At 68.7% G+C, this 56,034-nt stretch carries 55 protein-coding genes (2 of these 55 cut by a window edge); 28 read left to right on the top strand and 27 right to left on the bottom strand.

The annotated features are described in order from the left end of the window. The 3 genes from AC4HOU_RS22480 to AC4HOU_RS22470 all read right to left on the bottom strand — a co-directional run. Nucleotides 1-1,040 carry the 5' portion of an ABC transporter substrate-binding protein gene (locus tag AC4HOU_RS22480; RefSeq protein ID WP_195019299.1) on the bottom strand. Its footprint begins 265 nt before the window's first position, so the window shows 1,040 of its 1,305 coding nt (coding positions 1-1,040); the start codon lies at nt 1,038-1,040; its stop codon lies off the left edge, out of view. Nucleotides 1,041-1,152: 112 nt separating this feature from the next. Beyond that, entirely contained in the window at nt 1,153-2,334 is a 1,182-nt protein-coding gene (locus AC4HOU_RS22475; RefSeq protein WP_324197296.1) for an AI-2E family transporter, read from the bottom strand. Between the two features lie 121 nt (nt 2,335-2,455). Then, nucleotides 2,456-3,778, bottom strand: coding sequence for a family 1 glycosylhydrolase (locus AC4HOU_RS22470; protein ID WP_195019300.1), 1,323 nt, complete (start codon nt 3,776-3,778; stop codon nt 2,456-2,458). An 817-nt stretch (nt 3,779-4,595) separates the two neighbouring features. Between AC4HOU_RS22470 and AC4HOU_RS22465 the strand changes: the two genes are divergently transcribed. Then, nucleotides 4,596-6,047, top strand: a complete 1,452-nt coding sequence (locus AC4HOU_RS22465) for an amidase (protein ID WP_490725142.1) — start codon at nt 4,596-4,598, stop codon at nt 6,045-6,047. 12 nt (nt 6,048-6,059) lie between these two features. Here AC4HOU_RS22465 and AC4HOU_RS22460 read toward each other — a convergent pair whose 3' ends face one another. From AC4HOU_RS22460 to AC4HOU_RS22450, 3 genes are all read right to left on the bottom strand, one after another. Further along, nucleotides 6,060-7,280: a site-specific integrase gene (locus AC4HOU_RS22460; protein ID WP_195019302.1), complete on the bottom strand. Its 1,221-nt coding sequence runs from the start codon at nt 7,278-7,280 to the stop codon at nt 6,060-6,062. A gap of 187 nt (nt 7,281-7,467) precedes the next feature. Then, complete coding sequence (locus AC4HOU_RS22455; protein WP_195019303.1) at nt 7,468-7,914, bottom strand: YybH family protein; 447 nt, start codon at nt 7,912-7,914, stop codon at nt 7,468-7,470. A gap of 10 nt (nt 7,915-7,924) precedes the next feature. Continuing rightward, nucleotides 7,925-8,509 (bottom strand): NADPH-dependent FMN reductase, encoded by a 585-nt coding sequence (locus AC4HOU_RS22450; RefSeq protein WP_163817715.1) that lies wholly within the window; start codon nt 8,507-8,509, stop codon nt 7,925-7,927. Nucleotides 8,510-8,645: 136 nt separating this feature from the next. On the opposite strand from AC4HOU_RS22450, the gene sigJ reads away from it, so the two are divergent. The 5 genes from sigJ to AC4HOU_RS22425 all read left to right on the top strand — a co-directional run bounded on the left by sigJ (nt 8,646) and on the right by AC4HOU_RS22425 (nt 14,230). Then, entirely contained in the window at nt 8,646-9,536 is an 891-nt protein-coding gene (sigJ, locus tag AC4HOU_RS22445) for an RNA polymerase sigma factor SigJ (protein ID WP_163817713.1), read from the top strand. A 124-nt stretch (nt 9,537-9,660) separates the two neighbouring features. After that, nucleotides 9,661-10,851, top strand: a complete 1,191-nt coding sequence (locus tag AC4HOU_RS22440; protein ID WP_195019304.1) for an NAD(P)/FAD-dependent oxidoreductase — start codon at nt 9,661-9,663, stop codon at nt 10,849-10,851. 10 nt (nt 10,852-10,861) lie between these two features. Next, a complete protein-coding gene (locus AC4HOU_RS22435) occupies nt 10,862-11,800 on the top strand; it encodes a sigma-70 family RNA polymerase sigma factor (RefSeq protein ID WP_194990128.1) in 939 nt (312 codons plus the stop codon). A 224-nt stretch (nt 11,801-12,024) separates the two neighbouring features. Beyond that, a complete protein-coding gene (locus AC4HOU_RS22430; protein WP_194990129.1) occupies nt 12,025-13,215 on the top strand; it encodes an NAD(P)/FAD-dependent oxidoreductase in 1,191 nt (396 codons plus the stop codon). A gap of 100 nt (nt 13,216-13,315) precedes the next feature. Then, nucleotides 13,316-14,230 carry an RNA polymerase sigma-70 factor gene (locus tag AC4HOU_RS22425; RefSeq protein ID WP_194990130.1) on the top strand — a complete coding sequence of 305 codons (915 nt, stop codon included), beginning with the start codon at nt 13,316-13,318 and terminating at the stop codon, nt 14,228-14,230. A 166-nt stretch (nt 14,231-14,396) separates the two neighbouring features. Here AC4HOU_RS22425 and AC4HOU_RS22420 read toward each other — a convergent pair whose 3' ends face one another. Next, nucleotides 14,397-15,023: a TetR/AcrR family transcriptional regulator gene (locus AC4HOU_RS22420; RefSeq protein ID WP_280499309.1), complete on the bottom strand. Its 627-nt coding sequence runs from the start codon at nt 15,021-15,023 to the stop codon at nt 14,397-14,399. 169 nt (nt 15,024-15,192) lie between these two features. On the opposite strand from AC4HOU_RS22420, the gene AC4HOU_RS22415 reads away from it, so the two are divergent. The 6 genes from AC4HOU_RS22415 to AC4HOU_RS22390 all read left to right on the top strand — a co-directional run bounded on the left by AC4HOU_RS22415 (nt 15,193) and on the right by AC4HOU_RS22390 (nt 19,837). Continuing rightward, nucleotides 15,193-16,416: an alkane 1-monooxygenase gene (locus AC4HOU_RS22415; protein WP_195019306.1), complete on the top strand. Its 1,224-nt coding sequence runs from the start codon at nt 15,193-15,195 to the stop codon at nt 16,414-16,416. Beyond that, a complete protein-coding gene (locus AC4HOU_RS22410) occupies nt 16,416-16,592 on the top strand; it encodes a rubredoxin (protein ID WP_163817701.1) in 177 nt (58 codons plus the stop codon). Before AC4HOU_RS22415 ends, AC4HOU_RS22410 begins: the two co-directional genes overlap by 1 nt. 1 nt (nt 16,593) lies before the next feature. Beyond that, nucleotides 16,594-16,779 carry a rubredoxin gene (locus AC4HOU_RS22405; RefSeq protein WP_195019307.1) on the top strand — a complete coding sequence of 62 codons (186 nt, stop codon included), beginning with the start codon at nt 16,594-16,596 and terminating at the stop codon, nt 16,777-16,779. Next, a complete protein-coding gene (locus tag AC4HOU_RS22400) occupies nt 16,776-17,996 on the top strand; it encodes an NAD(P)/FAD-dependent oxidoreductase (RefSeq protein WP_195019308.1) in 1,221 nt (406 codons plus the stop codon). Before AC4HOU_RS22405 ends, AC4HOU_RS22400 begins: the two co-directional genes overlap by 4 nt. A 270-nt stretch (nt 17,997-18,266) precedes the next feature. Beyond that, the gene (locus AC4HOU_RS22395; protein ID WP_195019309.1) at nt 18,267-18,713 is read left to right on the top strand and encodes a hypothetical protein; all 447 of its coding nucleotides are present in this window, start codon (nt 18,267-18,269) and stop codon (nt 18,711-18,713) included. A gap of 392 nt (nt 18,714-19,105) precedes the next feature. Continuing rightward, nucleotides 19,106-19,837: a dienelactone hydrolase family protein gene (locus AC4HOU_RS22390; RefSeq protein WP_490725135.1), complete on the top strand. Its 732-nt coding sequence runs from the start codon at nt 19,106-19,108 to the stop codon at nt 19,835-19,837. A gap of 128 nt (nt 19,838-19,965) precedes the next feature. Here AC4HOU_RS22390 and AC4HOU_RS22385 read toward each other — a convergent pair whose 3' ends face one another. Beyond that, nucleotides 19,966-20,271: a DUF1330 domain-containing protein gene (locus AC4HOU_RS22385; RefSeq protein WP_195019311.1), complete on the bottom strand. Its 306-nt coding sequence runs from the start codon at nt 20,269-20,271 to the stop codon at nt 19,966-19,968. A gap of 189 nt (nt 20,272-20,460) precedes the next feature. On the opposite strand from AC4HOU_RS22385, the gene AC4HOU_RS22380 reads away from it, so the two are divergent. After that, complete coding sequence (locus AC4HOU_RS22380; RefSeq protein ID WP_195019312.1) at nt 20,461-21,363, top strand: LysR family transcriptional regulator; 903 nt, start codon at nt 20,461-20,463, stop codon at nt 21,361-21,363. An 813-nt stretch (nt 21,364-22,176) separates the two neighbouring features. Beyond that, a complete protein-coding gene (locus tag AC4HOU_RS22375; RefSeq protein WP_195019313.1) occupies nt 22,177-23,127 on the top strand; it encodes a coiled-coil domain-containing protein in 951 nt (316 codons plus the stop codon). A 216-nt stretch (nt 23,128-23,343) separates the two neighbouring features. Here AC4HOU_RS22375 and AC4HOU_RS22370 read toward each other — a convergent pair whose 3' ends face one another. Further along, entirely contained in the window at nt 23,344-24,762 is a 1,419-nt protein-coding gene (locus AC4HOU_RS22370) for an alpha/beta fold hydrolase (protein WP_195019314.1), read from the bottom strand. 85 nt (nt 24,763-24,847) lie between these two features. Here AC4HOU_RS22370 and AC4HOU_RS22365 point away from each other — a divergent pair, with 85 nt between their 5' ends. From AC4HOU_RS22365 to AC4HOU_RS22340, 6 genes are all read left to right on the top strand, one after another. Next, nucleotides 24,848-25,393 carry a CGNR zinc finger domain-containing protein gene (locus tag AC4HOU_RS22365; RefSeq protein WP_195019315.1) on the top strand — a complete coding sequence of 182 codons (546 nt, stop codon included), beginning with the start codon at nt 24,848-24,850 and terminating at the stop codon, nt 25,391-25,393. A 665-nt stretch (nt 25,394-26,058) separates the two neighbouring features. Then, nucleotides 26,059-26,727, top strand: a complete 669-nt coding sequence (locus tag AC4HOU_RS22360) for an HdeD family acid-resistance protein (protein ID WP_195019317.1) — start codon at nt 26,059-26,061, stop codon at nt 26,725-26,727. 49 nt (nt 26,728-26,776) lie between these two features. Next, a complete protein-coding gene (locus tag AC4HOU_RS22355; RefSeq protein ID WP_195019318.1) occupies nt 26,777-28,267 on the top strand; it encodes a S8 family serine peptidase in 1,491 nt (496 codons plus the stop codon). A 182-nt stretch (nt 28,268-28,449) separates the two neighbouring features. Beyond that, entirely contained in the window at nt 28,450-29,217 is a 768-nt protein-coding gene (locus tag AC4HOU_RS22350; RefSeq protein ID WP_490725131.1) for a phytanoyl-CoA dioxygenase family protein, read from the top strand. 27 nt (nt 29,218-29,244) lie between these two features. After that, entirely contained in the window at nt 29,245-29,790 is a 546-nt protein-coding gene (locus tag AC4HOU_RS22345) for a hypothetical protein (RefSeq protein WP_195019320.1), read from the top strand. Between the two features lie 122 nt (nt 29,791-29,912). Then, complete coding sequence (locus tag AC4HOU_RS22340; RefSeq protein ID WP_195019321.1) at nt 29,913-30,953, top strand: NAD(P)-dependent alcohol dehydrogenase; 1,041 nt, start codon at nt 29,913-29,915, stop codon at nt 30,951-30,953. Nucleotides 30,954-31,009: 56 nt separating this feature from the next. Here the strand turns inward: AC4HOU_RS22340 and katG are convergent, their stop codons facing one another. From katG to glpK (AC4HOU_RS22280), 12 genes are all read right to left on the bottom strand, one after another. After that, a complete protein-coding gene (gene katG / locus AC4HOU_RS22335) occupies nt 31,010-33,232 on the bottom strand; it encodes a catalase/peroxidase HPI (protein WP_163817795.1) in 2,223 nt (740 codons plus the stop codon). Between the two features lie 36 nt (nt 33,233-33,268). Then, the gene (locus AC4HOU_RS22330) at nt 33,269-33,706 is read right to left on the bottom strand and encodes a Fur family transcriptional regulator (protein WP_163817793.1); all 438 of its coding nucleotides are present in this window, start codon (nt 33,704-33,706) and stop codon (nt 33,269-33,271) included. A gap of 105 nt (nt 33,707-33,811) precedes the next feature. Then, a complete protein-coding gene (locus tag AC4HOU_RS22325) occupies nt 33,812-34,723 on the bottom strand; it encodes an RNA polymerase sigma-70 factor (RefSeq protein ID WP_490725127.1) in 912 nt (303 codons plus the stop codon). Between the two features lie 604 nt (nt 34,724-35,327). Continuing rightward, on the bottom strand, nt 35,328-35,762 hold the full coding sequence (locus AC4HOU_RS22320) for a hypothetical protein (protein ID WP_194990131.1): 435 nt from the start codon (nt 35,760-35,762) through the stop codon (nt 35,328-35,330). A gap of 139 nt (nt 35,763-35,901) precedes the next feature. Further along, on the bottom strand, nt 35,902-36,144 hold the full coding sequence (locus AC4HOU_RS22315; RefSeq protein WP_163817789.1) for a hypothetical protein: 243 nt from the start codon (nt 36,142-36,144) through the stop codon (nt 35,902-35,904). Continuing rightward, nucleotides 36,141-36,797 carry an RNA polymerase sigma factor gene (locus AC4HOU_RS22310; RefSeq protein WP_163817788.1) on the bottom strand — a complete coding sequence of 219 codons (657 nt, stop codon included), beginning with the start codon at nt 36,795-36,797 and terminating at the stop codon, nt 36,141-36,143. Before AC4HOU_RS22310 ends, AC4HOU_RS22315 begins: the two co-directional genes overlap by 4 nt. Next, nucleotides 36,794-37,036, bottom strand: a complete 243-nt coding sequence (locus AC4HOU_RS22305; RefSeq protein WP_490725124.1) for a hypothetical protein — start codon at nt 37,034-37,036, stop codon at nt 36,794-36,796. The genes AC4HOU_RS22310 and AC4HOU_RS22305 overlap by 4 nt, the downstream gene beginning before the upstream one ends. 91 nt (nt 37,037-37,127) lie before the next feature. Beyond that, on the bottom strand, nt 37,128-39,518 hold the full coding sequence (locus AC4HOU_RS22300) for an ATP-binding cassette domain-containing protein (protein WP_490725122.1): 2,391 nt from the start codon (nt 39,516-39,518) through the stop codon (nt 37,128-37,130). A 145-nt stretch (nt 39,519-39,663) separates the two neighbouring features. Continuing rightward, nucleotides 39,664-40,080 (bottom strand): VOC family protein, encoded by a 417-nt coding sequence (locus AC4HOU_RS22295; protein ID WP_163817782.1) that lies wholly within the window; start codon nt 40,078-40,080, stop codon nt 39,664-39,666. A gap of 5 nt (nt 40,081-40,085) precedes the next feature. Then, nucleotides 40,086-40,529, bottom strand: coding sequence for a helix-turn-helix transcriptional regulator (locus AC4HOU_RS22290; RefSeq protein ID WP_081597397.1), 444 nt, complete (start codon nt 40,527-40,529; stop codon nt 40,086-40,088). Nucleotides 40,530-40,723: 194 nt separating this feature from the next. Beyond that, entirely contained in the window at nt 40,724-42,457 is a 1,734-nt protein-coding gene (locus AC4HOU_RS22285; RefSeq protein ID WP_490725121.1) for a glycerol-3-phosphate dehydrogenase/oxidase, read from the bottom strand. Between the two features lie 16 nt (nt 42,458-42,473). Beyond that, nucleotides 42,474-44,000 carry a glycerol kinase GlpK gene (gene glpK, locus AC4HOU_RS22280; RefSeq protein WP_490725120.1) on the bottom strand — a complete coding sequence of 509 codons (1,527 nt, stop codon included), beginning with the start codon at nt 43,998-44,000 and terminating at the stop codon, nt 42,474-42,476. Nucleotides 44,001-44,129: 129 nt separating this feature from the next. Here glpK (AC4HOU_RS22280) and AC4HOU_RS22275 point away from each other — a divergent pair, with 129 nt between their 5' ends. Together AC4HOU_RS22275 and glpK (AC4HOU_RS22270) are read left to right on the top strand one after the other, a co-directional pair. Continuing rightward, nucleotides 44,130-44,885 (top strand): IclR family transcriptional regulator, encoded by a 756-nt coding sequence (locus AC4HOU_RS22275; protein WP_163817975.1) that lies wholly within the window; start codon nt 44,130-44,132, stop codon nt 44,883-44,885. After that, entirely contained in the window at nt 44,882-46,393 is a 1,512-nt protein-coding gene (gene glpK / locus AC4HOU_RS22270) for a glycerol kinase GlpK (RefSeq protein WP_490725119.1), read from the top strand. The genes AC4HOU_RS22275 and glpK (AC4HOU_RS22270) overlap by 4 nt, the downstream gene beginning before the upstream one ends. Nucleotides 46,394-46,416: 23 nt before the next feature. Here glpK (AC4HOU_RS22270) and AC4HOU_RS22265 read toward each other — a convergent pair whose 3' ends face one another. After that, a complete protein-coding gene (locus AC4HOU_RS22265; protein ID WP_490725118.1) occupies nt 46,417-46,872 on the bottom strand; it encodes a MarR family transcriptional regulator in 456 nt (151 codons plus the stop codon). 107 nt (nt 46,873-46,979) lie between these two features. Between AC4HOU_RS22265 and AC4HOU_RS22260 the strand changes: the two genes are divergently transcribed. After that, nucleotides 46,980-47,375, top strand: coding sequence for a hypothetical protein (locus AC4HOU_RS22260; RefSeq protein WP_218586484.1), 396 nt, complete (start codon nt 46,980-46,982; stop codon nt 47,373-47,375). A gap of 17 nt (nt 47,376-47,392) precedes the next feature. Here AC4HOU_RS22260 and AC4HOU_RS22255 read toward each other — a convergent pair whose 3' ends face one another. After that, nucleotides 47,393-48,514 carry an esterase/lipase family protein gene (locus tag AC4HOU_RS22255; RefSeq protein WP_490725117.1) on the bottom strand — a complete coding sequence of 374 codons (1,122 nt, stop codon included), beginning with the start codon at nt 48,512-48,514 and terminating at the stop codon, nt 47,393-47,395. 269 nt (nt 48,515-48,783) lie between these two features. Here AC4HOU_RS22255 and AC4HOU_RS22250 point away from each other — a divergent pair, with 269 nt between their 5' ends. Together AC4HOU_RS22250 and AC4HOU_RS22245 are read left to right on the top strand one after the other, a co-directional pair. Next, entirely contained in the window at nt 48,784-50,007 is a 1,224-nt protein-coding gene (locus AC4HOU_RS22250; protein ID WP_490725116.1) for a cytochrome P450, read from the top strand. Nucleotides 50,008-50,127: 120 nt separating this feature from the next. Next, the gene (locus AC4HOU_RS22245) at nt 50,128-50,856 is read left to right on the top strand and encodes a hypothetical protein (RefSeq protein WP_490725115.1); all 729 of its coding nucleotides are present in this window, start codon (nt 50,128-50,130) and stop codon (nt 50,854-50,856) included. A 377-nt stretch (nt 50,857-51,233) separates the two neighbouring features. On the opposite strand, the gene AC4HOU_RS22240 is transcribed toward AC4HOU_RS22245, so the two are convergent. The 3 genes from AC4HOU_RS22240 to AC4HOU_RS22230 form a co-directional block, all read right to left on the bottom strand. Then, nucleotides 51,234-51,485, bottom strand: coding sequence for a DivIVA domain-containing protein (locus AC4HOU_RS22240; RefSeq protein WP_163815431.1), 252 nt, complete (start codon nt 51,483-51,485; stop codon nt 51,234-51,236). A gap of 83 nt (nt 51,486-51,568) precedes the next feature. After that, nucleotides 51,569-52,648, bottom strand: a complete 1,080-nt coding sequence (locus AC4HOU_RS22235; RefSeq protein WP_490725114.1) for a DNA glycosylase AlkZ-like family protein — start codon at nt 52,646-52,648, stop codon at nt 51,569-51,571. Nucleotides 52,649-52,657: 9 nt separating this feature from the next. Continuing rightward, nucleotides 52,658-53,221, bottom strand: a complete 564-nt coding sequence (locus AC4HOU_RS22230) for a TetR/AcrR family transcriptional regulator (RefSeq protein ID WP_036537348.1) — start codon at nt 53,219-53,221, stop codon at nt 52,658-52,660. 293 nt (nt 53,222-53,514) lie between these two features. Between AC4HOU_RS22230 and AC4HOU_RS22225 the strand changes: the two genes are divergently transcribed. From AC4HOU_RS22225 to AC4HOU_RS22215, 3 genes are all read left to right on the top strand, one after another. Next, nucleotides 53,515-54,159, top strand: coding sequence for a TetR family transcriptional regulator (locus AC4HOU_RS22225; RefSeq protein WP_490725113.1), 645 nt, complete (start codon nt 53,515-53,517; stop codon nt 54,157-54,159). Beyond that, on the top strand, nt 54,159-54,806 hold the full coding sequence (locus tag AC4HOU_RS22220; RefSeq protein ID WP_490725112.1) for an enoyl-CoA hydratase-related protein: 648 nt from the start codon (nt 54,159-54,161) through the stop codon (nt 54,804-54,806). Before AC4HOU_RS22225 ends, AC4HOU_RS22220 begins: the two co-directional genes overlap by 1 nt. A 201-nt stretch (nt 54,807-55,007) precedes the next feature. Further along, the gene (locus tag AC4HOU_RS22215; RefSeq protein WP_490725111.1) at nt 55,008-55,421 is read left to right on the top strand and encodes a nitroreductase/quinone reductase family protein; all 414 of its coding nucleotides are present in this window, start codon (nt 55,008-55,010) and stop codon (nt 55,419-55,421) included. A 127-nt stretch (nt 55,422-55,548) separates the two neighbouring features. On the opposite strand, the gene mshC is transcribed toward AC4HOU_RS22215, so the two are convergent. After that, a protein-coding gene (gene mshC, locus AC4HOU_RS22210; protein WP_194990896.1) for a cysteine--1-D-myo-inosityl 2-amino-2-deoxy-alpha-D-glucopyranoside ligase crosses the window boundary here: on the bottom strand, nt 55,549-56,034 show its end. It continues 753 nt past the right edge of the window; only the last 486 of its 1,239 coding nucleotides appear in the window; its start codon lies off the right edge, out of view; it ends in the stop codon at nt 55,549-55,551.

The raw sequence follows: 56,034 nt of genomic DNA, 5'->3' as shown, positions 1-56,034 counted from the left end.
CGCATCGGATAGCTCAACGCCCAGCCGGCGTTGTAACCCCAATTCTCCGGGACCCGCGGCGCGGCGGCCCGCGCGCTCACCGCACCCGCACTGGCGCCGTCCCATCCGTCGAAGGGCGCGGTCGTCGCGTAGCGGGCGGTCAGCGCGGGCCCGGCGGGGGAGTCCAGCAGCGCCGCGTTCCACGTCGGCAGTGAACCGATGAACCGGCCGGGGTAGCCGCGCTGCACCAGCTTGCCGACGATCTCGCCGGTCTCCACCGGGCCGGTGGCCAGCACGATCGCGTCCGGCGGATCGGCCAGCAACTGCTGGACCACCGAATTCTGGTTGCCGAGCTCCCGATTGGACGCGGTAGTGATGTTCGCGGTGACCGGCACGTTGTTGGTCATCGCCCAGGTACGCGCTCCCGACGCGTAGTCCTCACCGTAGTTACCGGAATAGGCCACGACCGCGATCCGCTCGGGCCGACCGTACCGCTGCGCGAGCCAATCCAGCCCGAGGACCGCCTCGGTGCAGTAGGAGTAGCCGATCTCGAGCACCAGACCACGATCGGTCTGCGAGTATTGCCAGCCCGACCACAGCGTGCCCGCACCGGTGAGCATGTCGTCGCTGTCCATCTGCCCCAGAATCGTCTGGGTCTGCGAGGTGCCGAGGCTCATCGCCAAAGCCAGCACATGCGGCTGCACCTTCGCGTACGCAGCGGCGTAGCGCGTCGGGTCATAGCTGGTGTTCTCCACATAGGTGGTGTCGTCGACCTCGTAGCGGCCGCCGATCCCACCGGATCTGTTCACCGCGGACCAGAAGGCATGCTGGCCGTCCTGCAATGCGGTGCCGAGCGAGGCGAACGGCCCGCCGCCCAGATCCGACAGCACACCCAGATAGAGACAACCCTTGCTCTCGTCCACCGCCTGCGGACAAGGCGCACTGGTGACTCCCGGCCCCACCGCGTCCGCGCCGGAGCCCGAACAACCCGACAGCAGCAACACCCCCGCGACGGCCGCCGCGACCGCATCTCGCACGCGCCGCGCCGTCGTATTCCGCATTGTCAACGGTCACCTTTCACACCCCACCGAAACATCCGGTGGCCCTGGTGAACCGGGACTGTAGCGGCAGGCGGCAGGCGATGAGGGCGTTTTCGACCTTGGCGTGCGGCGATCAGTCCGTCGCGGGCGCCAGATCCGATCCCGGCTCCGCGTCCGCGTCCGGCGCCTCGGGCGGCGGTGTGGTGAACACATCGATCTGCTCGCCCACATAGCGGATCACCACCGCCGCCACCGCCGCCACCGGCACCGCCAGGAACGCCCCGACGATCCCGTAGAGGGCACCGCCTGCCGTCACCGACAGCAACACGATCACCGCGTGCAGCTTCATGCTGCGGCTCTGCAACACCGGTTGCAGCACATTGCCCTCCAGCTGCTGCACCGCGACGATGATGCCGAGCACGATCAACGCCGTGGTCAGGCCATTGGCGACCAGCGCGACCAGCACCGCGAGCGCACCGGCGACGAACGCGCCGACCATCGGGATGAACCCACCGAGGAAGGTGATCACCGCGAGCACCAACGCCAGCGGCACATCCAAGATCACCAGCCCCAGACCGATCAGCACCGCGTCGATCATGCTGACCACCGCCTGGGTGCGGATGAACCCACCGAGCACCGCCCAGACCCGGGCCAGCACCTCCTCGAGGTGCCGGCCGGCGGGGGAGCCGACCGTATTGTGCAGCCACGGCAGGAAACGCGGGCCGTCCTTGATGAAGAAGAACGACAGCACGAGCACGAGGAACAACGTGATCAGCGCCGACGTCGCCGCGCTGACGCCGGTGAACACGCCGGTCGCGATCTGCTCGGCACTGGACTGCAATCGGCTGACCACCGCGTCCACCGCGGAATCCAACTGCTCGTCGCGCACATTCAGCGGCGGGCCCTGCAACCAATCACGCACCTTGTTGATGCCCTCGGTGGACTTGTCCGCCAGCGCAGGCGCCTGATCGACCACCGACGGCACGATCAGCGCGATCACACCCGCCAGCACCCCGAGGAACCCGATCACCGTGATGGAGGCGGCCGCGGCCGGACGCAACTTGTGATCCATGAGCCAGCGGGCCGGCGGCCACAGCACGGTGGCGACCACGATCGCCAGCAGCACCGGCAGCAACACCACCCACAGCTTGGCGACCACATTGCCGATCACCCAGGCGCCCGCGGCGATCGCGACCACGCACAACGCCCATTTCGCCAGCCACAGCACCCCGACACCGATGGCGTCACCCCGATTCGGCGTGCGATCGCGAGCGGTCTTCTCGGGTGCGGTCTTGTCCACGTTCGGCCCGTTCACGCCGCCAGTCTTACACGGATCCGGCGCACCGGCCGGGCACGTCGAGGGTGACGCCCATCGCGGTCGACGGTCGGCGCGGTCGACGGTCGGCGCGGCGGGTGCGCGCCGCCGAACCCGCCGGTCAGCGCGGGACCCGCACCGGATCGGCGCAGCTTGCCACCGCATCCACGAACGAGCAGTTCGCGGGGCCGCGGGTGGGCCGGTAGCCGGGCGGCACGCCACCCGCGCGGGTGATGTCGGCGTAGGCGGGGACGGCGTCGGTCGGCCGCCTGGTCAGCGTGGGGTCGGTGCGGACGTCGACGGTGTAGAGACCGAAGCGCGGGGCGTAGGAACCCCATTCGTAGTTGTCGGTCAGGCTCCAATAGTTGTAGCCGATGAGGTTCATCCCGTCGGCCTTCGCGCGTTGCAGCCAGTACACGGTGTCGCGCAGCAGGTCGGCCCGGGTGTAGCCGTCGGCCCGCGGGCGCCCGTTCTCGGTGGGCATCCCATTCTCGACGATGTAGAGCGGTCGGCCGGGGAACCGGCGCGCATAATGCTGCAATGCGTAATAGATACCCTCGGCCTGCAACGGCATCGTCCACAGCCGGTTGATATCCGGCAGACCCGCCAGCAGCGTCTCGGGGGAGAAGCCGTAGTAGTAGTCGATGCCGATGTAGTCGAGCTTCGCGCCGATCCGGTCGATCAGTGGTCCGTTCACCACGTCCTCGGCGGTCGGAATATAGGCGACATTGCTGGAGACGAGCGCGCCCGGATGTACGCGGTGGATGTGGTCGTAGATGGTGTTGTGGGCCAGCGCGATACGTTCCTGCATGGCCGGAACATCGCCGGCGCCGATCCCGCCGTGGCGCACTTCGTTCAGCACGTACATCGCCGGCTCGTTGAACGTGATCCACAGCGGGTCGTGTCCGGCATAGCGATCGACGACGACGCGCGCGTTGGCCAGCCAGTCGTCCACGATCGCCGGATTTCGCCAGCCACCGCGGTCCACCTCCCAACCCGGATACACCCAGTGGTCCAGGGTGAGCATCGGCCGCATGCCCGCCGCTTCGATCGCGGCGATGACGTTGTCGTAGAACCGGAATCCCGCCGGATCCCATTCGCCCGGCCGTGGCTGCAGCCTGGCCCACTCGATTCCGATGCGGTAGACCCGCACACCCAGCTGCGCGGCCAGTGCGATGTCGGAGCGGAAACGACCATAGAAGTCGATCGAATTCAGGTACGGATCCTCGGTCTTACCTGCCGCGATATAGCGCATCCAGTTGCTGTCGGGCGCATTGCCCTCGGATTGGAAACCCGAAGCCGCTACGCCCCAGAGGAAATCGTCACCGAGCGGTGCCACCGTCTGCGGGGCCTGCGGCCTGGCCGCCGCTCGGCCACCGACCAGGGCCGTGGCGGCGACGGCGGTGAGCCCGGCGAGAACGTGGCGGCGGTTCGGTTGACGCAACTCGTGCTCCTCATAGGGAAGGGGGCCCGGGGTGATGTGCGAACAAGCCTAACGACCGATAGGGCAGTGGGGTGGGGAAGTGGAAGGTCCGCGTTGATTTCTCGTGGTGGGGCAGGGGAGAGGTTTGGTGCTGGGATTCGACGCTGGGGAGCGGGGCGGGAGTTCTCGGTTCAAGGAACTCGAAGGCGTCCGGCGCTCGACCCAGATGCATTTAATTACGCTACGTAGATATGCGCATCTACGCATGTGGGCCCATCTCGCTTACCTCACCCCAATCACCCGTCAAGACCAAAACACGCATAGACAGGAGGGGGTCGACGGTGAGCGAGGGTGGGGGATAGGCGATTCCGGACAGGGGTGGTCGTCGGGCGGGTTGCCGCCGGACTCGATTGGCGGTCGCCGCGCCGAATCAGTGGCGTGAATGTGTGCCGACGTGAATGTGTGCCGAGTCGCCTTGCGTGAGCGGTATTCGCGCTGACGGCCGGGGTGTACTGCGGCCCGTTTGATACGGAGCTCGCTGTGGGCGCGTCGGCCCCGACCTGCGTCAATTGCTTCTGGTGCAATCGGCCGTGACAATTGTTGCCCCATCTGGAATCCGTGCGTGTTCGCGATGGGTCTGTGCTGAGGCGAGGGTGAGACATTCGCCTTATTGCGCGGAGTGGGTACGCGATGGCTTGTGCGGGCGGGTTCGTCCGATCGCGTGGCCGTGAACTGGCGGAACGCGGGTGAGTTCGGCAGCCGACCGGCCGGCTCATTCGTTGTGGTTGTGTGAACTGGCATTTCGTGCCCTCTTCGGCCTGCTTCTAGCGTCGGCGGCATGGAGTGGAATTTTCGATCGGCCGAGGAGCTTTCGGCCGCGATGCATGCCGGTGACGTCACCTCGGTGGAGTTGACCGACGCGGCGATCGCCCGTATCGAGCGCGACGATACGACCATCAACGCGATCTGTGTGCGGGACTTCGATCGTGCGCGGGCGGCGGCGCGGGCTGCCGATAGGGCACGGGCGCGCGGAGTGGATCGTCCGCTGCTCGGTATTCCGGTGACGGTCAAGGAGTCCTACAACGTCGCGGGGCTGCCCACGACCTGGGGCATGCCGCTGGAACAGACGTATGTGCCGTTCGAGGACGCGGTGCAGGTGGCGCGACTGAAGGCGGCGGGTGCGGTGGTGGTGGGTAAGACGAATGTGCCGTTGGCGCTGCGAGATGTGCAGAGCTTCAACGAGATCTATGGCACGACCAGCAACCCGTGGGATCACGCTCGGACGGCGGGCGGGTCCTCCGGTGGGTCGGCGGCGGCGCTGGCCTGCGGATTCGGTGCGCTGTCGATCGGTTCGGATATTGCCGGTTCGCTGCGGACGCCGGCCCATTTCTGTGGCGTCTACGCACACAAGCCGACACTCGGGCTCGCGTCGATGCGCGGTATGGTCCCGCCGCGGGTGCCGGCCTTGCCGGTCGAAGCCGACCTGGCTGTCGTAGGTCCGATGGCCCGCACGGCTCGCGACCTCACGCTGCTGCTGGACGTGATGGCCGGACCGGACCCGCTGACGTCCGGTGTCGCGTACGAGTCGACTCTGCCGCCCGCGCGCCATGGGCGGCTGTCGGACTTCCGGGTGCTGGTTCTCGATGAGCATCCGCTCATTCCGACCGGTACCGCTGTACGGGAGGGTGTGCGCCGGGTGGCCGACGCACTGGTCGAGGCGGGCGCGCGTGTGGAGCGGCACAGTGTGCTGCTGCCCGATCTGGCCGAATCGGCCGCGGTCTACATGCGATTGCTGTTCGCGAGCGCCGTCGCCCACTACCCGCCCGACGCCTACGCGGAGCTGGGGAAACGCGCCGCCGAACTGGACGCAGCCGATCGCAGCCTCGCTGCGACGCGTCTTCGCGCGACGGTGTGCACCCATCGCGACTGGATGGAGGCGAACGCTGCCCGGGAACGCCACCGTCACGGCTGGCGGCAGTTGTTCGCCGAGTTCGATGCCGTGATGTGCCCGATTACGCCGACTCCCGCGTTCCCGCACGATCACGACCCCGATCTGTTCGCGCGTCGGATCGAGATCGACGGGGTGCGGTACCCGTACTTGGATCAACTCGTCTGGGCCGGTGTGGCGACGATGCCTGGTCTGCCCGCTACCGCGGTGCCCGCCGGGCGCTCGCGCGAGGGGTTGCCGGTGGGGGTGCAGCTGATCGGCCCGATGTTCGAGGATCGCACCCCGCTGCGGTTGGCCGAGTTGCTCGAGCAGCGGATCGGCGGTTTCGTCGCGCCGGAGTAGGGCGCTGACCTTTTACAGCCCGAGTTTGGTGACGGCGTTGTCGTCGAGGGGGTTGGCGGTGCGGATGTAGCGGTGCACGGTGCGGGGGTTGGACCAGCGACCCTGGCGCATGATCTCGCGGTCGGCGGCGCCGCCGAGGGCGGCTTGGGTGGCGAAGCCCGCGCGCAGGGAGTGGCCGGAGAACAGGGCGGGGTCCAGGCCTGCGCGGGCGGCGTAGCGTTTGACGAGTTCGGCGATGGCTCGGCCGGAGATCGGGGTTGCGCCGATGCCGCCGTGGCGGGTGACGGCGGGGAACAGCGGCTGGTCGGCGGGCAGGGTTGCCGGCGGGCCGGTGAAGCCGTGGCAGCGGTGGATTTTCGGGTCGGGGGGCGGTGTGGCGGTGAGGTGTTCGGGTAGCCGGTCGGGGGCGGTGTTGTGCAGGGTCAGCAGGGCGATCCAGTCGGCGAAGGCGCAGACGGGGCAGGTGTGCGGGCGGGTGCCGCGGGGGAGGGCGACGCGTTGTTCGGTGATGCCGGTGGGATCGGTTTTGGTGCTGGGCAGGTGAATGAGCAGGACGGGTTCGCCGGTGTTGTGGTCCTGGGTGACGTGCACGTCGTGGACGCGGAGTCCGGCGAGTTCGCTGCGGCGCAGTGCGCCGGCGAATCCGATGAGCAGGGCGAGGGAGTCGCGGCGGCGTGCGGGTTCGGTGGGCCAGCCGCGTTCGGGTAGTCCGTCGAGGAGTTGTTCGAGGGTGTGCAGCAAGATCGGGCGTTTGCGGACCGGTCGGGCGCGGCGGGTGCGGCGGATGCCGCGGAGGGTGAGCCGCACGACGTCCGAGCGGGTGGGTGAGGGTAATCCGTTGGCGGCGTGCACGGCGGCGATGGCGGCGGATTTGCGTTCCAGGGTGGCGGGGGCGAAGACCGGCTCGCCGTGCTCGTCGCGTGCGTCGGCCGCGGCGGCGAGGTAGACGGCGACGTCGAGGGCGTCGGCGGGTAGCGCTTGCCTGCCTTCTGCCGCGCACCAGGCCGACCAGGCGATCCAGTCGGTGCGGTAGGCGCGCACGGTGTTGGCCGATTGGGAGGCCTCGAGGTATCGGCCGAGGGTGGCGGCCTGGTCGTCGGCGAAGCGTTGCCGGACTTCGCGCAGCGCGGCGGTGTCGACGAGAACGCTGCGCACCCCGCGGTGCAGTTGGGCGCGTACCGCGTCGGGGATGGCGATATCGCGCTGGAGGTGAGCGGGCGGGTCCTCGGTCATCGCTGCCCTTCGGTTCGGTGCGTCGCACGCCGTATTCGTGTTCTGCCCGAATCTATCCGGTGCGCGGTGGTGTGCCGGGTCAGCTGTGCCGTCGCGGCCGAGGAGACAAGTTCGTTGGACTGCGCAGATCGCTGGTGCGGGCGGCTGCGCGGCCGGTGATGGCCGGCCGCGCAGCCTCCCGGTCGTGTCAGGGCGTGAGATCGGTGAGGGCTCGGCCGCCCGCGATGTCGAGTGGCACCGAGACCTGGTCGTGCGCGATCAGCCAGGTGTCGTCGATCTTGCGCATTCCGAAGGTGGCTCGCACCCACATGCCGTCCGTGCTGGTGCCGTCGGCGAGGGTGCCGCGCAGGCGTGCGAAGGCGTGGCCGAAGGCCACATCGCCGCCGACGGTGAGGGTGAGGTCGCGGATGTCGTAGATGATGGTTTCGAAAACCTGGAACGCGCGTACCCAGTTGTCGAGTTTCGCCGCGATTCCCACATGGTGCAGCGGCGGCTCGATGTCGAAGGACACGATGTCGGTGGTGTAGAGCTGTCGCACGGCTTCGAGGTCTTTGGCCTCGAGTGCTTCGATCAGCGTCTCGATCTGCTGGCGGATCTGGGCGTGGTCGGGGTGGAGTTCGTTGGATGTGGCCATGTTCGGCTCCTCAGGCCTCGATGAGGGCGGCGTCGGCGGACGCCCGTAGCGGCGCGAGTGCAGTGCTCCAGGCGATGAGCTGGTCCAGGGTCTTGTGCAGGGCGTCGGCGTGGTGTTCGCGTGGGGTGAAGGTGGTGTGGTCGGCGAAATCGGTGAGCAGCGAGATCGCGACCTGGTAGCCGACGTCGGCCATGCCGAGTGTGCCGCAGACCGTGCGCAGCTGAACCACTGCGCGGGCGCCGCCGCTCACACCGTAGGAGACGAATCCGACCGCTTTGTTCGACCATTCCGCGCTCAGGTGGTCGATGGCATTTTTCAGCACTCCCGGCGCGCCGCCGTTGTATTCGGGGGTGACGATCAGGTAGCCGTCGAAGGGGGCGATTCGTTCGGCCCAGGCGCGGGTGTGTGCGTGCGGGGATGGGCCGAACATCGGCGGTGCCGGCTCGTCGAGGTGCGGGAGTGGGTGGTCGCGCAGGTCGATCAGGTCGAAGTCGGCGTCGTTGCGTTGGGCTGCGGTGTCCAGTGCCCACTGCGCGACCTGGGAGCCGTTGCGGTTGGGCCGGGTGCTGCCGAGAATGATGCCGATGGTGGTCATTGCCTGATCTCCTGGTGTGCGGGAATGGTGACGACCTTCCCGACGATGCGGCGGCCCGGAATGTCAGGTCGCCTCACATACCGGGGTGCTGATTCGTCGGTGTGGGAGGGGACCCGCAGACCTGGAGGAGCCGAGGATGACCGACCCGCAACCGCCCGAGGTGTTCGCCGAGCGCCGTCAGCTGATCAATCTCGCGTACCGGTTGCTCGGTTCGTTGGCCGAGGCCGAGGATGTGGTGCAGGAGACGTTCGCGCGCTGGTATGCGCTGTCGGAGCGGCAGCGGGCGGAGGTGGTGGCGCCGGGGGCGTGGTTGACGACGGTGGCGGGCCGGATCTGCCTGGATGTGCTCGGTTCGGCGCGGGCGCGGCGGGAACGGTATGTGGGTGAGTGGATTCCGGAGCCGGTGCCGGGGCGGTCGGAGTGGCGCGATCGTGCGGGTGCTGCTGATCCTGCCGATCAGGTCACCCTCGACGAGTCGGTCAGCATGGCTTTTCTGGTCGTGCTGGATTCGATGACGCCGGCCGAGCGGGTGGCGTTCGTGCTGCACGATGTGTTTCGTTATTCGTTTGCCGAGGTGGCGGAGGTGGTTGGGCGTTCGCCCGCGGCGTGCCGTCAGCTCGCGTGCAGTGCTCGCCGCCGCATCGATACCTCGCCGCGTCCGTCGAGCACCGAGCGGGCGGAGGTCGTCAGGGATTTCAAGCGTGCTTGGGAGCGGGGCGATATCGAGGCGTTGATCGGGTTGCTGGATCCGCAGGCGAGCGCGACTGCCGATAGCGGCGGGCGGGTCGTGGCCTTTCGTGAGCCGATCATCGGTGGCGAGCAGATCGCGCGCGCCTGGATGGAGATCTCCGTTCGCGCGGGCGCGGTCACCTTGCTGGAGCGCACGGTCAACGGCCAGCCCGGTCTGGTGGCTGTGCAGGGGGACGCCGTCATCTCGGTGTATGCCTTCGACATCGTCGATGGCCGGATCACCCGCATCTGGGTGATGCGTAATCCGGAGAAGCTGCGGCCGTGGGCGGCGGTCTGACCCGGCCGGACGTGCTTCGGCCCGGCCCAGGTTTGTAGCGGGTGACCCACGTCACTGTGGGGTGTTGTCAGGAAATCGGGGGCTGTCTCGTTCAGGGTGCACACGAACCAGACAGGAGCCATCCATGAAGCACCGCATCGTTGTTCTCGGAGCCGGATACGCCGGAGCCTTCTGCGCGGGATACCTGGCTCGGAAACTGCACTCCGATGATGTCGAGATCAACGTCGTCAATGCCGAACCCGATTTCGTGGAGCGGCTGCGTCTGCACCAGTTGGCGGCCGGGCACGATCTGCCGCATCGGCCGTTGACCGAGGTGTTCGCGGGCACGGGCGTTGTGGTTCGCACGGCCCGGGTGACCGATCTGGACGTCGATCATCGCAGCGTCACCATTTCCGACGGTGCGGCGGTGGAGCGGATCCACTACGACACCGTGCTGTACACCCTCGGGAGTGCCGCTGCTGATCACGGTGTGCCCGGTGTCGCCGAGTTCGCCTTCGATGTGGCCGGACGGGCGTCGGCGCTGCGGTTGCGGGCCCGTCTGGGGGAGTTGGGCGGGCGCGGGCGGTTGCTGGTGGTCGGCGGGAACCTGACGGCGATCGAGGCGGTCACCGAGATAGCCGAAGCGCATCCGGGTCTCGAGGTCGCATTGGTCACCAGCGGTGAGGTCGGCGGCTGGCTGGGCCCGAAGGCGCGCCGCCACCTGCTGCGCGCCTTCGACCGGCTCGGCATCGCTCTTCATGAGCACACAACCGTTGAGCGTGTCGAACCGTCGGGAGTGGTCGGCTCCGATGGCAGCGTCTTCGCCGCGGATGCGACGGTGTGGGCGGCCGGGTTCGCGGTACATCCGATCGCGGCCGCCGCCGGTCTCGCGGTGCAGCCCAACGGCCAGATCATCGTCGACCGGCAGATGCGGTCGGTGTCGCATCCGGGGGTGTATGCCGCCGGTGACAGCGTGTTCGTCATCGGGGAGAACGGTCATCCGTTGCCGATGTCGTGTGCGTCGGCGGGGTTCACCGGGTCGCAGGCGGCCGCGGCTGTGGTCGGTGATCTGACCGGGCGCAAGGTCGCGGCGACGGCGTTGAGTTACGTCGGCAACCACATCAGCCTCGGACGCAGGGACGCGATCTTCCAGCTGGTCGACGACGACGCTCGCGCGAAGCGTGGAGCCTTGTGTGGGCGGCCTGCGGTGCTGGTCAAGTCGACGATCGTGGCGGTCAGCGGCTGGGCGGTGAGCCGGCCGACCTTCGGGATGCCGAGTCGACGGCACCGGGTGGCCGCTGCCGGTGCGCGTTCGGCCGAGGCGACCCTCGCCTAGGGTCGTGGTCGTGGACACTGCGGCCGTGGCGCGTTTCGAGGCCAGCCGGAATCGGCTGGCCTGCCTCGCCTATCGGCTGCTCGGGTCCGCCGCCGACGCCGAGGACACGGTGCAGGATGCGTTTCTGCGGTGGCAGGCCGCCGACCACGACTACGTGGAGGTGCCCGAGGCGTGGTTGACGAAGATCGTCACCAATCTCGCGCTGGATCGGCTGCGTTCGGCGAAGGTCAGGCATGAGCGCGCGGTCGGGGCCTGGATGCCCGAACCGTTGCTCGACGGTGATCCGATGCTCGGCCCGGCCGACACGGTGGAGCAGCGCGAATCGGTGTCGTTGGCGGTGCTGACGCTGATGGAGCGGCTGTCGCCGGTCGAGCGGGCGGTGTATGTGTTGCGGGAGGCGTTTTCCTACAGTCATGCCGAGATCGCCGAGATCCTGGAGATCACGGAGTCGGCGAGCCAGCAGCATGCCCATCGGGGGCGCCGCCGCATCGCCGGGGCGCGCACGCCCGGCGTTGTCGATCCCGCCGCGGCGCGGCAGGTGGTCGAGGCGTTCGTCGCCGCGGCGTCGTCGGGGCGCACCGATCAGCTGGTGGCGTTGTTGACCGCCGATGCCACGGCCGTGTCCGACGGTGCCGGCGGCATGGCCGCGACCTTGATTCGCTACACCACTCGGGAGCGTGTCGCCGAGGCGGTGCGGGCAGGGTTGCGGCCGACCGCGGCCAAGCGGCGTCTGGCCGGTGGTTCGCCGTCGATCCATGCCGCGGTGGTCAATGGCAGTCCGGCGATGCTGTTCGTTGTCGGCGACCGGGTCGTTGGTGTGGCGGTGCTGGAGGTTCGTGACGGCGAGATCGCCGCCGTGCGCGGTATCGCCGCCCCGCGGCGCATCGGCCGCCTCGCCGAGCAGTGGCAACGGCGCACGCATGAGGTTCCGGTGCGCGAATCCTGGTGATGCGCTGCGAATCTGTGGTGTGCGCGCTGGTCGGGGGTGCGGTGGTCGGCCTTCGCGGACCGCGACGTCTGTGCACAGCAGCAGGTCGGGAAGCGCCGCCGGGGGAAGCCGCGGCTGTTCCGCGCTGAGCTCGAACCCTCGATAGTGATCTAACTCACACCATGTCAGAAAGCTGGGTCCGCGCGGTGTCTTGTGCTCGAGTCCCACACAGCGAAGGAGACATCATGAGCAACAATATCGACGTCGTCGTGACCGGCGGCGGATACGCCGGGGTGATGGCGGCCAACCGGATGACCCAGCGCGCGGACGTGACGGTGACCGTGATCAATCCGCGTTCGGTGTTCGTTCCGCGATTGCGGCTGCATCAGTTGGTGGGCGGGACCCATGATGCGGTGGTGGACTACCCCGAGGTCCTGGCCGACGGTGTGCGGCTGGTGGTGAACAGCGTCGCGCACATCGATGCGGCCGGCCGCCGGGTGCACCTGGCCGACGACACCACGATCGGCTACGACTACCTGATCTACGCGGTCGGCAGCGGCAGTGCGGAACCACAGGTGCCGGGTGTGGCGGAATTCGCTTACCCGGTGGCGACCTTGGAGGCGGCGCAGCGGTTGCGGTCGGTGCTGTTCGATACCCCGATGACGTCGGCGGTGACCGTGGTCGGAGGTGGCCCGACCGGCATCGAGACCGCCGCGGAGCTGGCCGAGCAGGGCCGCTCGGTCACCTTGGTGTGCGGCGGCCGGCTCGGCCCCTACCTGCATCCGAGCGCGCGGCGCACGGCCCGGAAATACCTCGCGAAGCTGGGCGTAGCCGTGCTCGAGGGTGCCGAGACCGCGGTGACGGCGGTGGACGCCGACGCGGTGCGGTTGCGGGATGGGCGGACGGTGCCGAGCCGGGTCACCATCTGGGCCGTCGGCTTCGGTGTGCCGGATCTGGCCGAGCGCAGCGGGCTGCGCACCGACAGCGACGGGCGTCTGCTCACCGACGAGACGTTGACCAGCGTCGACGACGAGCGGATCGTGGCGGCCGGCGACTCTTCGGCGCCCTCGGGTCTGCCATTCCGGATGAGCGCCTACGCCGCCGGCTGCCTGGGTGCGCATGCGGCCGACACCGTGCTGCGGCGGATCGCGGGTGCGGCACCGGAGCCGGTCGACTTGGCGTTCCCCGCGATGTGCATCAGTTTCGGCCGCCGCGCCGGCATCTTCCAGCTCGGCCACAAGGACGATACGGCGATGCGGCTGTACTTCTCGGGCCCGGTGGGCAAGGCGCTCAAAGAGTTCTCCTGCCAGGCCAGCGTCAAACATCTGGTCACCGAGGCCCGCAAGCCCGGCGCGCATCACTGGCCCAGCGACGGCAAGCATCGTCCGAAGCTGTTGCAGACATTGCCAACCGATGCGCCGGCAGCCATTGCCTGAGATCCGGCAGCGCCGGTGTGTGGCAAGGCGGCCGTGAGGTGCCGCCACACACCGGTGGCGGTCGGCGAGAAGGCAACGGCAACACAGGAAGAGAACCCTCATGAGCACACCGGGTACAGCCGACGACCACACCACCGTCGACGCGACGCAGACGTTCGTCCGGCACCGTAATCTGTTGTTCACCGTCGCCTACGAGATGCTCGGTTCGGCCGCCGACGCCGAGGACGTGCTGCAGGAAACCTGGTTGCGGTGGGTGAAGGTCGACCTGACGCAGGTCAGCGATGAACGCTCCTACCTGGTGCGGATCACCACCCGGCAAGCGCTCAACCGGCTGCGTTCACTGAAGCGGCGCAGGGAGTCCTACGTCGGTTCGTGGCTGCCGGAGCCGGTGCTGACGGCGCCCGAGGCCGCCGCCGACGGCGAACTCGCCGACAGTGTGTCGATGGCGTTGATGCTGGTGCTCGAGACCTTGACGCCCACCGAACGCGCGGTGTTCGTGTTGCGTGAGGCATTCGGGTTCGGCTACGACGACATCGCCGCCGCGGTCGACAAGACCCCCGCCGCGGTGCATCAGATCGCGCACCGCGCGCGCCGTCACGTGGAGGCACGGCGGCCCCGGCGCACCGTCACTCCGGATCAGGCGCAGGCCGCGGTCGAGGCGTTCCAGCAGGCGCTCGAGACACGCGACCTGCAAGGTCTGCTGGATGTGTTGGCTCCCGATGTGGTGGCCATCAGCGACGGCGGTGGCATCAAGCAGGCCTCGCCGCGTCCGGTCGTCGGAGCGGACAAGGTGGCCAGGTTCATCGTCGGCGGCCTGACCAAACACGATGTGGCGCTCAGCGTGGAAGCGACGGTGGTGAATGCCGGGCCGGCGCTGGCACTGTTTGTCGATGGCGAATTCGACGGCGTCATCGTGACCCATGTGGAGGACAGCCACATCAGCGGCCTCTACTACGTGCGCAACCCGCAGAAACTCACCCACCTCGATTCCGCGACCCCGCTGACCTTGCGGTGACCGGGCCGTATGGGGTCCGTTCCGGGGGCGTCGGAATCGGCAGCAAGTAGTCGAGGCGACGGGCGCAGCGAACGCTTCGGAGCGGTCAGCTCGTAGGGGTGCTCCGTTCTGGGCCATGTCCCGCACATCCGCCCGGTGTTCGCAGGCGGGAATGCGCGGTGGTCTGTCAGCGAGCGGGTGCGGCCTCGCGGGCGGCAGGCCCGAAGATCGCATCGATGACCAGGGCGATCTGGCCGACAGCGCGCTCGATCGGGATGGTGGGCTGGAACAGGTGGCTCAGGGCCAGTCGGACGACGGTTTCGACTCTGCTGCCGAGTTCGTCATCGGCGAATGCGGGCAACCCGTACTGGGTGCGTACCACGATGGTGAGGGCGGTGGCAGCGCGCCCGAGGACGGGCTCGGGTTCGGTCATCAGCGTGGGCAGCAAGCTGGTGTCGGCGCTGGTGCGGCCGGCCAGTACGGCTTTGAGCAGGGTGTTCTCGGCGGCGGTGCGGAGAGTGAAGTCGACCGCGGCGGTGAGCGCGGCCAGGACGTCGTCGGGGTGGGTGGCGATGGTTTCGGTGATGCCCGCGAGGAAGGAGTCGAGTTCGTTGCTGATGACGGCGTCGGCGAGGTCTTGTTTGGTGCCGATTTCCTTGTAGAGCACAGGCCTGCTCACGCCCACTTCTTTGGCCACGCGCGACATGTTGACCGCGCCCCAGCCTTCGGTGCAGACGAGTTGACGGGCGGTGTCGATGACGCGGGCGCGCAGCAGTTGACGCATCTCGCTGTGAAAGTTCGGCGCTTCAGCCACGACAGCCATCGTACATCAAAGACGATTTCGTTCACTCGTTGACAAACCGCAGTCACGTGTTTCTAATGAGTACACATCACCTGAAAGTGTAAACGGTCCGGTCGCTACCGACGCCGATGAGGGCAGCAGCGACCGTGCGGGCCGGCTCACCGATCCGAGGAGAACGACGATGACGAGCTCACAGCTGGGGGAGCGCGCCGAAGCGAGCGCCCCGCCGTGGCGTGACCGCAAGCGCTATCTGTGGTTGTTCGGGCTGATCCCCCCGACGGCACTGGGGCTGGCGGCCGCGCTGGTGTGGGTGTTCAACCGGCTCGGCTGGCAGCAGGTGGCGCCGGTGTGGTGGTGGATCGGACCGCTGCTGCTGTATGTGCTGCTGCCGATCCTGGATCGGTTCTTCGGTCCGGACGGGCAGAATCCGCCCGACGAGGTGATCGAACAACTCGAACACGACCGCTACTACCGCTACTGCGTCTACGCCTACATCCCGTTCCAGCTGGCCAGCCTGGTGTTCGCGGCCTACCTGTGGACGGCGACGGACCTGTCGTGGCTCGGCATCGACGGCGGACTCGGCCTGTGGTCGAAGATCGGCGTCGCGTTGAGCATCGGCGTGATGGGCGGTGTCGGCATCAACACCGCACACGAACTCGGCCACAAAAAGGACGAACTGGAGCGGTGGCTGTCGAAGATCACCCTCGCCCAAACCGGCTACGGCCACTTCTATATCGAGCACAATCGCGGCCACCACGTGCGCGTGGCCACGCCGGAGGATCCGGCCAGCTCCCGGTTCGGCGAATCGTTCTGGGCGTTCCTGCCGCGTAGCGTGTGGGGGAGCCTGCGCTCGGCGTGGGAGCTGGAACGCACCCGGCTGCGGCGAACGGGCAAGGGGCCGTGGACCCTTCGCAACGACGTGCTCAACGCATGGTTGATGACGGTGGTGCTGTGGACCGGCTTGGCCATCGTGTTCGGGCCCGCGGTGCTGCCGTTCCTGGTGATCCAAGCGGTCTACGGGTTCTCGCTGCTGGAGACGGTGAACTATCTCGAGCATTACGGGCTGCTGCGTCAGCGCACCCCGGCCGGCCGGTATGAGCGGTGCACGCCGGAACACAGCTGGAACTCCGACCACATCGTCACCAACATCTTCCTGTACCACCTCCAGCGTCACAGCGATCACCACGCGAATCCGACTCGGCGCTATCAGATCCTGCGCAGCATGGACGGTGCGCCCAACCTGCCCAGCGGTTACGCCAGCATGATCTCACTGGCCTACTTCCCGCCGCTGTGGCGCACGGTGATGGACCACCGCGTGCTCGATCACTACGACGGCGACATCACCCGCGTGAACATCCATCCCGCCAAGCGGGACCGGGTGCTGGCCCGCTACGGGGTGGCGTGATGGCCGTCTACAGCTGCCCGGTGTGCGACTACCGCTACGACGAATCGGCCGGCGCGCCCCGCGAAGGCTTTCCGGCCGGCACCACGTGGCCGGCGATCCCCGACGACTGGTGCTGCCCCGACTGCGGGGTGCGCGACAAGCCCGATTTCGAGCCCGTATCCACCACAGGAGCCTGACATGACTACCGACTACACGCTGTTCCGTTGCGTGCAATGCGGTTTCGAATACGACGAGGCACTGGGCTGGCCCGAAGACGGCATCGCGCCCGGCACCCGCTGGGACGACATCCCCGACGACTGGTCGTGCCCGGATTGCGGCGCCGCCAAAGCCGATTTCGACATGGTCGAGGTCAGCCGCGCATGAGAGGCCGCATCGTCATCGTCGGCGCCGGGATCGCCGGCGCCAGCGCCGCGCGGACCTTGCGCCGGGAAGGCTACACCGGCCAGATCGTGGTACTCGGCGCGGAATCGATACCGCCGTATCGGCGGCCCGTGGTGTCGAAGGAGGCGCTCGCCGGCACCGTCGACCAGGCACGGCTACTGATCGATTCGCCCGAGGCGTGGCGTGCGGCCGAGGTCGAGATGCGCACCGGAACCTGGGTCGAGCAGATCGAACCCGAGCAGATGCGACTCCGGTTGGGCGACGGCGGGATCGTCAGCTACGACAGCCTGTTGCTGGCGACCGGGGCGAGGGCACGCACGTTGCCCGGTCAGCATCCGTCGGCGTTGACGATGCGTTCGATCGCCGATGCGCAGCTGTTGCGGGCGCTGGTGTTCGACGGCGGTTCGCTGCTGGTCGTCGGTGCCGGGCTGATCGGCTGTGAAGTCGCCGCCACCGCGCGCGGTCTCGGCGCCGCGGTGACCGTCGTGCACGCGGCGTCGGCTCCGCTCGAGCGGGTCGTGCCGCCGCTGCTGGGCGCGCACATGCAGCAGATCCACGCCGACCACGGCGTCGCCATCCACAACGACGTCATCCTCGACGAGCTCACCTACCACGACGGCCGGGTCACCGCGACCGCCGACGGCCGCAGCTGGAATGCGGCGGCCGTGCTGGTGGCCATCGGGTCGGTGCCCGACACCACCCTCGCCGAGACCGCGGCAGTGCAGATCGACAACGGGATTCGCGTCGACCAGCACTACCGGACATCGGTGCACGGCATCTACGCCGCCGGCGACGTCGCCAACCGCTACACCCCCGAGATCGGCGGCTACGAACGCAGCGAGCATTGGAACAGTGCCCAGGCCCAAGGAGTGGCGGCGGCGCGGTCGATGCTCGGCGCGGCACCGGGCGTCGCCGAGATCCCGTGGGGCTGGTCCACCCAGTACGGGGTGAACCTGCAGTTCGCAGGCCGCATCCGGTCCGGTGACGAACTCGTGGCTCGCGGCGCGGGCAGCGCGACACCCGCGGTGCTTGCCTTGCGCGCAGGCAGACTCGTCGGCGCGGCGGGTGCCGGCTGCCCGGCCGATATCCGCGCCGCCCGCACCCTGATCGCGCGCGGCGCCTCCCTCGACCCCGAAGCCTGCGCACAGGGGCCGCTCGAATCAGCTGTCCGCGATACCGAATCGGTTTCGGTGCGGTGATCCCGTGCGTGAGCGTCACCGCCTCCGACTGGTATCTGGCCAGTCAGCGGCGGCGCGAGCGTGGCGCCGGTGTCGGCGGGCAGCGTGGCGTGCGGCGATCGCGGGCTGGGCATGGAGCTCGCCCCACTGATCTCTGCAGGATGCTTTCGGGGGATGAAGTGGGCGTCCCACGGGGCGGTGCTGTTCGGCGGGTGCGCGAGGCTGCCGTCTGGCCAGGTGGTCCAGTGCTGCCGCTGGTGTTCGGAAACGGCTGAGCAGTACCGTGCCTGTATGACGTTGATCGATATCGAGGACCTGCCCACCGCCACGTCCGACGTCTTGCGGCGGCGTGCTCGCGCGGCCGGGCTACCGGTGCGCCAGTATGTGCGCCGAGAGTTGACGGCACTGGCGGGCCGGCGGGTACCCATCGACGCGGTCGTGCAGTTCCTTGCCGACGAGCGGCCGGGACACTCCGCCGCCGAGCTCGACGCGGGCGCCCTGGCCTTGATCAACATCTACGACCTACCCGCTGAGGCTTGGAGCGTATTCAACGCGCGCGCCGCGGCAGCAGGCATGCCGCTGAGTGCCTACGTGCGCAGCGAACTGATCACCTCGGCCCGGCGCAGCACCGTCGACGACGCCGTGCTCGAGATCCGTGAGATCGTCGACAACGCACCGGGCCTGGAACTGGACATGAAGACGGTGATCGAGTCCGTGCGCTATGCACGCGGCATGTAGCCGGCACAACCGAACACGACGCCCTGGCACTGCTGTCCATGGCCGCTCACAGCGCGGGTGCCCGGTAGCAGGTGAGAGCATCAGGTAGCGCTCGAAGCCCGAGGAGTTCGCCGCCGCGTTCGGAGCTGCACTGTGCTCCGGCCACAGATGCCGGCCACGGGGAGACCGGTCGATGGGGACGGATGTGCGGTCGCGGTCGGCTCCCCAAACCACCGCGAAAAATCCGTTGGCCGGCAACCGACTCCACTGCTACCGTCGCAGGGACCGTGCCAAAGGACGAGGAGGTGGTATCCGTGAACGCAGTATCGACATGGGTGCTCCCCTCAGGGGTCACGGTCGGGCGATAGGTCGTCCGGGAGCGCCGTTCGTGAGCACTCCCGAAAGGCACCATCGTGCAATTTCTTTCCGAACAGCGTCTCGACGACGACATCATCGAGCGCACCTTCACCCTCGATGAGATCCCCGGCATCCTGTGGACGCCGGCGGCCACCTCCGCGTCGGCCCCGCTGATCCTGCTCGGCCATCCGGGCGGACTGCCGGCGATGTACCCGCGGCTACTGGCCCGGGCCCGGCACGCCGTGGCCGACGGCTGTGCCGCCGCCACCATCGAGCTGCCCTGGAGCGGTGACCGGCCCCGATCGGTGGACGCCGACCAGGCCCGCGCCGACCTTCGCCAGGCAGTACAGGCCGGCGAGCCCGTCAACGACGACATCGTCGACCGGCTCGTCCTCCCGCTGGTCGAACAGGCCACCCCGGAATGGCGCGCCGCGCTCGACAGTCTCCTGGCGCTGCCCGAGATCGGCGGCCCGGTCGGGTATTCCGGCGGGGTGATCTCCCTCGGCACCCGGCTGGCTGTCGTCGAGCCACGGATCACGGCCGCCGTGCTCTTCGCCGGCAGTTACGTGCCGCGCGCCATCTTCGCCGAGGCACCGAAGGTCACCATCCCACTGCACGTCCTGCTGCAATGGGACGACGAGGGCAATGACCGGCAGATGGCGCTGGACCTGTTCGACGCCTTCGGCTCCACGGAGAAGACGCTGCACGCCAACATGGGCGGACACACCGGCGTGCCGGCATACGCCCAGGAGGAGGCGAACCGCTTCTTCACCCGGCACCTGAGGTGAGACCGGGGCGTCGGTCCGGAAACCGATAGCACTGCGGCGATCGCCGCGGTTACCAGCTTGCCTGCCGCTGGCGACAGTCGGCAGCGGCAGGCAAGTCGAGCCTCGGTGACGGTCCGGCCGGAGCGCAGTCAGTCGATGCCTTCGACGATGCGGAAGTCGCGCTCGACGCCGTCGGGCAGGGCCACCAGCGCCTTCTGATATGCCTCACTCTCGTATGCCGCGACGGCCTGGTCGAAACTGTCGAACTCGATCAGGACGACACGCTGCGCGAGGCCGGCCTCGTATGCGGCGACTCGCCCGCCACGGGACGGAATCAGCGACAGGACACGCCCACCCCCGGCCTGAACAGCGGGACCGGCCAGCTCGTCGTAGGCAGCCAGCCGGGCAGGGTCGGACATGGCGGGGTAGACACTGACCCAGTAGCCCTTAGCCATGGAAACCCCCTGTGCCGGGCCGGACACGTCCGGCTTGGAATCGGCAGTCGGATCGGCCGATCCCGGCGACGGGTGCTGCGGTCGGTTGAATCGTCATATCCGCAGGTTAGGGCTCGATATGCGGTCGAGGGAAAGACCGATCCGGGATAGGCTCAGAACGGATCGTTATCAATCGGCAGGGGAGGGCTCGTGGCGCCGGACACGGTGAGCCTGCGGTACTTCCTGGTACTGGCGCAGGAGTTGAACTTCACCCGCGCGGCCACCCGGATCGGCATCGCACAGCCCGCACTCAGCGCCCGGATCCGCCGATTGGAGAAGGAACTCGGTACCGCTCTGCTGGTGCGCAACACCCGCAGCGTCGTCTTGACCGCGGCCGGTACGGCTCTGGCCGAGTCGGCGCCGCCCGCGCTGGCGGCACTGGACCGGGCCTGGGACACCGCCCGCAGCGCCGCGGCCGGTGAACTCGGCACGCTGCGCATCGGATACAGCTTGTCCACTGGCGCCGAGACGGTACCGGCCCTGGTGGACAGGCTGATTCGCGGCAACAGTGGGCTCGAGGTCGCCGCGGTCCCGATGGCGACGCCCGACATCACGCCCGCGGTCGCCGACGGCCGTCTCGATGCCGGGATCACCCGCGGTGAACAGCCGGGCCGCGGCGTGCGCCGGTTTCTGCTGCGGCGGATGCGCGTCGGGGTCCAGCTGGCCCAGCACCATCCGCTGGCCGGATGCCCGGAGATCGAGATCTCCGACGCGGCCGCGTATCCGCTGCGCCTCCCGGACCGCGCGGCCAACCCCGTGATCCACGACCAGCTGGCCGCACTGTTCCGAGACACCCAGCCCCACCCCCGATTCCACACCCCCGCCGTCTCCTTCGACATGTCTCAACGCGACCTGCGTGACGGGATCACTCTCGCCCCGGCCGGAGAAGCCGCGGCCACAGTGGCACCGGTCGGTCTCACCTGGCGACCGCTGCGCGCCGCGCCCCGCCTGACCATCCACCTGGTCCTCCCACGCGAACAGTCGCCGCTGCACCGCCGCATCCGTACCGTCGCCAAAACCGTGGCGCACGAGCTGCACTGGCTGCCGGACTGACGCGAACCCAGGCGGCTGTCGGCGGCTCGCCGAACACGAGCCCATGCCCGTCATCGGCGCCGCCCGCCACCTCATGAACACGGGCATTGCTCTGCGCGTCGATGCGGCCGGCGGTCCAGGCCGATGAAGTCGAACTAGACGCCCTCGGCATGGCCCGACTGGCGCGGCATACGGGTGCCGTGTGCACGGGCCGGGGCGGCGTAGATGACGGCTCGGAGCGGATTCGCAACGAAGGCCGAGGGCATTCGTCCGCGGCCGGGACACCATAGGGCCGCAGAGAAACCGATCCAGGGCGGCCGAGCGGCGCGCGGCACCTGGCCACTGCCGACGCTGGGCGTGACGGACCGTCGCGCCCAGCCACCCGATGGGGGTGCTGATGGCAGGGGAGAGGGTGCACCGCACCGAACCCGCCGCATTGTGGGACGCGCGTACCAGCGACCCCAGTTTTCGCGTCGCCTGTGACTGCGGGGATCCGCGGGCGCGAGCCCGGTCGGCCGACTCCTCGAGCCAACAAGGGCGCCATTCCTGACCGCCGATAATGTTCACTTATCGGCGGTCAGGGTCGAGCCGATTCCCTTGGGATTCTCCGGATTTCGTTTCGTGTCATTACGTCGCTACAAACGAAACAAACGCTACGATTTTCCGGTGGCGAACGTATGTAACTTCCCGGGGTGTGCGCGACCGATCACGAAGGGCGGGGGGCCGGGGCGGCCGTCGGAATACTGCGACCTTCCCGAGCACACGCGGTGGCGGGCGTGGCGGGAACGTCAACGGCAGCAACAGGAGTCGACGACACCGGGAGATTCCGTCACTGTGACGCAGCCTGGTCCGGCGACGGCGGCGCGGGTGCGCGCCGATGAGCTGCTCGAACAGTTCCGTGGCCTGGCCCAGCAGTTGGGCACCACCCTCAACGCGGCCGTCGCCGAACTCGCCACGCTGGCCGACCCGTCGGTGGCCGAGGCGCAGATTCAGCAGATCCAGGCCGACGCCGCCCGCCGCATCGCCGAAGCCGAAGTGGCCGCCGCCGATGCCGAACAGGCCCGCCGCGCCGCCGACGAGCAGCGGGTGCGCGCCGAAGAAGCCGCCGAGGACGCTGCTGCGGCCGCCGAAGCGGCCGAGGCGCGCAGTGCCGCCGCCGAAGCCGACACCGCCCGGGCTCGCGCCGATCGCGACGAGGCGCTGCGCGAGGTCGAAGCGGTGACCACACAGGCCGCTGCCGATGTCTTCGCCGCCCGCAGCGCCGCCGACGCCGAGATTCGCGCCGCGCGTCAGGAATGCGCCGACGACATCGAACGGCTGCGCGAACAGACCCGCGAAGAGATCGAACGGGTACGCACCACCGCGGCCACCGAGATCGAACAGATTCGCCGCGCCGCCACCCAGCAGGTCACCGCGGCCGCCGCTGAACGTGATCTCGCTGTCCAGCGCGCCGCCGACGCCGAACGAGCCATCGAACGCACCGAACGCACGGCCGCCGAACGCGCGCACACGATCCAGGAGCTACGCGCCGAACTCGAGCGGGCGCGCACCGAACTCGGCCACGTCCGCACCGAACTCGCCGACACCCGCCGAACCGCCGCCACCGACCTCACCGCGGCGCGTGCGGAAGCGGCCGCCGCGATCGACAAAGCCCACGCCGACGCGGCTGCCCGCATCGCGGCCCTCGACGACGCTCGCGCGCAAACCTTGGCCCGCGCCGAACGCGCCGAACGCCAACTCGACGCGCTCCTGGAATCAGCCGGCAAGACAACCGATGTCGGGTAGCGGACCGGCCAGTGCTCGCATACTGCCGCGATCGAGGCGATTCCCGCAGCGGGATCACCGCCTCCGGCACGCCCGGCGGATATGCCGTCCGGCCAGGCGGTGCCGTGAGGTGGTGATCATCGAGGTGGCCCCGCGTGCTCGTCTGCGGTAAACGACTGCCGTCCTGCGGCCACTGCCCGTGGCGTGGCTCTCCGCGGAAGCGGCACCGCGGCGTTGTCAGTAGCCGACGGTGATGCGTTGGCGGAGGAATGCGTTGCGTTCCAGGGTGTCCACCGCGGCGGAGGCGAGGTCGCCGATGGTGATACGGCTGTCGCCGTTGGCGTCGGTGACGGGGGTGTCGCCGGCTTCGGTCCGGTAGACGCCGGTGCGCTCGCCGGGAATGAGGTGCATGGGCGGTGGGCTCAGGTAGGTCCAGTCGACGGCGGCGCCGTCGCGGCGGAGGATGTCGAGGGCATCGGCCTGGTCGAGCGCGGTCTCCCGGTATTGGGCGGGGAAACTCGGTGAGTCGACGAACCGTTGGCCGTTCGGGGCGAGCAGGCTTCCGCCGCCGCCGATGAACAACAGACGTCGAACGCCGGCCTCGATCAAGGCGGAGGCCGCCTTGGGAACGAGGTGGTCGGAGCCTTTGACCGAGGCGACCACGGCATCGTGGCCTGCGACCGCGGCGCGGATGGAGTCCGGGTCACGGACGTCGAGATCGGCGCTGGACAGCGCCGACACCCGGTGCCCGCGGGCGGTGGCCTCTCGGGCGATGGCGCCGCCCAGGTTGCCGGTCGCTCCGATGACGGCGATCTTCATGGTGAAATTCCTCAGGAATCGGTCGATGAGCGCGACGATGTCGGGCAGTTTGTCTTCCAGTGCGAAGTGGCCGGTGTCGAGGATGTGTAGTTCGGCGTCGGGCAGGTCGCGCCGGTAGGCGTGGGCGCCGGGTTCGGGGAAGAACGCATCGCCGCGACCCCAGATGATCAGCGTCGGCGGCTGGTGCCGGCGAAGCCACGCCTGCCAGGTGGGGTAGAGCTCGACGTTGCTGCGATAGTCCAGGGCCAGGGCGAGTTGGGCGTCCTTGCGTCCGGGAAGGTCGAGGAAGTGCTGATCGAGCGTCCATCCGTCGGGGGAGACGAGCGAGGGATCGCTGGTGCCGCCTTCGTACTGGCTCCGGGTGACCGGCAAGGTGAACAGGTCGCCGAGCTCGTCGGCCGCCGCGTTGATCGTGTTGCGGGCCAGCTCCGACAGGCCTTCCTCGTAGGCGTTGGCGTTCTGCACGATCAGCCCGGCGATCCACTCGGGGTGCCTGGTGGCCAGGCGCAGGCCGATGGGCCCACCGAAGTCGAAGGCGTAGAGCACGAATCGGTCCAGACCCATCCGTTGCACGAATCCTTCGACAGTATCGGCCAGGACGTCGAAGGAGTACACGAAACCGTCCGGGGTCTCGGTGTGCCCGAAGCCAGGGTAGTCCGGGGCGATCAGCCGATAGCGGCCGCCGAGGGCGTCCATGAGCCGCCGGTATTGGTGCGACGCGGACGGGAAGCCGTGCAGCAACAGCAGTGTCGTGCCGTCCGCCGGCCCGGCCTCCCGGTAGAAGACCTGCACCCCGTCGACGTCCACGAACCCGTGCCTGACCTCAGGAACGTTCATCACTAATGCCTCTCTCTATCAAGAACGCATTAGATCAAATCAGGCTAGTTCTAATGTGTCAACCCACTGAGATATCATTAGAACTATGGATCTGCTGATCGGTGAGCCACTCGCGTTGGACCTGCTCAACACTCGTGCGTCCACCCGCGACGGCGAGATCGATGCACTCGACAGCGTCGAGGCCTTCGAGCGCTGGCTGGCGCGGCAGGCCGACCGGATCACCGCACCGTCATCGGTCACGACCGCGACGCTGACCGCGGTCGGTGAACTCCGCGAACACATCCGCACAGCCGTCGAGGCGGCCCGACGCGGCGACCCAGTGCCCACCCAGGCTCTCGACGCCGTCAACCGGGCGATCCGCACCGCCCCCGCCTACCGGATCCTCCAGCCCGATCTCGGCGTCATCGCGGGTCGACACGGCGACAACCTGGCTCGCCTGCTCGCCCAGCTCGCCGAGGCCGCCGTGGACCTACTCGGCGACCCCGCGGTCGTGAAGGTCCGTGCCTGCGAGGGACCGCAGTGCCGGATGCTCTTTCTACCCACCCATCCGCGCCGCCGCTGGTGTTCCCCAGCGCTCTGCGGCAACCGTGCCCGCGTCGCCAGGCACTACCAGCGCCACAAGAACGCATGAACGGCGCCGCAAGCGTTTTCCGAGGGCCGGCGCAGCTCTCGGATCCGCGGCCGGCGGGCGCCGCGTGCGGGTGCCTGTCCTGACACGATCCGCCCAGGCACCCGAACAGGCGGCACGACATCGGATATCACGTGCGGACCGCCGGTGGTGGTCACTCGGTGCGCCCACCGGGTGTGGCTCCGAAGCAGGGCCGAGATCACCCGTGGCCGCGGCAGTGGAAACCGCCGTTGCGGCGGTCGGCGGCGACCGCATACCCGAAAGCAGCGCCTACGCATGCGCCGAGGACCGCTCCGGTGAGCAGACATGCGCCGAGCAGGGTTGCCGTGAGCAGTTCTGCACTGTCGACAATGGCCGACAATGTCAATGCAGGAGCCAGGTAGCAAGCGGCCACCGGGGAAATCAGCAGTGCTCCGACAACAGCGCCGACGAGAGCCCCGATCGACAGGGGCGAAGCTTTCACTCCCCACAATCTACCGCGCGCGCAACCGCTTCGGCAGAGAGTCGCCCGAGACTGCTCCGCCACAGTGAGCCGTGACCGCAGCCTCGGTGCCTTCGACGCGGGAGCACACTCGACCGAGCAGGGTGCAACGGGGTGAATGCCACCCTGACCGGGCGAATGTGGCAATCGTTCGGCAAACGGCACGGGTTGGCCATATCATGTCGCTATGCCCACCTACGAGGATTCGGGTCCGATGTCGGTGTTGGGTCGCGGTGTGCGGCAGACGGTCCTGGTTGTCGGCATCTGCTCGGTGCTGCTCGGGGTCGTGATCATGATGTGGCCGGGGAAATCGGTGGCGACGCTCGCCGCATTGGCCGGGGTGTATCTGCTGGTCGGTGCGGTACTGCAACTGACCATCGCATTCGCCTCGGGACTCGGCCGTTTTCCCCGCGTATTGATGTTCCTCGCGGGCGCGGTATCGGCGGTGCTCGGGCTGCTCGCGTTCCGCAGCGGGGACTGGGTGCTGCTGGTGGCGATGTGGCTCGGTATCGGTTGGGCAGTACGCGGGGTGGTGCATGCGATCGCCGCGGTATGGGACGACGACGATACTCCGGGGCGTGGTGCGCACGAGGTGATCGGGCTGGCGACATTGATCGCCGGGATCGTGGTGGCGATCGTGCCATTCGATTCGGCCGACGTGCTGGCCGCCACCGCCGGTTGCTGCATGATCGCTCTGGGGATCACCGAAATCCTCACCGCCCGTAAAGCTCCCGCCGAGCCGCCGTCGCAGCCGGCGGAAACCGAACCGGCTCCGCCTCGGCCCGCGCCGCCGCGCCCGGCCGTCGATACCACCATCGTCATGCCACCCGGCAGCGGACACGCCATGGGGCGCTGAAACGCCGAACCGCTGGCGGCCCGGCCGTCCAGCGGGTTGACTTGACGGTATGGGAACACCAGATCAGCGTCGTAATTCGCTCGGCCCGACCGGGTTCCAGCCGCCCCGCACCCCGGCCGAGCTGGTCGTCGTCACCCACGGCGCGGCCGCCGCCATCGACCCCGCCGCCCTGCGCGAGAACGCCTCGGCCGAAACGCGGCTGGGGGAGCTGCTACCGAACGCGGCCCTGTCGCGGGTGTTCGGTCCGCCGCGGCGACTGGAGCACCGCCTGGCGGGCACCCCGGTCGAACCCGCGGGCGCCGAACTGCTGAACTACTTCACCGTCGCCGGTGTCGAGGACGACCTGGATGCCGAAGCCGAACGGCTGCGCGCCGATGACGCCGTCGCCGCCGCCTATGTGAAACCACCCGCCGAGCCGCCGCTGGCACCGCCGATCAGCACCACCGTCGCCGATGTCGCGGCCCGAGCCCTCACCGAACCACCCGCGGTGACACCGGATTTCCTGACCCGCCAGGGATATCTGGGCGCGGCGCCGGACGGGGTGAACGCGCAGTGGGCGTGGACTCGGCCAGGTGGCCGCGGCACCGGAGTCAGGGTGATCGATGTCGAGGGCGCGTGGCGGTTCACCCATGAGGATCTGCTCGACAATCAGGGCGGGATCATCGGCGGCAGTCCGTCACCGGATCTGGGGTGGCGCAATCACGGAACGGCGGTGGCCGGGCAGATCAGCGGCGACGTCAACGGTTTCGGCATCACCGGGATCGCACCGGAAGCCGGGATTCGCGCGGTATCGGTGTTCGGTGGCGGCGGTTCCGCGGCCGCGATCCGGTCGGCCGCCGACGCGTTGAGCGCGGGCGACATCCTGCTCATCGAGTTGCATCGCCCGGGACCGCGATTCAACTACGCCGGTCGCGGCGACCAGCGCGGCTACATCGCCATCGAATGGTGGCCCGACGACTGGGCCGCCATCCGTTACGCCATCGGCCGCGGCGTCGTGGTCGTCGAAGCCGCGGGCAACGGCGGCGAGGATCTCGACGCGGCGCTCTACGACAACAAGCCTGCCGAATTCCCGTCGACGTGGCGTAATCCGTTCCGCGGTGGCGTCGCCGATTCCGGTGCGATCGTGGTGGGTGCGGGTGCGCCGCCGCCGGGCACCCACGGGCGCGATCACGGCCCGGCCCGCTCGCGGCTGGACTTCTCCAACTACGGTGCCCGCGTCGACGCCCAGGGCTGGGGGCGTGAGGTCACCACCACCGGCTACGGCGATCTGCAAGGCGGCGGGGACGAAGACCTCTGGTACTCCGACACCTTCAGCGGCACCTCGAGTGCCTCACCCATCGTCGTCGGCACCATCGCCTGCTACCAGGGCGCGCTCGCGGCGGCAGGGGCCGGGCGCGGCACCCCCGAGCAGATCCGGGCCCGGTTGCGCGCCACCGGGAGTACCCAAACCGAGGCTCCGGGCCGCCCGGCGACACAACGGATCGGCAACCTGCCCGATGTGCGGGCGCTGCTCGGAGACGGCGCGGCGAAGGATGCCTGAAGTGATCTGCTGAAGTCGTGCCTGGTGTGGGTTGGCGGTAGCGCAAAGGTCGGCCGGTCGGGTTCGACGTGGCCGCAGCGGATTCAGCGCAGCAGCCCGTTTACGGTCACGCCGGCTCGAGTCCTTGGCGATCCCGAGAAAAATCGATTGCGGCCACACCGCGCATCGGCGACGCTGACCGCATGCTCGACGACGCACAGGTCGCTGACTTCATCGACAACGGCTTCGTCCGGCTCCGCGGCGCCTTCTCCCACGAACTCGCCGCACAATGCCGCGACATCCTGTGGCGCGATATCGACCCCGCCACCCGGACCGGACCAGCCCTCGGCCTCGGCGACTACCACCAGCAACCATTCCTCGACGCCGCCAACACCCCGACCCTGCACGCCGCGTTCGACACCCTCGTCGGCCGCGGCCGCTGGCAACCACGCGACACGCTGGGCGGGTTCGTCATCCGATTCCCCGGCGACGAACCCGCGGTCCTCGACGGCTGGCACGTCGACGTCAGCTACCCCGGCGAACACTCCACACCGGGCGACTACCTCACCTGGCGCGCCAACATCCGCTCCCGCGACCGCGCTCTGCTGATGCTGTTCCTGTTCACCGATATCGGCGAACACGACGCCCCCACCCGGCTGCGCGTGGGCTCCCACCACCACATCGCGCGCCTCCTCGAACCCGAAGGCGACACCGGCCTCGACGCCCGCACACTCGCCGCCCACGCCGACCCCGCCACCGCCCACCTACCCACCGCCTACGCCACCGGCCACGCCGGCGACGTCTACCTGTGCCATCCCTTTCTCGTGCACGCCGGACAACCCAACCGCGGCAACACCCCACGCATCCTCGGACAGCCCAAACTCGCGCCCACCCGGGCACTACGCATCGACGGACCAACCGAGCACCTCGCACCGGTCGAACTCGCCATCCGGCAAGCGTTACGCCGCTGATCAGGCGCGTTCCGATACCCTGCGACGATGGCGACCAGTGCAACCTTGCGGATCTCCCGCCTGCGCGCGCTCATCGAGCACCCCAACACCGGCGACAGCGAACGCGCCACCGCCCAGCGCATGCTCGACCGCATCCTCACCAAAACCGGCACCGGACCGGCCGTCGGTGACCGCACCTACGGCAACCGCCACCACCGGGTAGGCCGCCACGCCGACCTCGAACGCATCGCCGACATGATCCGCGCCGACATCGTCCTGGCCCGCGCCACCTTCGCCCCACGCCCGGCCCACCCCGGCGAACCCGCCCTGCGCGACCCCATCGGCGACGCCCCACCCCAGATCACCTACACCGTCGACACACCACACCACAGCTGCATCGACATCACCATCGACAACGTCCCACCCGAATGGGGATGGGTACGCGAGGACGGCATCGACATCATCAGCCCCGCCCTGCAAACCCTCGCCGACGAACTGGCCGACCTCATGAACGGCTACAACCACGACGGCAGCGACATCGACAAACGCTTCTTCGGCCGCGTCCGCATCCCCGACCTCACCCTCGTCTGGTAACCCGCGGACGACAATTCGCCGGCCAGCGGCGACAGCCCTCGACCAACCCCGGCGATTTGCCACCCGGATGCCGGGCCCGCATGCGATCGTGGAGGCAACCAGCATCGAACGGAGGACGTGCGATGAAGGCTCTGCAATACGCGGCGGTCGGTGCCGAACCGGAAGTCCGCGACATCCCCACCCCCGAACCGGGCCCAGGGCAGGTCCTGCTGAAAATCACCGCCGCCGGGGTCTGCCACTCCGACGACTTCGTCATGTCCCTGCCCGCCGAAGCCCTCACCTTCCCGCTGCCACTCACTCTCGGCCACGAAGGTGCGGGCACCGTCGCCGCCCTCGGCGCGGGCGTCACCGGTCTCGAACTGGACCAGGCGGTCGTCGTCTACGGCCCCTGGGGCTGCGGCACCTGCTGGTTCTGCTCTCGAGGCGCCGAGAACTACTGCTCCCGCGCCGCCGAACTCGGCATCTACCCACCCGGCCTCGGCGCACCCGGCGCCATCGCCGAATACATGATCGTCGACTCCGCACGGCACCTGGTACCCATCGGCGACCTCGACCCCGTCGCCACCGTGCCGCTCACCGACGCCGGACTCACCCCCTACCACGCCATCAAACGCTCACTGCCCAAACTGGTGCCAGGCACCTTCGCCGTCGTGATCGGCAGCGGGGGACTGGGCCACGTCGCCATCCAGTTGCTGCGCCACCTCTCACCCGCCCGGGTGATCGCCCTCGACGTCAACGACGACAAACTCGCCTTCGCCACATCCGTCGGCGCCCACGAAGCAGTACTCTCCGACGCCGCAGCCGCCGACAACGTCCGCGCCATCACCGGACCCGGCGGCGCAAGCCTCGTCCTGGACTTCGTCGGCTACCAGCCCACCGTCGACACCGCCATGGCCGTCGCCGGCGTAGCAGCCGACGTCACCATCGTCGGCCTCGGCGACGGGCAATCCGCCGCCCGCGTCGGCTTCGGCATCAGCCCCTACGAAACCGCCGTCACCGCACCGTACTGGGGCACCCGCGGCGAACTCATCGAACTCATCGATCTCGCCCACGCCGGCGTCCTCGACATCGCCGTCGAACGCTTCACCCTCGACGACGCGCCCGAAGCCTACCGGCGACTCGCCGCCGGCACACTGCGCGGACGCGCCGTCATCGTCCCCTGACACACCCGCGAACACAGGGGAGAGGCGACCGGCCCACCAGCCGGTCGCCGCCCTACTCACTTCAGATCGAACCGATCCGCATTCATCACCTTGTTCCACGCCGCCACGAAATCGGCGACGAACTTCTCCTTCGCATCATCGGTGGCATACACCTCCGCCAACGCCCGCAACTGCGAATTCGAACCGAACACCAGATCCACCCGGCTCGCCGTCCACTTCGGCGCACCCGACACCCGATCCTTACCGACATAGGTGCCGTCGTCGGCCTCCGACTTCTCCCACCTCGTACCCATATCGAGCAGATTCACGAAGAAATCGTTGGTCAGCGCACCCGGCGCCGAACTCAGCACACCCAACGGCGACTGCTGATAATTCGCGCCCAACATGCGCAAACCACCGACCAGCACCGTCATCTCCGGCGCCGTCAAACCCAGCAGATTCGCCTTGTCGACCAGCAGATGCTCGGCCGCCAGCAGATTGCCCTTGCCGTAATAGTTGCGGAACCCGTCGGCGCTGGGCTCGAGGACGGCGAACGACTCCACATCGGTCTGCTCCTGCGTGGCATCGGTCCGCCCCGGCGTGAACGGAACCAACACCGGCACCCCGGCGTCCTTGGCCGCCGCCTCGACCGCCGCACAACCGCCCAGCACCACCAGATCCGCGAACGACACCCGCTTGTTCCCGCTCTGACCGGAATTGAACGACTCCTGAACACCCTCGAGCACACGCACCACCTGCGCCAACTCATCGGGCTCGTTGACCTCCCAGCCACGCTGCGGCTGCAACCGGATCCGGCCGCCATTGGCGCCACCACGCTTATCGGTGCCACGGAACGATGACGCCGCCGCCCACGCCGTCGACACCAACTGCGCCACCGACAGACCCGACGACAAGATCTGCGACTTCAACGCCGCGATATCCTCGGCGTCGATCAACTCGTGATCGACCTCCGGCACCGGGTCCTGCCACAACTGCGGCTCCGGCACCCACGGACCCAGATACCGCGACACCGGACCCATATCGCGGTGCAGCAGCTTGTACCAGGCCTTGGCGAACTCCTCGGTCAACTCCTCCGGATGCTCCAGCCAGCGACGCGTGATCTGCTCGTACACCGGATCCATCCGCAACGACAGATCCGTCGTCAACATCACCGGCGGATGCGACTTCGACGGATCGTGCGCATCCGGCACCGCGTCCGCGGACGCACCATCCTTCGGAATCCACTGCCACGCACCGGCCGGGCTCTTGGTCATCTCCCACTCATGACCGTAGAGCGTCTCCAGGAACGTGTTGTCCCACTTCGTCGGCGTCGGCGTCCACGTACCCTCCAGACCACTGGTGATCGCATGCGCGCCCACACCCGTGCCGAAACTGTTCTTCCACCCCAGACCCTGATCCTCGAGCGGCGCCCCCTCCGGCTCCGGACCCACACCGTCCGCCGGACCCGCACCATGGGTCTTGCCGAAGGTGTGACCACCCACGATCAACGCCGCGGTCTCCACATCGTTCATCGCCATCCGGGCGAACGTCTCCCGGATATCGCGCGCCGCGGCCACCGGATCCGGCACACCGTTCGGGCCTTCGGGATTCACATAGATCAAACCCATCTGCACCGCCGCGTACGGTTTGGCCAGCTCCCGATCACCGCTGTAGCGCTCATCGCCGAGCCAGGTGTCCTCCGGACCCCAGAACACCTGATCCGGCTCCCAGATGTCCTCCCGACCGAACGCGAAACCGAAGGTCGGCAAACCCATCGACTCCAACGCACAGTTACCGGCGAACACCAGCAGATCCGCCCACGACAACTTCCGGCCGTACTTCTGCTTGATCGGCCACAACAACCGGCGCGCCTTGTCCAAGCTCGCGTTATCGGGCCAGCTGTTCAGCGGAGCGAACCGCTGGGCGCCCTCACCACCGCCACCGCGACCATCCGCGATCCGATAGGTTCCCGCCGCATGCCAGCTCATCCGGATGAACAACGGACCATAGTGGCCGTAATCGGCCGGCCACCAGTCCTGCGAGGTCGTCATCACCTCGAACACATCGCGTTTGACCGCCTCGACATCCAACGACGCGAACTCACGCGCGTAGTCGAAATCGGGTCCGAACGGATTCGACAACTCCGAATGCTGGTGCAGCACTTGCAGATCCACCTGATCCGGCCACCAGTCACGATTGGACCGCGGCCGGCTCGCCTTCGGGGTGGGCGAGGGGATTACCGGGTTCTCGCTCTCACTGACACTGGCAGTGTTCTCACTGGTAGGTGGCTTGTCAGACACGACGTTCCTTTCGAGGAGGGGTGAACCGGGCTGTGATCACCCGTGTGAGGGCATGGACGACGAGCATTCGGGGCACACGCCCCAGTAAATGACCTCGGCCTCATCGAGTACGAAACCGTTGTCATCGGACGCGGTCAGGCACGGCGCCGCACCGACCGCGCACTCCACATCGGCGATCGCGCCACAGCCGCGGCACACCACATGATGATGGTTGTCACCGACCCGGGTCTCATACCGCGCGACCGACCCCATCGGCTGGATCCGGCGCAGTAGTCCCGCCGCCGTCAAGGCACGCAGCACGTCGTACACCGCCTGATGAGAGACCGCGCCCAACGTCTGGCGCACCGATCGCAGAATCGAATCGGTATCGGAGTGGGGATGTTCGTGCACGGCCGACAGCACCGCCACGCGCGGCGCCGTCACACGCAGTGCAGCACCACGGAGCATGCGCTCGAAGTCCGAGGTGGTGGACACATTCAGAAGTATTACCCATTCAAGTGTCCGCCGTGCGGGGTTTGCGATACCGGGTTTCCCGTCCGAGCCGACGGGCGCAGGGGAGCGGTGCCGGGCGGCAGGCGCTCAGCGACTCACCGCGACCACACGCTCCATTCGCGACAACTTCTCCGGATTGCGCACCGCGTACATACCGGTGATCAGCCCGTCGTCGATCCGCAGCGACAACACGCTGTCCAGTTCGCCGTCCAGCCGCAGCACACCCGCGGGCCTGCCATTGACCAGCGTGAGCTCGAACGACGCTACCGGACCCACCCGTTTCCAGCCGTGCATCAGCAACTTCGCCACCGGCAGCGCACCCACCACCGGCCGCGGCAACGCCTGCTTGATGCCGCCGCCGTCGCCGAGCAGCACCACCTCCGGCGCCAGCACATCCAGCAGCGCCTGCACATCACCGGTGTGCAGCGCCCGCTGGAACGCCACGAGCACACTGCGGGTCTCATCCGCCGACACCGGCCCACGCGGGCGTCGCGCCGCCACATGCTCACGCGCGCGGTGGGCGATCTGGCGCACCGCGGCCTGGCTCTTGTCGACGGCCTCGGCGATCTCGTCGTAGCCGAGGGCGAAGACCTCACGCAGGACGAACACTGCCCGCTCGACCGGCGCCAGCGTCTCCAGGACCAGCAGCATCGCCATCGACACGCTGTCGGCCAGCTCGACGTCCTCGGCAACGTCGGGGGAGGTCAGCAGCGGTTCGGGCAGCCACGGGCCGACATAGGATTCGCGGCGGCGTCCGAGTGTGCGCAGCCGGGTCAATGCCTGCCGGGTGGTGATGCGCACCAGATAGGCCCGCCGGTCCCGCACCGTCGGCAGATCGACCTCGGCCCACCGCAGCCACGTCTCCTGCAACACATCCTCGGCATCGGCCGCCGAACCGAGCAACTCGTAGGCCACGGTGAACAGCAGATTGCGGTGCGCGAGAAAGGTCTCGGTGGCAGCATCCACCCGGCCACCCACATTTCCCGGTGCACTGTCCATCCGTCACTCCTGTCCGCTGATCGGCCCGTGTGTCACTCAACTAGACGCCGCGGGCCGTCGATCTGTGACACACGGTGACGATAGCGACCGGCTCGGAGGGGATGGCCCTGATCCCGACTAGTTGACGTAATGTTGATTATCGGTAGTTCTACGGCGCGGCCGGAAGGGGCGGATCAGCTCCGACTGCCGCACTGAAGATGACGTTCACGAGCAGGTGCCCGCCGAGGTTCCGCGCCCGCGAAGGGTCACTGCTCGACAACGCATGCACTCGTCGTCTGTATGCAGTTGCTGTCGTTCTTGGCACGCGCAGCCTGCGACGGCGTTATGTCAGGTCGCGGCGCTGTGGTGTGTGGTCGTTCGGATCTCTGTGGGCCGCCCCGTGCGAGGCCGGAAGCAGCGCACCGCCTCTGGAGCGCGGCATCGCGTGCCGATGTGCGCGAAGTGCCTACTCGACGCCCGATATCGCGCCGAGCTCGCACCACATTGTCGGGCAGGGCTCGGTTCGGCCCACTCCCCTGATGCAACAGAACCCTCCCTATATTCGTCACTGTGACAAATATAGGGAGGGTTCTCCGTCGCCGTGCCGACTACTTGCGGCCGGATATCACGATTGCCGGGTAGGCAGTCCATTCGGATAGGCCCACGCCAGGCGGGTCAGGACCAGGGCCGCGGCCATCAGGCCGAAGTCGCGCAGAGCGATATCGCCATAGCCGCCGACGATCAGCAGGTTGACGATGATCCCGCCGAGCCAGGCCGCGACGAGCGGCGCACCCAGGCGCGGGAACACGAGCACGGCGATCCCGGCGACGATTTCGATCACCCCGACGATGTTCATCGCAGTGGCCGCATCGCCGGGAACGAGGTCGTTCACGAATCCAGCGAGGTAACGAGTCCAGTCATCGGTGAGAACGTTGGCGAATTTGTCGAGCCCGAACAGGATGGGCAGTACGCCGAATCCGAGCCGCAAGGCCCAGAACGCTTGATAGCCGGGTTCGGTGAGGCCGGCGGTGTGCTGGGTGCTGGTGGCTTGCGCAGTCATTCGTTTCTCCTGACAACGATGCGAGGGACGACCGGCCCCGGTGGGGTGCGCTCGGCTTCCTGCCGAGCGCAACCGGTCCACAGTGTTAGTGGCGGCGGCGGGGCCGGTCTTACCTGCGAGCGGCGAAGTTTTCGCGCCGCTACTGCCGCGGTTCGTGATGTCCGGCGAGCAAATCGTGCAGGGCCGCTGCCTCTTCGGCGCACGCGCCGCATCCGGCCAGGTGCACGCGCATGGCGAGGTCGTCGTAGCTCGGGTCGGCGATGCGGCGTTCGACGTATTCGTCGATCCGCTCGAAGCATTCGTCGCAGGACAGGTAGGGGCTGGTATCGGCCAGCAGTGCGGCGATGATGTCGGCGCCGGGGCCGGTGTGCGGATCGGTCATGGGATGCTCCGATCGGTGCGGGTGTCGAGATGTCCGCTGGCGATGAGGGCGGTTCGCAGCCGGCGACGGGCGTCGTGCAGGGTTTTGTAGAGGGCGTTGCGGGTGCTGCCGAGACGTTCGGCCAGCACGTCGATCGGCACCTGCTCCACCACCAGGGCCAGCAGGATGCGCCGTTGATGCGGGGTGAGCTCGCCGACGATGGCGGCTTCTACCGCGCGGCCGAGTTCGGTGGCGTCGAAGACGGCGTCCGGCGTGGGCGATCTGTCGGCGATCGATGTCAGGGCGTCGGGCAGCAGTATTTCCCGGTGCCGCCAGGCCTGGCGGCGTACCGCGACTCCGGCGTGGTGTACGCCGAATTTGTAGGCCCAGGTGGTGAATCGGCTGCGGCCTTGGAAGGTCGGGAGTTGGCGCAGTACGGCGATCACGGCGTCGTCGGCGCATTGTTGGGCGAGATCTTCGAGTTCGTCGGCGCCTGCACCGGTCAGCAGGTGGCGTAGCCGCCAGATCTGGTGGCGGGTGGCGCGTAGCAGGACTTCGCGCAGGCGGGCGATGGCGTGGTGGCCGGCGGGGCCGTCGTCGGTGAGATCGGTCAGCCATTCCTGATCGGTCTGTGGGCGGGTGGCGTCGGCGGTGGTGGGGTTGACGGTGCTCACGGCGGGGTCTCGATTCCTGGCATCGGCGCGAGGATGCGCACCGCCAGTTCCGGTGTGCAGCCCTGGTCGACGAGTTGGGCCAGCGCGAGGAGGTCGATGGTGGGATCGGAGGCCACGGTGTCAGCCAACCACGGCGGGAATCCGGACGCCACCAGCCATCGTCTGCGCCAGTCGCGGATGTCGGTCGATGGGCACCGTGGTTGGGGCGGGTCGGGGTGTGGGCGCGTGGAAGTGGCCATGCCCTATTGGTGTCGCTCGACGGGGCGAGTCTTACCTCGGCGCCCCGCCGTCGGGTATCGGGTGTTCGGACGGCGGGCGGCGATGGGTGGGTCAGGCTCCCACGTAGTCGGCGAGGTGTTCGCCGGTGAGGGTGGAGCGGTCGGCGACGAGGTCGGCGGGGGTGCCTTCGAAGACGACTTTGCCGCCGTCGTGGCCTGCGCCGGGGCCGAGGTCGATGATCCAGTCGGCGTGGGCCATCACGGCTTGGTGGTGTTCGATGACGATGACGGTTTTGCCGGCGTCGACGAGCCGGTCGAGCAGGCCGAGCAGGTTGTCGACGTCGGCGAGGTGCAGGCCGGTGGTGGGTTCGTCGAGGATGTAGACCCCGCCCTTCTCCCCCATGTGGGTGGCCAGTTTGAGGCGTTGGCGTTCGCCGCCGGACAGGGTGGTCAGTGGTTGCCCGATGGTGAGGTAGCCGAGGCCGACGTCGGCGAGGCGTTGCAGGATCTTGTGTGCGGCGGGGGTGCGGGCTTCGCCGGAGCCGAAGAAATCTTCGGCTTCGGCGACGGGCATGGCGAGGACTTCGCTGATGTCGCGGCCGCCGAGCTTGTAGTCGAGCACTTCGGCGAGGAAACGTTTGCCCTCGCATTCCTCGCAGGGGGTTTCCATGGTGGCCATCATGCCGAGGTCGGTGTAGATGACGCCGGCGCCGTTGCAGGCGGGGCAGGCGCCTTCGGAGTTGGCCGAGAACAGTGCGGGTTTGACGCCGTTGGCTTTGGCGAAGGCTTTGCGGATGGGGTCGAGCAGGCCGGTGTAGGTGGCGGGGTTGGAGCGGCGGGAGCCTTTGATGGCGCCTTGGTCGATGACGACGACGCCGTCGCGGCGGGCGAGGTTGCCGTGGATGAGGGAGCTCTTGCCGGAGCCGGCGACGCCGGTGACGACGGTGAGTACGCCGGTGGGGATGTCGACGTCGACGTCGACGAGGTTGTTCTGGTTCGCGCCGCGGATTTCGAGGGCGCCGTCGGGTGTGCGCACGGTTTCTTTGAGGGTGGCGCGGTAGCCGAGGTGGCGGCCGGTGAGGGTGTCGCTGGCGCGCAGGCCGTCGATATCGCCTTCGTAGCAGACTGTTCCGCCGCCGGTGCCCGCGCCGGGGCCGAGGTCGATGATGTGGTCGGCGATGGCGATGGCTTCGGGTTTGTGTTCGACGACGAGCACGGTGTTGCCTTTGTCGCGCAGCCGCAGCAGCAGGTCGTTCATGCGTTGGATGTCGTGCGGGTGCAGGCCGATGGTGGGTTCGTCGAAGACGTAGGTGACGTCGGTGAGGGCGGAGCCGAGGTGGCGGATCATCTTGGTGCGTTGGGCTTCTCCGCCGGAGAGGGTGCCTGCGGGGCGGTCGAGGGACAGGTAGCCGAGGCCGATTTCGACGAAGCCTTCGAGGGTGTGGCGCAGGGTGGTGAGCAGTGGTGCGACGGAGGGTTCGTCGAGGTCGCGGACCCAGTCGGCGAGGTCGCTGATCTGCATGGCGCAGGCGTCGGCGATGGAGATGCCGTTGATCTTGGAGGAGCGGGCGGCTTCGGTGAGGCGGGTGCCGTCGCATTCGGGGCAGGTGGTGAAGGTGATGGCGCGGTCGACGAAGGCGCGGATGTGGGGTTGCATCGCTTCGCGGTCTTTGGACAGGAACGATTTCTGGATGCGTGGGATGAGGCCTTCGTAGGTGACGTTGACGTTGTCGACCTTGATGCGGGTGGGTTCTTTGTAGAGCAGGTCGTTGAGTTCGCGTTTGGTGTATTTGCGGATGGGCTTGTCGGGGTCGAGGAAGCCGGAGCCCATGAAGATGCGTCCGTACCAGCCGTCCATGCTGTAGCCGGGGATGGTGAGGGCGCCTTCGCGCAGGGATTTGCTGTCGTCGTAGAGCTGGGTGAGGTCGAAGTCGGAGACTTTGCCCATGCCTTCGCAGCGTGGGCACATGCCGCCGGTGATGCTGAAGCTGCGGCGTTCTTTGACGGTGTGCCCGGCTTTTTCGATGGTGACCGCGCCTGCGCCGCTGATGGAGGCGACGTTGAAGGAGAACGCTTGGGGTGAGCCGATGCGGGGTGTGCCGAGGCGGCTGAACAGGATGCGCAGCAGGGCGTTGGCGTCGGTGGCGGTGCCGACGGTGGAGCGGACGTTGGCGCCCATGCGTTCTTGGTCGACGATGATGGCGGTGGTGAGGCCATCGAGGGCGTCGACGTCGGGGCGGGCGAGGTTGGGCATGAACCCTTGGACGAAGGCGCTGTAGGTTTCGTTGATCATCCGCTGGGATTCGGCGGCGATGGTGGAGAAGACCAGTGAGCTCTTGCCGGAGCCGGAGACGCCGGTGAAGACGGTGAGGCGGCGTTTGGGGATGTCGACGCTGATGTCTTTGAGGTTGTTCTCGCGGGCGCCTTGGACACGGATGGTGTCGTGGCTGTCGGCCAGGGGCAGGGCGGCCGGTGCGGTGTCCTTGGTCGTGGCCGGGCTCATGGTGAGGTCTCCATCTGTTCGCGAACGCGGCCGGTGCGGGCCGAGCGGGTGTTGTGCGTGATCGTATGCGGTGCGCCGGTGGTGGCGTGCCGATTCCCCGCACCGGTGGATGCTGTGTGGTTGCTGCCGGTGCGGGGTCGGTGGGTCAGCTGATCTGCTGGATGCGCAGCAGGTTGCCCGAGGGGTCGCGGATGGCGCAGTCGCGGATGCCGTAGGGCTGGTCGGTGGGTTCCTGGACTACTTCGGCGCCGTTGGCTTGGAGTTGGTCGAAGACGCCGTCGACGTCTTTGGTGGCGAGGTTGAGGCTGGCGTAGGTGCCTTTGGCCATCATTTCGGTGATGGTGCGGCGTTCGTCGTCGGTGACGCCGGGGTCGGCTTCGGGTGGGTAGAGCACGATCGAGGTGGCCGGTTGGTCGGGTGGGCCGACGGTGATCCAGTGCATGCCTTGGTAGCCGACGTCGTTGCGGACTTCGAATCCGAGGACGTCGCGGTAGAAGCCGATGGCGGCTTCTGGGTCGGTGTGCGGTAGGTAGGTTTGGGCGATGGTGAGGTCGTTGGTCATGGTGGTCACGCTAATTGCTGTGGTGAGAGCGGCGCTTCTCGATTCCTGATCGGTCTGGTGACCTTTTTGGCGACGCAGGAGGGCATGCCGTCGGTGTGGGCGGCTTCGCGGCGGTAGGCGCTGGGTGGCATGCCGACGAGTTCGGTGAAGCGGGTGCTGAAGGTGCCGAGGGATTGGCAGCCGACGGCGAAGCAGACTTCGGTGACGCTGAGTTCGCCGGCGCGCAGCAGGGCCATGGCGCGTTCGATGCGGCGGGTCATGAGGTAGGAGTAGGGGGATTCGCCGTAGGCCTGTTTGAACTGGCGGCTGAGGTGGCCTGCGGACATGTGGGCGTCGCGGGCGAGGGCTTCGACGTCGAGGGGTTGGGCGTATTCGCGGTCGATGCGGTCGCGCACGCGCCGGAGCCTGGCCAGGTCGCGCAGATGTTGCTCGGTGGCGGGTGTGCTCACGGTGCTGATGCTGCCATGTGTTCGCGGTGCTGCCCAGCAGTGTGTTCGGGGGTCGGGCCGATGTTGTGTGTTCGGTATTCGGTGACTCCCCTGTCCCCCGGCGCCGCCCGCCTCGGGTGGGGGCGCGCGGTGCCGGGGTGTCAGCGGGCTGCGCGGCCCGCAACGAACGGCCGGTTACGCGGGACAGCAGATGCTCAGGCGTCGACGGGTGTGGCGCGGGAGTCGGGTGCGGTGCGGCGGATGGCGTCGGCGGTGGCGTCGTCGGGCTGGTGTTGGGCGTCGAGTTCGGCGGCGACGCGGGTGGTGTAGCGCTCGATTTCGCGGGCGATGTCGGTGCTGTCCCAGCCGAGGTGGGGTGCGGCGAGGGCGGCGGCTTCGGCGGCGACGGCGGTGCCGCGGTCGGGGGTTTCGATGGACAGGTGGGTGCGGCGGGTGAGGATGTCGTCGAGGTGCAGGGCGCCTTCGTGGGTGACGGCGTAGACGATCTCGGCGCGCAGGTAGGGGGTGGTGCCGAGGGGGCGGGCGAGGGTGGGGTCGACGGTGATGAGGTCGCGGATTTCGGTGACGGCGCTGCCGTAGCGGCCGAGCAGGTGGTCGATGGTGGCCGGGGGCAACCGCATCTCGTCGGCGAGGCGGGCGCGCGACAGTGACAGTTCGGTGTAGCCGTGGGCGCCGACGAGTGGGACGGTGTGGGTGCGGCTGGGGCCGATGCGTTGCGGGAGGCCGGCGATGGCGGCGTCGACGGCGTCGGCGGCCATGACGCGGTAGGTGGTGTATTTGCCGCCGGCGACGAGGACGAGCCCGGGGACCGGGGTGACGACGGCGTGTTCGCGTGAGAGTGCGGTGGTCTGGTCGGTGTTGCCCGCGAGCAGGGGGCGTAGTCCGGTGTAGACGCCGACGATGTCGTCGTGGCCGATGGGGTTTTCCAGTAGCCGGTTGACCTGGGTGAGGATGTAGTCGATGTCGGCGCGGGTGGCGGCGGGGTGGGCCAGGTCGTGGTCCCAGGGGGTGTCGGTGGTGCCGATGACCCAGTGTTGGTCGCTCCAGGGGCACGGGATGACGAACAGCAGGCTCTTGTCGGTTTCGGTGATGAGCCCGGTGGTGGCGTCGATGCGGTCGCGTGGGACGACGATGTGGACGCCTTTGGAGGTGCGGATCCGGAATTGGGGGGTGGCGTCGAGCATGGCCTGGATGTCGTCGGTCCATGGGCCTGCGGCGTTGATGACGCGGGTGGCGCGGATGTCGAAGCGGTGCCCGGTTTCGAGGTCTTCGACGACGGCGCCGGTGATGGTGTCGCCGTCGCGGAGGAAGTCGATGACGCGGGTGCTGGAGGCGCAGAGGGCGCCGTGGGTGGCGGCGGTGCGGGCCAGCATCATGGTGTGGCGGGCGTCGTCGATCTGGCCTTCGTAGAAGCTGACGCCGCCGCGGATGCGGTCGCGTTTGGCGCCGGGGAATCGGTCGAGGGTGGCGCGGCGGCCGAGGTGGCGGTGGTGGGCGGGCACGCCGCGGCCGGCGCCGAGGATGTCGTAGACGCCGATGCCTGCGCCTGCCCAGGCGCGGTCCAGTAGTGGGCGTTGCAGGGGGTAGACGAATTCGACGGGGGTGGCCAGGTGCGGGGCGAGGGTGTCGAGGATGAGGGAGCGTTCGCGTAGCGCTTCGAAGACGAGGCCGAAGTCGAGTTGTTTGAGGTAGCGCAGGCCGCCGTGGATGAGTTTGGAGGAGCGGCTGGAGGTGCCGGAGGCGTAGTCGCGGGCTTCGACGAGGCCGACGCGCAGGCCGCGGGTGACGGCGTCGAGGGCGGTGCCCGCGCCGACGACGCCCGCACCGATGACGAGGACGTCGAGTTCGGTGGTGGCCATGGTGTGCAGGGCGTGGGCGCGGGTGGTGGGGTTGAGCGGCAGGGGTGTGGTGAGCGTGCGGCCGGTCATGGGGGTGTCTTTCTGGTTAGTAGGTGGTGGTCAGGGGGGTGGACCGGTCGAGGGTGCGGCCGACGGCTTCGGTCCAGCCCGAGTAGCCGTCGGCGCGTTGCTGTTCGGTCCAGGTGGGGTGCCAGCGGGTGTCTTCGCGCCAGTGCCGGCGTAGTTCGCCGGTGTCGCGCCAGTAGCCGGTGGCCAGGCCCGCGGCGTAGGCGGCGCCGAGGGCGGTGGTTTCGGTGATGACGGGGCGGCTGACGGGGACGCCGAGGATGTCGGCTTGGATCTGCATGCACAGGTCGTTGGCGGTGACGCCGCCGTCGACGCGCAGTACGTGCAGGTCGACGCCGGAGTCGCTGGTCATGGCGTCGATGACGTCGCGGGTTTGGTAGCCGATGGCTTCGAGGGTGGCGCGGGCGATGTGGGCGCTGGTGGCGTAGCGGGTGAGGCCGACGATGGCGCCGCGGGCGTCGGAGCGCCAGTGCGGGGCGAACAGGCCGGAGAAGGCGGGCACGAAGTAGACGCCGCCGTTGTCGGTGACTTGCGCGGCGAGTGTTTCGCTGTGGGCGGCGGCGGGGATGATGCCGAGTTGGTCGCGGAGCCATTGGACGGCGGATCCGGTGACGGCGATGGAGCCTTCGAGGGCGTAGACGGCGGGTTGGTCGCCGAGTTGGTAGCAGACGGTGGTGAGCAGGCCGTTGGTCGATCGGACGGGGGTGGTGCCGGTGTTGAGGAGCAGGAAATTGCCGGTGCCGTAGGTGTTCTTGGCTTGGCCGGGGTCGAAGCAGACCTGTCCGATCATGGCGGCCTGCTGGTCGCCGAGGGCGGCGGCGATAGGGACGGCGGCGGCGAGGGGGCCGTCGGGGTGGGTGTGTCGGTAGTGGGTGGGGTGGGCGGAGGCGGTGATGGTGGGCAGCATGGCGCGGGGGATGTCGAACAGGGTGAGCAGTTCGTCGTCCCAGTCGAGGGTGTCGAGGTCCATGAGCATGGTGCGGGCGGCGTTGGTGACGTCGGTGCGGTGGATGCCGCCGCGGGTGCCGCCGGTGAGGTTCCACAGCAGCCAGGTGTCGATGGTGCCGGCGAGGGCGTCGCCGCGTTCGGCGGCGGCGCGCAGGCCCGGCTGGGTGTCGAGCAGCCAGCGGATTTTGCCGCCGGAGAAGTAGGTGGCCGGTGGCAGTCCGGTGCGGTGGCGGATGAGTGGGCCCGCGGTGGCGTCGAGTTCGGCGGCGATGCGGTCGGTGCGGGTGTCTTGCCAGACGATGGCGTTGTGGTGCGGGCGGCCGGTGTGACGGTCCCAGATGACGGTGGTTTCGCGTTGGTTGGTCAGTCCGATGGCGGCGAGGTCGCTCGAGCGCAGGCCGTGGCGGTCCAGGGCGGTCCGGATGACGGTGCAGCTGCGTTCCCAGATGTCGAGCGGGTCGTGTTCGACCCAGCCGGGGCGCGGCAGGATCTGCTGGTGTTCGAGCTGGTGGCCGGCGACGACGGTTCCGGTGTGGTCGAAGACCAGGAATCGGGTGCTCGTGGTGCCTTGGTCGAGGGCGCCGATGAAGTCGGTCATCTGTTCTCCGCGGTCGGGGCTCGCTGCCCCGTCGCAGGAGCGGCCACCGCCGAACGTAGGCAGCCTCGCCACTGCCCACAACGGGGTGCGTTCGACAATGTCGAACGGTTCACCCGCTACGGTGGTGGGGTGCCCGGACCCATTCAGTCGATCGAGCGAGCCGCCGCGATCATGGCGCTGGTGGCGCAGGCGCCGTTCGGTATCGGGGTGAGCGAGGTGGCGGGTGCGCTGGGGCTGCCGAAGGCCACGGTGCACGGGTTGCTGCGCACCCTGCACGGGGTGGGGTATGTGACCCAGGATGCGCGCACCGGGAAGTACCGGATGGGTGCGGCGCCCTCCGGGGCGGGTATGGACACCAATGTGCTGCGCTCGTATGCGATGAACTGGGCCGACACTCTGGCTGCGCGGTCGGGGGAATCGGTGCGGATGGGTGCGGTACACGATGAGGGGGTGCAGATCGTGCATCACGTGTTCCGCCCCGATCGGTCGCCGCAGCGGCTGCGGGTGGGTGTGGTGCTGCCGTTGCATGCGACGGCGCTGGGCAAGGTGCTGCTCGCCTACACACCCGGCCTCGCCGAACGTGGCGGCGAACTGCCCGGCTACACCCACCGCACGATCACCGCACCGCGTGCGCTGCACGCCGAGATCGCGCAGGCGCGGGCGCAGGGGTTCGCCATCGACGTCGGTGAATTCGCGGCCGAACGCGCGTCGGTGGCGGCGCCGGTGCGCGATCCCGGTGGACGCGTCGTCGGCGCGATCGGTGTGGTGGGGTCGGTCGACCGGGTGAGCGGTGCCGCGCGGGCGGGGCTGGTTGAGGTGGTGCGGTCGGCAGCGGCGGCGATCTCGGCCGATATCGCCGCCGATCGGGCGCGGGTGCGGCGATGAGGGCGCCGCGGCGGGCAAGCAACCGGTATGTGCTGGCCGTCGATCAGGGCACGACGTCGAGTCGCGCCATCGTCTACGACGCGGCCGGGCAGCTGGTGTCGGTGCTGCAGCGTGAGCATCGTCAGCTGTATCCGGCGGCCGGGCAGGTCGAACACGATGCGAACGAGGTGCGCCGCCAGGTGCAGGCGTTGATCGGGCGGGCGATCACCGCGGCCGGGATCGGTGCCGGGCAGGTGGTGGGGATCGGGATCGCCAATCAACGTGAGACGACGGTGCTGTGGGATCGGCGCACCGGCCGCCCGGTGGGCAATGCCATTGTCTGGCAGGACACCCGAACCGACGACCTCGTCGCGCACCTGTCCGCCAGGCCCGGGGTCGACGAGGTGAGCGAACTCAGTGGGCTACCGCTGCTCGGCTATTTCGCCGCCCCCCGCATCCGCTGGCTACTCGACCGCGACGAACGCCTGCGCGCGGGCGCCGAACGCGGCGACATCCTGTTCGGCACCATGGACAGCTGGCTGATCTGGAACCTCACCGGCGGCGTGCACGTCACCGACGTCAGCAACGCCGGGCGCACCATGCTGATGAACCTGCACACCCTCGACTGGGATCGGCGGCTGCTGGAGTTCTTCGATATCCCGCGGGCGATGCTGCCCGAGATCCGTTCCAGCGCCGAGGTGTACGGCCGGACCGTGATCGAGCCGTCCGGTATCCCGATAGCGGCCGCGCTGGGTGATCAGCAGGCCGCGCTGGTGGGGCAGACCTGTTTCGCGGCCGGGGAAACCAAATGCACGTATGGCACCGGGGCTTTCCTGCTGTCGAATACCGGTACCGCGCCGGTGCGGTCACAGCACGGGTTGCTGACGACGGTGGGTTTCCGGCTCGGTGACGAGCCCGCCCACTACGCGCTGGAAGGTTCGATCGCCTCGACCGGTTCGCTGGTGCAGTGGCTGCGTGACCGGCTCGGGCTCATCGACTTCGCACCCGAGATCGAAACGCTCGCCGCCACCGTCGCCGACAATGGTGGATGCTCGGTGGTGCCTGCGTTTTCGGGATTGTTCGCGCCCCGCTGGCAGGCCGAAGCGCGCGGGGTGATCGCCGGGCTGACCTCCTACATCACCCGCGGGCATGTGGCGCGGGCGGTGCTGGAAGCCACGGCATGGCAGACCAGGGAGGTCGTCGAGGCATTGAACGCCGACACCGGAAGGCCCCTGACCGAACTGCGCGTGGACGGCGGCATGACCTCGAACAATCTGCTGATGCAACAGATCTCCGATGCGCTCGGGGTGCCGGTGCAGCGGCCGCTGTTCGCCGAAACCGTCTCACTTGGTGCGGCCTACGCGGCGGGGCTGGCGGTCGGGTTGTGGCCCGATGTGGATGGGCTGCGCCGTAACCGCCATATCGCCGGGCGCTGGGAGCCTGCCGTTTCGGCCGCCGGCCGCGACCGTGGTTACCGGCAGTGGAGCCGCGCCGCGGCCCTGAGCTACGACTGGACCGGACACCAGTAGCGGCACGTCACCGGCGGCCACGCTCACTCGGAAGCGACGGCCTCCTCATAGGCGCGGAGTGTGGCGATGACCAAGGCGCGCTGGTCGGCGGTCAGCGGTCCCAGCGCGGCACGCCATCCCCGATCCGCACCACCGAGCCAGGCCGTTACCGCTTCGCGGTGCGCGTCGGCGATGGCGACCAGGGTGCGGCGGCGGTCGTTGTCGTCGGTGCGGCGGTCCAGGACGCCTTGGCGGCTGAGATCGCCGACCATCAAGCTCACCGTGGTGGGCGCGACCTCGAGTCGCTTCGCCAGTTCGTTGACGGTGAGCGGTCCGTCGAACAGGACGTAGGTCAGCAGCGACAGGTGCCGGGGTGCCAGATCGAACGATCGCAGCGCTTCGGGCACCGGCAGGCGTTTCGCGCGGCCGACCAGGCGCGGCATGAGCAGCACCATGGCCCGGACACTGTCGTCCAGCGACAGAGCGTCGTCGGTTGACATACCTTTCTCCCTAAAATACCTTTGTTGTTAAAGCTATATCGGGGTGAACAGGGCCCATCGTCTCATGCGGACGGGCGGTCACACACCCTTCCTGGAGGTATCGACGAGTGTCCGAACCACCCGCCCGCCTGCGAGCCCTGACCATCGGATTGCATCCACACGCCATGGATTACGGTCGAAACCCGGGCCTGGACGAGGCCGAACTCACGGCCAGGGTCGACGCCGCCAACGCCGCCCTCCGCGACACCGAATTCGATGTCACGCCCTGCATGGTGCAGGCCTCACCCGCCCAGGCCGAATCCACAGTCCGCGAGCTGCTGGCCGCCCAGACGTTCGACCTCGTCATGCTCGGCGGTGCGGTGCGGGCCCTCCCCGAGCACACTCTGCTGTTCGAACGCCTGGTCAACGTCCTCGTCGAGGAGGCCCCGGGAATCCGGTTCTGCTTCAACACCTCACCCGAGACCACCCTCGACGCGCTGCGCCGCGCAGCCGCGTCCGCCTAGTCGCCCGGCCCGCACCGTCAGAGCCCGCCGCCGCCACCGATCAGCCACGGATTGAAGGCGCACACCAGCTCCGGGTGCGCGGCGGGGTCGAGGGCACGCAGCACCATCGACATCGCGCGCGGGGAGTACATCATCGTCAGGTGATCGGACAGATCCTGTTCGCAGCCGTCCTGCACCGTCAGGTTGGCGACGGTCGCGCCGGGGCCGGGCCGCAGGAACGTCAGATCGTAGGGGTTGACGATTTCATCCCAGCGGGAGGCGATCACGGTGTAGTCGACACCGGCGACAGTGTCACCGCCGGCATTGAGCGCGTGCAGAAATGGGGATCCGATGACCTGCTCGATATTGGCGGGGCCGACGAACAGCTGATTGAACCCGAGGATGTCCAGGCCGAGATCATTGATTGCGCGTCCGAGCGCGGCGATGCCGAGCAGGCTGGTGCCGTGATGGGTGGCGCCGAGGGTGATCAGCCGGTCCACGTCGGTGTCGCCGCCCTCGAATTTCAGGTAGTGGGCGGCCACGGTACCGCCCTGGGAATGGGCGACGATATCGACCGATTCCGCGCCCGTCTCCCCCAGCACCCGATCCACGAAATCGGCGAGCTGACGCGCCGATTGCGCCATCGGCCCCACCGCGTTGCGGCCCGGCATCAGCGGACCGAGACCGCCGCCCTCGAGCACACCCAACTGCCCGTAATTGAGGGCGAACACACAGAAACCCGCCCGCGCCAGACGCGCCGACAGGTACGCGAAACTGTCATAGGCGTTCATCCACGACCCGTGCATCAACACCACCGGACGCGGATGCTGCGGAGTGGGGCGGCAATTCCAGTCGTTGGCGCCCGGCGGCGCCGCATTCGGATGCAGCAGACCGTAGGCGAAGGCGGCCAGCGCGGCCGTCGCCTCCGGGCCCGGCCCGGCCGCGACCATCGACCGGCTGGCCGGCGCGCCCGCGCTACCCGACACCGCACCGGCCTGCGCTGCGCCCGGCTGTGTGGCGTTGATCTGGTCCGCCAGTTGCTGTTCGGTCACCGCCGGCTCGGGTGCCGCGTTCCCCGGTGGTAGCGGCCCGGCGGCCAGCAGCGCCGATCCCGCGAGCACCGCTGCGGCCTGCGCGGCCCGTCGTATTGCCCAACCCATGTGTCGTCCTCTCACGCACCCCGGCAAGCCACCGCATCGATCGCACTGGAACTCACCGGTTCAGATTCGAAACTCGTCGCGACGCTAGAAGTTCCGGACACCCGCGCGGACCGCATCGACCGCGAATCCGAGCATTCCCACCGCGACGCCCGGCACCGATTGGAGAAAGACACAACCGCATCAGGTCCCGGCGCGGAGGCGGCGGCGCGGGCCGCGTACAGCCGGTAGCCTCGTCGGGGAGCGTTGTCACGACGGACCAGGGGGCGTGCATGAGCGCGGACACGGCGCACATCGTGGGAAAAGTGTTGATGCAGCTCGCCGAACCCGAAGGCCGCGCCGACCCCTACCCGCTGTATGAGCAGCTACGGGCCTGCGGACCGGCGGTTGTCGCCCCCGACGGGACCATCGTGGTCACCGGATACCGTGTGGTGTCGGCACTGGCACGCGACCATCGGCTCCGCAAACGGCCGGAAACCTCGCTTGCCGCCAACGGATTCCCGCACTGGCAGCAGCGGCCGCCCGGGTTGCGGTTGATCTTCGGCAGCATGCTGGTGGCCAACCCGCCCGAACACACCCGGCTGCGGCGGCTGGTGTCCGGCGCGTTCACCAGCAGACGAGTCGCTGGGCTGCGGCCGGCGATCGAGAAACTGGTCGACGGGCTGCTCGACCGGATGCACACCGCCGCGATGAACGGCCCGATCGACTTCATCGACGAATTCGCATTCCCCTTGCCGGTCACCGTGATCGGTGAACTGCTCGGCATCCCCGCAGCCGACCGGATGCGCTTCCAGCCACTGGTGCGGGACTGGACCGCGGTCCTGGACCGGCTCGACGAACCCACCGTCGCCGCCGCCGACACCGCGGCCGACACCATCACCGACTACCTGCGCGAACTGATCGCCCGCCGCCGCCGCGAACCCGCCGACGATCTGCTCTCCGCGCTCGCCGCCCCCGACGACGGACTGCCCGACGACGAACTGATCACCATGGCCGCGCTGCTGTTCGCCGCCGGATTCGAAACCACCACCGGCCTGCTCGCCAACGGCCTGCGCGCCCTGCTCGACCACCCCGGCCAAGCCCAGCAGTTGCGTGAACGCCCCGAACTGGCCACCACCGCGGTCGAGGAACTGCTGCGCTACAACTCCCCCGTGCAGCTGCTCACCCCACGCACCGCACCCGAAGCCATCGACGTCGCCGGACTCCACCTCGACGCCGGCCGGCGCGTGGTCATGCTGCTCGGCGCCGCCAACCACGACCCCGACATCTTCGACCACCCACACCACCTGCGACTGGACCGCGACGGCGAACCACCGCTGTCCTTCGGCGGCGGCATCCACTACTGCCTCGGCGCGCCCCTGGCCCGCCTCGAAGCCCAGATCGCCTTCCCCGCCCTGCTACGCCGCTTCCCCGGCCTCGCCCTCGCCGCCACCCCCGTCCCCCGCGACGGGCTGGCCCTGCACGGGCTCGTGCACATGCCGATCCACCTGCACTGACCGCGACGTCACAGCGCCCCCGTCCTGGTCGGCGAGTACCAGCCACCCCGCCCGCTGGTGTGCCGCTCGAACAGGCAATGACCAGCTGTCACACTGGCGGCGGGCAGGTGGGAGGCCTAGATGAGTGTCGTATCAGCGGAATCGGCGCCGGCGACCGCATGGGCGCAGCACCGGCGGCGCCTGTTCGGAGCGAGCTGGGAGGCGCTCGAGGCGCACCTGTTCACCGACTATCCGCACATTCAGCTGCTGCTCCGGGTCCGCGGACGGGTCCTGCCGTGGCGTGGTGGCTGGTATTGCGCCGCCGCGGTCACCGTCGCCGCCGCCGGTGTGGTCGCGTTCTGGCTCGGCTCCGCGCACCCGCGCACCGCCTGGATGATCGCCGGCACACTGATGGGCGTCTGCGCCGGACTCCAGATCACCGGTTGGGTGCGCGCCTGGCGCGGCTACGGCACCGGCGCCGACGCGATATGGGGCGGCGTGGTGTTCACCGTCGGCTTCATCCCCGCTATCGGCATCGGGATGCTCGAAAGCCGGATCTGGGGCTCGGCCACCGGCGGCACCACCCCCACCCCCGTGTTGTACCTGACGCTCGTCGCGCTGGCGCTGGGATTCACCGGCTTGCACGCCACCTCACTCGGCCCCGCCCCGGGCAGCCACCGCTACCAACGCGCCCTCGACGCCGTCGCCGCGCTCCCCGACCCCGCCCGGCAGCGCCTCGACGCCGACCTCGCCACCGCGCTGCGCCTGCTGCGCGACCGCCGCGTCATCACCCCCACCGAGTACCGCGACGCCACCGCCGCACCACTGGGCGGGCTCGTCGCCGCGATGACCAACCGATCCCCGAACTGACCGCTGCTCCACAGGTCAGGCGTGGAGTCGGCACCACAGTCGCACGCCGCCGCGGTAACGCCGCAGCGCCCCCACCTCACCGACCACGAGAGGTGAACCATGCATGACACTCGGCCTCGACTTCCCCCGACCCCGACCCGGGCCTGCTGACGGTGGTGCGTGCACCGTCGCCGCCACTGGTCCGGATCACGCTGAGCACCGATCTGCCCGCCCGCACCCAAGGGTGGGCGGCGGGTCCGGGCGCGGACCGTCCTTGCCGGCATCGACTCGATCGACACCCTCGAGCAGCATCTGCGGCGATAACTCCGCCGCTGTCTCGGCACCCGCGGATCATCGCAGGCCTGCTCAGCGGATCCTGATGTGGCGCAACGACGCCGCTATCGGGTGAGAGTCTTCTCCACCAGGTCCAGGAAGGCATCGACTTCCTGTTCGTCGTATCCACGCTGACCGAAACGCGGCCGCCGGAACGCGATGTCACGAACCTCCGCCGGGGTCAACCGATCGGTACCACGCAAGGTGGCTTCGACCCGGTCGAGAAAACCATCCACCTCATCCTCCCGATAGCCGCGCGCACCGAACCGCGGCCTGCTGAACGTGACCGCGCGGACGTCGTCTGCGGTGAGTCTCATCGCTGCCTCCTCGACCGGCTGATCGATCCATTGTCGTCGCACCGCCGCTGGTTCGCCGTGCGAACCAGCGATCGACGGTGTTGCTACCGCGCATCCGCGCGATGATCGTCGAAGGCGACCGCGACATCGGGCAGACCCGACGCGTCGGCCACCACGGCGGCGGCCCGTTCGACGCGGCGCCGCAGACCCGCGGGCAGCGCGGCGAATCCGGTCACCGTGAGGAGGTTCTCACCACGCCGGTAGCGCCAGATACCCACCACCTCACCGGCGTCGAGTACCGCGCCGGGCGCCGACACCGGCCGCCACACCAGCCGGCGACGGGCCGGCTCGGGCACCAGCAGAACACGATCGGCGTGCCGCAGATACGGATCATGCGGCGGAACCAGCACCGTGCCCTCGGCCGCCGCCGCGGTGCGCAGATCGTCGACGAGGGCGGCGGGCAGGCTATAGCGTCGCCCGTCGACGGTGACCGGCACCAGATCGGCGGCCTTCCACACGCCGGCCACATCCGCCGGTTCGACCCCGAGCCATTCGGCGAAGAGGGCTCGGGTGGTCGGGCCGTTGATTCCGAAGAAGGTGTCGAGCAGCCGAGCGCGCGCCTGCCGCGGACGCTCACGTGGATGCGCGGGCGCGGGCCGCAACACGGTGCCGCGCCGATCATCCGAACCCACCAGGATCTGCGCCCGACAGCCCGCGGTCCGGAACAATGCGTCGGGCACATGCCGCGCCTGGCAGCGTTCACACCAGCTCACCAACGTGTCCGGCACGCATTCGGTGACCCGAGTGCTGGCGTCGGACTTCGAGATCGGACCGGTGACCACCGCACGCAACGCCTCGGCGACGGCCTCCACCGCGGCGACCAGATCCGCGCCTCCGGAGTCGGTGGGCAGCGGCGTATTGGCCGCGGTGACGAAGTCGAGGCGATCCAGCCGATGCACATGCGGTGCCCCACGTACCGACCACATCGCCACCAGCGGCCCGTCCGGACCGATGCCCGCCGACACGGAACGAGCTCGCAGCGATCGCAGCGCGCGATCGGGTCGCCCGTCCTGGATGCCGAGCAGCAGCAGCTCGTCCAGATCCGTGCCGTCGGCGCCGAAGCCATGGCGCTGCCAGCGGTGACCCAGCCACCGTGATCGGTCGACGACGAGCGCGCCCGCCATCACTCCACTCTACGAGCCTGCGCCCACCCGCCGGGCGTGGGTGTAGATGAGGCGGGCGTACTCGGTGAGCAGCCGGTCCAGTCCGATCGGCTGCTCACCGGTCGCGGTCTGCTGGAACCCGATCAGCATCGCCATCCCCAGTTCGGTGACCACAGCGGCGGTCTCGTCATCACCCACCACACCCTTGATCGCCTTGTGCACGGTGCGCCGACGGGATTCGTCGACCCGCTTGACCGCCAGATTCACCGATTCGTCATTGGCCGCCCACGCGCGGATGGCGGCTTCGGCGGCATGATGCAGGCCCAGCGCCAGATCGGACATGGCGCGGATGTCGTCGTCGGGATGGCCCTGATTGAAGTTCAGGGTGCGCAGGATCAGGACCTGGCGGTTTTCCCAATGGTCGAGCAGGGCGTCGACGAAACCCTGCCAACTGCCGAAATGATGGTAGAAGGAGCCGCTGGTGACACCGAGGCGCCGGCACAGCACACCGATATTGAGGTTTTTGAAGCCGAGTTCGGCCAGCACTTCCAGTCCGGTGTGAAAGTACTGCTCCTTGGTGACCACTCGTGACATACGGCGCCGTTCTTCTGGTATGGGCTGGGTGGAAGGACCGAACGGTACCCCATCGTGTCGTCGGCTGGCCCGAGGGTAGCCGAGTCGCGACGCCGATTACAGAGTGCCACCGGGTACCAGTTACCTGATGAAACATTAAGCGCGGGAAGGGAACAGGACGCCGCACACCCGAACGCCGCAGGGAACCGACGATGCGCGGCACCCGGGCAGCGGTACCAGCACTCGCCTACCTACGTGACGGCTGCGCCGATCACACCTCAATAACAGAGCACCCGCTCTGTTATTGTGGCGGCATGCCCCGCCCGCGCATCCACGACCCCGACGCCGTCCTCGACGCCGCCGAACACCTGGCCGCGCGCTCCGGTCCCGCCGCGGTCACCATCCGGGCCGTCGCCACCGCCACCGGGATCTCCAACGGCGCGATCTACCACAGCTTCGGCTCGCGGGCCGAGCTGCTGGCACGGACCTGGCTGCGGGCGGCACACCGGTTTCTGGACTTGCAGACCGCGCAGGTCGACGCCGTCCTCCCGGCCGCACCGCAGCCGGGCTCCGCCGCCTGCGTACGCGCCGTCGCCGCCGCCGCGGCCACGCCCGCACTGTTCGCGCGCGAGCACCCGGACTCCTCGGCGCTGTTGCTGACCATCTCCCGCGAACAGCTGCTCGGCGACGAACTGCCCGAGGCCATCGCCGACGAACTCGCAGGCACCGATCGAGCCTTGGTGGGTTTGATGATTCGGCTGGCGCAGGCGATGTGGGATCGCCGCGACGGCCGCGCCGTCGCCGTCATCACCACCTGCCTGGTCGATCTCCCCACAGCGATCCTGTTGCGCCGCCATCAGATCGACGCACCCCATGCCCGGCGGCAGCTGGACGCGGCGGTGCGCGCCGTCCTCGACGTCGGACCACCCGACCACATCCCGAAGAACAAGGAGCCCTGATGCCCGCCCTCGACTACCACGACAAGATCGCCGTCCTCGATCTCGGTGACGGCGAGAACCGCTTCTCCCCCACCTTCCTCGACGAGCTGAACGCCCACCTCGACACCGTCCTCGCCGACGGCGCCCACGCCCTCGTCACCACCGCGAGCGCCAAGTTCTACTCCAACGGCCTGGACCTGGAATGGCTTTCGGCCAACGGCGAACGCGCCGACTGGTACGTCGCCCAGGTCCACAGCCTCTTCGCGCGCGTGCTCACCCTCGGTGTGCCGACCGCCGCGGCCATGCCGGGCCACGCCTTCGGCGCCGGCGCGATGCTCGCCATCGCCCACGACTTCCGCGTCATGCGCGCCGACCGCGGTTACTTCTGTTTCCCCGAGGTCGATATCCGGATCCCGTTCACCCCCGGCATGGCGGCCCTGATCCAGGCCAAGCTCACCCCGCAGGCCGCGGTCGCTTCCATGACCACCGGCCGCCGCTGGGGCGGTGTGGACGCCGCGGCCGCCGGCATCGTCGACGCCACCGCACCCGAAGGCGAACTCGTCTCCGCCGCAACCCAGCTGCTCGCCCCGCTCGGCGCCAAGGATCCAGGTACCCTGGCCGCCATCAAGCAGACGATGTTCGCCACCGCCATCGAAGCGCTCACCTAGTCCCTCGGACGCGCCGGGATGTACCGGCCGGCGGTGCTGGATCGCCGCTCCGTCCGGCAGCCCTGTGGCGCCCGGACCAAGACGCCACAGCTCATCTCAGTCGTGGCCGTAACGCTCCCGGGCCTGCCCAGCATCGTGTGCCGGCACACCTGTTGCGGTGAACACTGTTGCCGGCGCACGGCATACGGCTAGGGTGAGGCGATGACGCAGTCGACAAGACCTGATGGGGTCCTGCGCTTTTGGCGGCTATCCGGGCCGGGGGCGAAGTTCTTGGCGCCGATCGTCCCGTTCTGGGTGGTGCTGGAAACCACCGGCAGGCAATCCGGTCTCCCGCGGCGCAAACCGCTGGCGCGCGGCATCACCGACGGTGAGCAGATGCTGCTGGTGTCGGTGCACGGGCGCCGCGCGGACTGGGTGCGCAACATCGAGGCCGATCCGCGGGTGCGGCTGCGCACCGGGCTGCGCTGGCGCAGCGGGAACGCCTCCATCGAGCCGCTGACCCCGCAGCAGCTGGCCCGCTTCAACAGCTACATCCGTTCGGCCGCGGCCCGATTCGCGATAGACGGCACCGAACAAGTCCTGGTGCGCATCGACACCGCGGCCTCCGCACGCTGAGCTGACGCCGGTTCGAGGAGGTTCCGTAGTTCACGCTGCCGGATCAGCAGTCCGTGCCATTCCTGCCCCGGCGCGCGGTACCGGTGTTCGACAGCAGGAAAGCCCCGGGATAGCTCGGTTCAGCTGCTCACAGGCGCACGCCGAGCAGGGCGTCCACCGCGGTCGCGATCGCGGCGGGGGCGTCGGTGTCGGTGCCGCCGTAGGTGAGGGCCTCATCGGTCCAGTTGTCGATGGCGGCCAGCGCCTTGGGGGTGTCGAGATCGTCGGCCAGGTGCTGACGCAGCCGGGCGATGGTGTCGGTCGCTGCGCCCGCGGCGGGCAGGGCGGCAGCGCGGCGCCAGCGGTCCAGCCGGGCCACAGCCTCGTCGAGCACGGCGTCGGTCCACATGCGGTCCTGGCGGTAATGGCCGGCCAGCAGCCCCAACCGGATCGCGGCCGGATCCACCCCGGCGCGGCGCAGCTTCGATACCAGCACCAGGTTGCCCCTGGACTTCGACATCTTCTCCCCGTCCAAACCGATCAACCCGGCGTGGACGTAATGGCGGGCGAAGCGGCGGCCGGCGACCAGCGCCTCGGCGTGCGCGGCCGAGTACTCGTGGTGCGGGTAGATCAG

The sequence above is a fragment of the Nocardia sp. JCM 38205 genome (genome assembly GCF_058222935.1).
This window is presented reverse-complemented; position numbering and strand designations above follow the sequence as displayed.

Bases quoted from the DNA above. Each gene is read 5' to 3' on its own strand.
- AC4HOU_RS22430 (WP_194990129.1), top strand. From the start codon at position 12,025: ATGAGCAACAATATCGACGTCGTCGTGACCGGCGGCGGATACGCCGGG.
- AC4HOU_RS22315 (WP_163817789.1), bottom strand. From the start codon at position 36,144: ATGACCGATCCGCACACCGGCCCCGGCGCCGACATCATCGCCGCACTG.
- AC4HOU_RS22395 (WP_195019309.1), top strand. From the start codon at position 18,267: ATGACGTTGATCGATATCGAGGACCTGCCCACCGCCACGTCCGACGTC.
- AC4HOU_RS22460 (WP_195019302.1), bottom strand. From the start codon at position 7,280: ATGACCGAGGACCCGCCCGCTCACCTCCAGCGCGATATCGCCATCCCC.
- AC4HOU_RS22425 (WP_194990130.1), top strand. From the start codon at position 13,316: ATGAGCACACCGGGTACAGCCGACGACCACACCACCGTCGACGCGACG.
- AC4HOU_RS22245 (WP_490725115.1), top strand. From the start codon at position 50,128: ATGAGTGTCGTATCAGCGGAATCGGCGCCGGCGACCGCATGGGCGCAG.
- AC4HOU_RS22405 (WP_195019307.1), top strand. From the start codon at position 16,594: ATGACTACCGACTACACGCTGTTCCGTTGCGTGCAATGCGGTTTCGAA.
- AC4HOU_RS22350 (WP_490725131.1), top strand. From the start codon at position 28,450: ATGCTCGACGACGCACAGGTCGCTGACTTCATCGACAACGGCTTCGTC.
- AC4HOU_RS22220 (WP_490725112.1), top strand. From the start codon at position 54,159: ATGCCCGCCCTCGACTACCACGACAAGATCGCCGTCCTCGATCTCGGT.
- AC4HOU_RS22410 (WP_163817701.1), top strand. From the start codon at position 16,416: ATGGCCGTCTACAGCTGCCCGGTGTGCGACTACCGCTACGACGAATCG.
- AC4HOU_RS22320 (WP_194990131.1), bottom strand. From the start codon at position 35,762: ATGACTGCGCAAGCCACCAGCACCCAGCACACCGCCGGCCTCACCGAA.
- AC4HOU_RS22340 (WP_195019321.1), top strand. From the start codon at position 29,913: ATGAAGGCTCTGCAATACGCGGCGGTCGGTGCCGAACCGGAAGTCCGC.
- AC4HOU_RS22345 (WP_195019320.1), top strand. From the start codon at position 29,245: ATGGCGACCAGTGCAACCTTGCGGATCTCCCGCCTGCGCGCGCTCATC.
- AC4HOU_RS22365 (WP_195019315.1), top strand. From the start codon at position 24,848: ATGGATCTGCTGATCGGTGAGCCACTCGCGTTGGACCTGCTCAACACT.
- AC4HOU_RS22285 (WP_490725121.1), bottom strand. From the start codon at position 42,457: ATGACCGGCCGCACGCTCACCACACCCCTGCCGCTCAACCCCACCACC.
- glpK (WP_490725119.1), top strand. From the start codon at position 44,882: ATGAGGGCGCCGCGGCGGGCAAGCAACCGGTATGTGCTGGCCGTCGAT.
- AC4HOU_RS22295 (WP_163817782.1), bottom strand. From the start codon at position 40,080: ATGACCAACGACCTCACCATCGCCCAAACCTACCTACCGCACACCGAC.
- AC4HOU_RS22450 (WP_163817715.1), bottom strand. From the start codon at position 8,509: ATGACCACCATCGGCATCATTCTCGGCAGCACCCGGCCCAACCGCAAC.
- AC4HOU_RS22230 (WP_036537348.1), bottom strand. From the start codon at position 53,221: ATGTCACGAGTGGTCACCAAGGAGCAGTACTTTCACACCGGACTGGAA.
- AC4HOU_RS22455 (WP_195019303.1), bottom strand. From the start codon at position 7,914: ATGGCCACATCCAACGAACTCCACCCCGACCACGCCCAGATCCGCCAG.
- AC4HOU_RS22355 (WP_195019318.1), top strand. From the start codon at position 26,777: ATGGGAACACCAGATCAGCGTCGTAATTCGCTCGGCCCGACCGGGTTC.
- AC4HOU_RS22440 (WP_195019304.1), top strand. From the start codon at position 9,661: ATGAAGCACCGCATCGTTGTTCTCGGAGCCGGATACGCCGGAGCCTTC.
- AC4HOU_RS22385 (WP_195019311.1), bottom strand. From the start codon at position 20,271: ATGGCTAAGGGCTACTGGGTCAGTGTCTACCCCGCCATGTCCGACCCT.
- AC4HOU_RS22360 (WP_195019317.1), top strand. From the start codon at position 26,059: ATGCCCACCTACGAGGATTCGGGTCCGATGTCGGTGTTGGGTCGCGGT.
- AC4HOU_RS22265 (WP_490725118.1), bottom strand. From the start codon at position 46,872: ATGTCAACCGACGACGCTCTGTCGCTGGACGACAGTGTCCGGGCCATG.
- AC4HOU_RS22465 (WP_490725142.1), top strand. From the start codon at position 4,596: ATGGAGTGGAATTTTCGATCGGCCGAGGAGCTTTCGGCCGCGATGCAT.
- AC4HOU_RS22250 (WP_490725116.1), top strand. From the start codon at position 48,784: ATGAGCGCGGACACGGCGCACATCGTGGGAAAAGTGTTGATGCAGCTC.
- AC4HOU_RS22300 (WP_490725122.1), bottom strand. From the start codon at position 39,518: ATGAGCCCGGCCACGACCAAGGACACCGCACCGGCCGCCCTGCCCCTG.
- AC4HOU_RS22370 (WP_195019314.1), bottom strand. From the start codon at position 24,762: ATGAACGTTCCTGAGGTCAGGCACGGGTTCGTGGACGTCGACGGGGTG.
- glpK (WP_490725120.1), bottom strand. From the start codon at position 44,000: ATGACCGACTTCATCGGCGCCCTCGACCAAGGCACCACGAGCACCCGA.
- AC4HOU_RS22215 (WP_490725111.1), top strand. From the start codon at position 55,008: ATGACGCAGTCGACAAGACCTGATGGGGTCCTGCGCTTTTGGCGGCTA.
- AC4HOU_RS22240 (WP_163815431.1), bottom strand. From the start codon at position 51,485: ATGAGACTCACCGCAGACGACGTCCGCGCGGTCACGTTCAGCAGGCCG.
- AC4HOU_RS22235 (WP_490725114.1), bottom strand. From the start codon at position 52,648: ATGGCGGGCGCGCTCGTCGTCGACCGATCACGGTGGCTGGGTCACCGC.
- AC4HOU_RS22400 (WP_195019308.1), top strand. From the start codon at position 16,776: ATGAGAGGCCGCATCGTCATCGTCGGCGCCGGGATCGCCGGCGCCAGC.
- AC4HOU_RS22325 (WP_490725127.1), bottom strand. From the start codon at position 34,723: ATGGACAGTGCACCGGGAAATGTGGGTGGCCGGGTGGATGCTGCCACC.
- AC4HOU_RS22255 (WP_490725117.1), bottom strand. From the start codon at position 48,514: ATGGGTTGGGCAATACGACGGGCCGCGCAGGCCGCAGCGGTGCTCGCG.
- AC4HOU_RS22225 (WP_490725113.1), top strand. From the start codon at position 53,515: ATGCCCCGCCCGCGCATCCACGACCCCGACGCCGTCCTCGACGCCGCC.
- AC4HOU_RS22415 (WP_195019306.1), top strand. From the start codon at position 15,193: ATGACGAGCTCACAGCTGGGGGAGCGCGCCGAAGCGAGCGCCCCGCCG.
- sigJ (WP_163817713.1), top strand. From the start codon at position 8,646: ATGACCGACCCGCAACCGCCCGAGGTGTTCGCCGAGCGCCGTCAGCTG.
- AC4HOU_RS22305 (WP_490725124.1), bottom strand. From the start codon at position 37,036: ATGGCCACTTCCACGCGCCCACACCCCGACCCGCCCCAACCACGGTGC.